This is a genomic window from Merdimonas faecis, assembly GCF_001754075.1.
Lineage (GTDB): Bacteria > Bacillota > Clostridia > Lachnospirales > Lachnospiraceae > Merdimonas > Merdimonas faecis.
On record NZ_MIEH01000018.1, the window covers coordinates 230,687 to 287,123 of the forward strand.

The following is a 56,437-nucleotide window of genomic DNA, read 5'->3' on the forward strand; positions in this document are numbered from 1 at the left end:
AGATGCATCAGACGACGGCCAGCCGGGTAGAGCGTGCGATCCGCCATGCCATCGAGGTGGCGTGGAGCCGGGGAAAGCTGGACACGCTTGATCATCTGTTCGGATATACGGTCAGCAACGGGAAAGGGAAACCGACAAATTCTGAATTTATCGCCTTGATCGCAGACACGATACGATTAGAAACGAAAAACTAATGCTTTCCTTCTGAAAAAAAATAGGATATAATAGGTATAGATTGCGAGGTTGGGAGGGAAAGCCATGAAAAAAATATTATTTGCAGCTTCAGAATCGGTACCGTTTATCAAAACCGGAGGATTGGCAGATGTTGTCGGTTCTCTTCCGAAATATTTTGACAAAGAAAAATACGATGTGCGGGTGATGCTGCCAAAGTATATGTGCATGAAGCAGGAGTGGAAGGATAAGCTTCAGTATCATACGCACTTTTATATGGACCTGAACTGGAGAAAGCAGTATGTCGGGATCCTGGAATTGGAATACGAAGGAATCTTATTCTATTTTATAGATAATGAGTATTATTTTAACGGATATGCTCCTTATGGGGATATTTATGCAGATATTGAAAAGTTTGCATTTTTCTCCAAGGCAGTGTTAAGTTCTCTGCCGCTTATTGATTTCCGCCCGGACATTATCCACTGTCATGACTGGCAGACAGGGCTGATCCCGGTCTTCCTCGATAATTTCCGGTACGGCAATGAATACTATCGGGGGATCAAAACGATCATGACGATCCACAACCTGAAGTTCCAGGGCACCTGGGACACGAAGCGTGTCCGGGATATTACCGGGCTGCCGCAGTATTATTTCGTGCCGGACAAGGTGGAGGCTTATAAGGATGCCAATTACCTGAAGGGCGGCATTGTATATGCGGACAGGATCACTACCGTGAGCAATACATATGCGGAAGAGATCAAGATGCCGTTCTATGGAGAAAAGCTGGACGGACTGATGAACGCCCGTTCCAACTGCCTGTCAGGTATTGTGAACGGTATTGATTATGAGGAGTACAACCCGGCCACTGATTCGTTTATAGAGAAGAACTACACGGTGGATAATTTCCGGAGAGAGAAGGTAAAGAACAAGCTGGCTCTCCAGAAGGAACTGGGTCTGGAGCAGGATAATAAGGTGATGATGATAGGCATTGTATCCAGACTGACAGATCAGAAGGGATTTGACCTGGTAGCCTATGTGATGGACGAGCTGTGCCAGGATGCGGTCCAGATCGTGGCGCTGGGAACAGGAGAGGAGCAGTATGAAAACATGTTCCGGCATTTTGCCTGGAAGTATCCCGGCAAAGTTTCTGCAAATATTTATTATTCTGAGGCTATGTCCCACAAGATCTATGCGGGCAGCGATGCTTTCCTGATGCCGTCGCTGTTTGAACCCTGTGGCTTAAGCCAGCTGATGAGCCTGCGCTACGGCACGGTTCCGATCGTACGTGAGACCGGAGGACTTAAGGATACTGTGGAACCGTATAATGAGTACGAGAAGACGGGAACCGGATTCAGCTTTATGAATTACAATGCTCATGAGATGCTTGGCACAGTGCGCTATGCGGAACGGATCTTCTATGATAAAAAGAGAGACTGGAACAAGATCGTAGAGAGAGGAATGCAGAAGGACTTCTCGTGGAAAAATTCTGCAAAACAGTACGAAGAATTATACGACAGCATGTAAGAGCAAGAAGGAGTACATTTTATGAAGATCAAAGAAATACTGAAAAGCAGTGAACCTCATATTTCATTTGAAATCTTTCCGCCGAAGACGGATGCCGGATTTGATAGCGTGATGAAGGCCACGGAAGCGATCGCAGATCTCCATCCCTCCTATATCAGTGTGACTTACGGAGCGGGTGGGGGAACCAGCAAAAATACGGTGAAGATCGCATCCAGGATCAAGCATGAGCTGGGCGTGACAAGCCTTGCACACCTGACCTGTGTGTCATCTACAAAGGAAACCGTACATAAGGTGATCGATGAACTGAAGGAGCAGGGGATTGAAAATATTCTGGCGCTGCGGGGGGATATTCCGCAGGACAGCGACTTTCCGCTGCCGGATCACTATCGGTATGCCAGCGAGCTGATCGAGGACATCAAAGGGCAGGGAGATTTCTGCATTGGAGCTGCCTGCTATCCGGAAGGACATGTGGAAACAGAGCATAAAAACGATGACATCATTAACCTGAAGCACAAGGTAGACTGTGGCGTGGACTTTCTGACCACACAGATGTTTTTTGATAATTCCATCCTGTACAACTTTTTGTACCGGATCCGGGAAAAGGGGATCACGGTTCCGGTGATTCCGGGAATCATGCCGGTTACCAGCGGAAGCCAGATCAAAAGGATCGGTTTTCTTTCCGGAACCGCACTGCCTGAGAGGTTCCGCGCGGTGGTAGACCGTTTTGGAGATGACAAGGAGGCTATGCAGCAGGCTGGCATCGCCTATGCGACAGATCAGATTATTGATCTGTTTGCCAATGGCATTAACCACGTCCATGTTTATTCGATGAACAAGCCCGAGGTGGCTGCGGCGATCATGAATAATCTTTCAAAGATTGTAAAAGTATAAAGGATTTTCGTATGGATAAAAGAACGAGAGAGGCCGTTCGCTATTTGGGGTATGGAAACCATGCGGTAGATGAGGATACGCTTTTGCTGATCGAAAGCTCCTTTCAGGAGCTTTCGGAAGCGGCGGATAAACGAATCGTCTATCGCATTTTTAACTTGTGCCTAGCAGACGGTGATGAACTGATGATCGATGGATTAAAGATAAAAAGCCACAGTCTGAGCAGAAATCTGAAGGGATGTGAATCTGTGTTCCTGTTAGGGGCTACGCTTGGAACCAGGGTGGATCTTTTGCTGCGGCGGTATGCCGTAGGAGAGATGGCAAGGTCTGTGACACTGCAGGCCTGCGCCGCGGCGCTTCTGGAGGAGTATCTGGATAAATGGCAGGAAGAAAGGCGTGCAGAACTTGCGGAAACAGGACAGTATCTCAGGCCAAGATTCAGTCCGGGCTATGGAGATTTTTCCATTCTCTGCCAGGAGCCTATCCTGCGGATGCTGGACACTGCCAAGACGATCGGGCTTTCCATGACTGACGGTTATATGCTGACGCCGTCCAAATCCGTGACGGCCCTTGCCGGGATCAGCAGGGAGGAGACGCCCTGCCACAGTAAGGGCTGTGAGGAGTGTGGAAAGACGGACTGCCTCTACAGAAGAGACAGCTAGAAGTGACAGACAAAGGAGCAGACAGATGATAAGGGAACGATTAGGTAAAGAAGTATTATATTTTGACGGAGGAATGGGCACACTTCTTCAGGAGAAGGGCCTGAAGGCAGGGGAACTCCCGGAGGTCTGGAATATCGAACACATGGAAGAAGTGATCGAGATCCACCGCCAGTATTTTGAAGCCGGAAGCGACATTGTACTGACGAATACCTTTGGGGCCAATGCACTGAAATTCAGGGATTCTTCCTATGAGCTTAGCGATATCGTGACGGCGGCGGTCATTCATGTAAAAGAAGCGGCGTCCCTGGGCGTTCATGATGGCAGGGAGGTCTATGCGGCGCTGGATGTGGGGCCCACCGGAAAGCTCTTAAAGCCGATGGGGGATCTGGATTTTGAAGATGCTGTGCGTACTTTCGGAGAGGTCATGCGCTGCGGTGAGGAGGCGGGTGCAGATCTGATCCATATTGAGACCATGAGCGACACCTATGAGATGAAGGCTGCGGTGCTGGCTGCGAAAGAGCAGACGAATCTTCCGGTATTTGCCACCATGATCTTTGATGAGAAGGGAAGGCTCCTGACAGGCGGAGACGTGCGCTCTGCGGTAGCCATGCTGGAGGGTCTGGGAGTGGATGCCTTAGGCATCAACTGCGGCCTGGGGCCGGAACAGATGCTGCCGATCTTTCAGGAGATTGTCTCCCATACTTCGGTGCCGGTGATCGTAAAACCCAATGCAGGACTTCCGAAACAGAAGGATGGAGCGGTGTATTACGATGTGGATCCGGCGGAGTTTGCGTCTGTCATGGAAAAGATCGTGGAGGGCGGAGCGGCTGTAGCAGGCGGCTGCTGCGGGACCACTCCGGCACATATCCGGAAGATGATCGAAACGCTGGGACGAAGGAGTGTACAACATGTGGAGGCCGAAGAAGAGACGGTAGTCTCTTCCTATGGACAGGCAGTGATCCTGGGAAAAAAGCCATTGATCATAGGAGAACGGATCAATCCCACCGGTAAGAAACGGTTAAAGCAAGCCCTGAAGGAGCATGATATTGATTATATCCTGAAGGAAGGGATTACACAGCAGGAAAAGGGCGCCCATATCCTGGATGTAAATGTAGGTCTTCCGGATATCAATGAATCAGAAATGATGAAAGAAGTGGTGACAGAGATTCAGAGCGTGACCAGTCTTCCGCTTCAGATCGATACGGTTGATACAGAAGCGATGGAAGCAGCCATGCGTATCTATAACGGAAAGCCGATGGTAAACTCCGTCAATGGAAAGCAGGAGTCCATGGATGCGGTTTTCCCTCTGATCAAAAAATACGGAGGCGTGGCAGTGGGTCTGACCTTAGATGAGGAAGGGATCCCATCCACGGCAGAGGGAAGGATCCGGATCGCTGGAAAGATCATCCGGGAGGCTGAGAAGTATGGGATCAAGAAGAAGGATCTTGTGATCGATGTGCTGGCCATGACAGTCAGCTCTGATCCGGAGGGAGCAAAGGTGACGCTGGAAGCGTTGAAGGGAGTACGGGAAAGGTATGGCGTCTGCACTGTACTTGGGGTATCCAATATTTCCTTTGGACTCCCCAGCCGTCCCGTGATCAACGCTCATTTCTATACGATGGCGATGCAGGCGGGACTGAGTGCGGGGATCGTCAATCCTTCCTCGGAGGAAATGATGCGTTCCTACTATGCATATTGTGCGCTGACAGATCAGGATCCGAATTTTGAGGCCTATATCCAGAGGTTTGGAGGAACAGATGCGGCGGCGCCTAAAGGAAAGAAAGACAGTGAGCTGACCCTTCAGGCGGCCATTGAGAAAGGTTTAAAGGAAGAGGCAAAAGAAGCCGCGACAGAGCTTCTTCTGACGCTTGCACCGTTAGAGATCATCGACAGCCATCTGATCCCTGCGCTGGATGCCGTCGGCAAGGGATTCGAAAAAGGGACGGTATTCCTGCCGCAGCTCTTGATGAGTGCAGATGCGGCTAAAATAGCCTTTGGCGTGCTGAAAGAGCATCTGGCTGCGTCAGGCGGATCAGAAAAAAAGAAACAAAAAGTTATTCTGGCTACCGTCAAGGGAGACATCCATGATATTGGGAAAAATATCGTAAAGGTGCTGCTGGAAAACTATAGCTTTGACGTGCGTGATCTGGGAAAGGATGTGGATCCGGAGCTGATCGTACAGACAGCGGTAGATGAGGATATCCGTCTGGTAGGCTTAAGCGCTCTGATGACTACTACCGTGGCAAGTATGGAAGAGACCATCCGGCTTCTGCGCCGGGAAAAGCCGGACTGCAAGGTGATGGTAGGCGGAGCCGTTTTAAACCAGGAATATGCGGATATGATCGGCGCTGACTTTTATGGAAAAGACGCAATGCAGTCGGTTTATTATGCGCAGAACGTGTTTGGAGAGGAATCATAGACAACACATTAGGAAATCGGTTATAATCATACAGAAGATACAGGAAGTGAGGAGAAGAAGATGGGATTAATCTTACCAGAATATTATGATCCGCGCCTGGATGTGCGGACCACACAGGAAGCGATCAAGTATATCAGAGACACATTCCAGAAGGAGCTTGGGAAAGAAATGAATCTTGAAAGGATTTCAGCCCCTCTGTTTGTGTCAAAAAGCAGTGGACTCAATGATAATCTGAACGGAGTAGAACGCCCGGTGCAGTTTGATATGGCAGGTATTGAAGGGGAGACCATGGAAGTAGTACATTCTCTGGCAAAATGGAAGAGGATGGCGCTGCATGAGTACGGCTTCAAACCGGGAGAGGGCTTATATACAAACATGAACGCCATCCGCCGGGATGAGGAGCTGGATAATCTCCATTCCTGCTATGTGGACCAGTGGGACTGGGAGAAGGTGATCACTAAAGAGCAGCGGACAGAAGAGACATTAAAAGAAACGGTAAAGACGCTGTTTAAGATTATCAAGCATATGCAGCATGAAGTATGGTACAAGTATCCCCAGGCGGTGAAGAAGCTTCCCAGCGAGGTCGTATTTATCACGACCCAGGAGCTGGAGGACCGCTATCCGGACCGGACGCCAAAGGAGAGGGAGAACCTGATCACAAAGGAATACGGATGTGTGTTCCTTATGAAGATCGGCGACAAGCTGAAAAGCGGGAAGCCTCATGACGGACGTGCGCCGGACTATGATGACTGGGAACTGAACGGCGACATTCTGTTCTGGTATGATACTCTTGGATGCGCGCTGGAGATTTCCAGTATGGGAATCCGCGTAGACGAAAAGTCGCTGGAAGAACAGCTGAAGAAAGCCGGCTGTGAGGACAGGAAAGAGCTTCCCTATCATAAGATGCTGTTAAACGGCGAGCTTCCTTATACCATCGGCGGCGGGATCGGCCAGTCCAGGCTGTGTATGCTGCTTTTGGACCGGGCTCACATCGGAGAGGTCCAGGCCAGTATCTGGCCGGAAGAGATGCGCAAGCTTTGCAGGGAACATCACATGATCTTATTGTAAAAATCGGTTTAAGAGAGATTCGGGAGGAGAAAAAATATGGTCAGAGGATTGGATACCACAGTCAGAAAACTCAGAAGACAGGTGTTTGAAGAGGTTGCAAGGCTGGGATTCCGGGCAAACGAAGAAAATTTTGAGGAGACGCTGAATGATGAGGTTGAGGCGATTCCATACCGGATGGTAAATGATGAGAAGAGATACCGGGAGAGCGTGTACCGCGCCCGCGCGATCTTAAGCGAGAGGCTTCGTCTGGCGATGGGACTTTCCCTTCGCCCGGAGGATAAGCCGGTGCATCTGACAGCCGGGATGGAGGCAAGCAATATTTCGGATAAATATTACGAGCCGCCGCTGATGCAGGTGATCCCGTCGGCCTGCGAGGCCTGCGAGGAAAAGGGCTATGAGGTCAGCAACATGTGTAAAGGCTGCCTGGCTCACCCCTGTATGGAGGTCTGTCCTAAAGGTGCGATCTCCATGGTGAAGGGCAAATCCTACATTGATCAGTCCAAGTGTATCAAGTGCGGAAAATGTAAGTCGGTCTGTCCTTATGATGCGATCGCAAAAAAAGAGCGTCCCTGTGCGCAGGCCTGCGGCGTGGGTGCTATTACGTCTGACAAGCTGGGACGGGCGTATGTAGATCCGGACAAGTGTGTGTCCTGCGGCATGTGCATGGTCAACTGTCCTTTCGGAGCGATTTCTGATAAATCTCAGATTTTCCAGCTGGCACGTGCGCTGACAGAAGGCGACGAGATCATTGCAGAGATCGCGCCGGCTTTCTATGGACAGTTCGGGGACAATATCACACCAAGAAATCTGAAGGCGGCTCTCGAGGAGATGGGATTCTCAGAATTTTATGAGGTGGCGCTGGGAGCAGATATCGGAGCCGTTGCAGAGGCTCATCATTATGTACAGAAGGTAACTACCGGAGAGCTTCCGTTCCTTCTGACCTCCTGCTGCCCGTCCTGGGCGATGCTGGCGAAGAAGTACTTCCCGGATCTGATCGACGAGGTGTCCCAGGAGCTGACGCCGATGGTGGCTACGGCCCGTACCATCAAGCAGCAGCATCCCGATGCCAAAGTCGTGTTTATCGGCCCCTGTGCGGCGAAAAAGCTGGAAGCGATGCGCCGGACTGTCCGCAGTGATGTGGATTTTGTCATTACCTTTGAGGAATTACAGGCTATGTTTGACGCTAAGGGCATCGACCTGACAAAATACGAAGCAGAGTCTTCCTTCCACAACGCTACCGGCGCGGGAAGAGGATATGCTGTGGCAGGAGGCGTGGCTGAGGCCATCGAAAAATGTGTCCGTGAATACTATCCGGACGTGGACGTCAACATTGAACATGCGGAAGGACTGGCAGAGTGTAAGAAGATCCTGGCTCTTGCCAAGGCCGGAAAGATGAATGGCTGCCTGATCGAGGGTATGGGCTGTCCGGGCGGCTGCGTGGCCGGAGCGGGAACCAATATCCCGGTTGCCAAGGCCCAGAAGAAGATCAAGGATTTTGTGAAAGCATCCTCCAGACAGATTCCGCCAAAGGAACTGGAAGAGATCGAATTGAATTAGAGTAATTCCCCGGCGTTGACAAACGCTGGCGCTCTCTTTATAATTAAAAGATAGCCTGAGCACAGCTGGTTAGTGCTCACAAGAAAGTGGTGAAGCGGACACGGGCTCGTATGCACATTGTGTGTGTCCGCTTTATTTATTAGGAGGATGTTATGCAGAAATACGGAGTAAATGAATTAAGGAGGATGTTCCTTGAATTTTTTGAAAGTAAGGGACATCTGGCGATGAAAAGCTTTTCTTTAGTGCCTCATAATGATAAGAGTCTGCTTCTGATCAATTCCGGCATGGCGCCGTTAAAGCCTTATTTTACCGGGCAGGAGATCCCGCCCTGCAAGCGGGTGACCACCTGCCAGAAATGTATCCGTACCGGCGACATTGAGAATGTAGGAAAGACCGCACGCCACGGTACATTCTTTGAAATGCTGGGGAACTTTTCTTTTGGCGATTATTTTAAGAAGGAGTCCATTGCCTGGACCTGGGAGTTTTTGACGGAAGTAGTAGGACTGGATCCGGACAGGCTGTATCCGTCTGTCTATCTGGAGGACGACGAGGCATGGGAGATCTGGAATAAGGATATTGGTATTCCAACAGAGCGGATCTTCCGCTTTGGCAAGGAGGACAACTTCTGGGAGCATGGAAGCGGTCCCTGCGGCCCCTGTTCAGAAGTTTATTATGACAGAGGCGAGGCCTATGGCTGTGGAAAGCCGGATTGTACGGTGGGCTGTGACTGCGACCGGTATATGGAGATCTGGAACAACGTATTTACGCAGTTTGATAACGACGGAAACAACAATTATACCGAGCTGGAGCAGAAGAACATTGATACCGGCATGGGGCTGGAGCGTCTTGCCTGCATCGTGCAGGATGTAGACTCCATGTTCGACGTTGATACGATCAAAGAGCTCAGAGAGCATGTGAGCCGTCTTGCGGATGCCGAGTATGGAAAAGAATATGATACCGACGTGTCTATCCGTGTCATCACAGACCATATCCGTTCGGTAACCTTCATGATCTCTGATGGAATCATGCCGTCCAACGAAGGACGGGGATATGTGCTTCGCCGTCTGCTGCGCCGCGCCTGCCGTCACGGAAGACTGCTTGCGATCCAGGGAAAATTCCTGACCAAGCTTGCGCAGACGGTCATTGATGGCTCTAAGGATGGTTATCCGGAGCTGGAGGAAAAGAAGGACTTTATCCTGAAGGTGATCGATAAGGAAGAGGATCAGTTCAATAAGACGATCGACCAGGGACTGTCTATTTTAAGTGAGATGGAGGCAGAGCTGGAGAAAAAAGGAGAGAAGACCCTTTCCGGAGAAATGGCTTTTAAGCTGTATGATACCTATGGATTCCCGCTGGATCTGACCAAAGAGATCCTGGAGGAAAAGGGAATCGATGTGGATGAAGAAGGATTCCAGGCAGCCATGGAAATCCAGAGAAAGACTGCCCGGGATGCCAGAGAGGTAACCAACTACATGGGTGCGGACGTGACGGTGTACGAATCCATCGATCCGTCTGTAACATCTGTGTTTGTAGGGTATGATCATCTTTCCTATCAGTCAGAGATTACCGTGCTTACTACGGAGACAGAACTTGTAGACGCCCTGACAGAAGGACAGGCCGGCACTTTGTTTGTTGGTGAGACACCGTTTTATGCCACCAGCGGCGGCCAGGAGGCGGACAAGGGAGTGATTCGTACCGCAGAAGGCGAATTCCAGGTGGAGGATGTGATCAAGCTCCTGGGAGGCAAGATCGGACATGTGGGCCGTGTAACCAAAGGTATGGTCAAGGTAGGAGATACCGCGGAGCTCCTGGTAGATGAAGAGACACGTGCGCTGTCTGCCAACAACCATAGCGCTACGCATCTGCTTCATAAAGCTCTCAGAATGGTACTGGGGTCTCATGTAGAGCAGGCAGGGTCCTCTGTGAATGCTGACAGGCTGCGTTTCGACTTTACGCATTTTTCGGCATTGACGGCAGAAGAACTTCAGAAGGTAGAGGATATCGTCAATGAACAGATCCGTAAGCATCTGGATGTCAAGGTGGAAAATATGCCGATCGAGGAAGCGAAAAAGACCGGTGCGGCTGCGCTGTTCGGTGAAAAGTATGGAGACATCGTACGGGTAGTCAGCATGGGAGATTTTTCTGTCGAGTTCTGTGGAGGAACACATGTGGCAAACACCGGGGCCATCAGTGCATTTAAGATCCTTTCTGAGACTGGTGTGGCAGCAGGAGTCCGGAGAATAGAGGCCCTGACGGCGAAAGGACTTTCTGTTTATTATAAAGAACTGGAAGAAAAGCTTCTGAAGGCTTCGAAGCTTCTGAAGACGAATCCGGACAAACTGGAAGAGAAGATCCAGCATCTTCAGAATGAAAACAAGGCGCTCCGCAGTGAGGTGGAAAGCCTGAAGAGTAAGCTGGCCAAAGATGCGGCGGGAGATGTGATGGATCAGGTAACAGAGGTTTCTGGCGTGAAGCTTCTGGCAGCCAAGATCGAAGACGTGGATATGAACGGGCTTCGGGAACTGGGCGATCAGCTGAAAGAAAAACTGGGTGAAGGTGTGGTTGTACTGGCATCTGCAATGGGCGGAAAAGTATCTCTGATGGCAATGGCTACGGAAGATGCTGTGAAAAAAGGAGCACATGCAGGAAATCTGATCAAAGCCGTGGCTTCCCTTGTGGGCGGAGGCGGAGGCGGACGCCCGAATATGGCACAGGCCGGAGGTAAGAATCCGGAGGGCATCGACGATGCGGTTGCAAAAGTTCCGGAAGTTTTAAAAGAACAATTAAAATAAAAAAATACGAAAATTGTTGACGTAGAAGAAATATGTGCTATAATTTTATGTGTGCAAGAAATATACCCGAACAGTCATATGATGCACAATATAGGACTGGAGGGAGGTTAGGTGTGAGAGTATGTCAAATGTAATCGTGAAAGAAAACGAGACATTGGATAGTGCTTTACGCAGATTCAAAAGAAACTGTGCGAAGGCAGGTATTCAGCAGGAGATTCGTAAGAGAGAACATTACGAAAAACCAAGCGTTAGACGTAAAAAGAAATCTGAAGCTGCTAGAAAGCGTAAGTATAACTAGAAAAGGATTTTAAGAATAAGAAAGAACATAAAGTTATACGAAATATGTCAGGCAGAGACGCCGTATCGGAAGATGCGACGTCTCTTTTTCTTTTTAAGTCATCTTAGTGTGTTATACCGGGAAGACAGCAGCGGAACAATGAACCGGACGCCGGGAAGGAGGAGACGAACTATGAGATTAAGAGACACGGGACTTACAGCAGAGGAATTAAAGGAAATGGTAAATAAGTATATGGTGGAAACCTATGAACGCTATGATTTTATTGCAGAGCGTGCCGAGGGAATGTATCTGTATGACGAAAAGGGAATGCCTTATCTGGATTTTTATGGCGGCGTCGCAGTCAACAGCCCTGGAAACTGCAACCCGGAAGTTGTAAAGGCCGCCAAGGACCAGGTGGATGATATCATGCATACATTCAACTACCCATATACGATCCCGCAGGCACTGCTGGCAAAAAAGGTTTGTGAAACCATTGGCATGGATAAGATCTTCTATCAGAATTCCGGAACAGAAGCGAACGAATGTATGATCAAGATGGCGAGAAAATATGGTACTGACCACTATGGGCCTGAGAAATACCACATCATTACTGCAAAGAAGGGCTTCCACGGCAGAACCTTTGGCTCCATGGCGGCTACCGGACAGCCGGATACGGCGATCCAGCAGGGGTTCGGGCCAATGCTGGAAGGTTTTTCCTATGCAAGATATAACGATCTTAACGACTTCGCTTCCAAGGTTACAGAGAATACCATCGCAATCATGATCGAGCCCGTACAGGGTGAAGGCGGAGTGTATCCTGCCACTCAGGAGTTTATGGAGGGACTGCGGAAGCTGTGCGACGAAAAAGGCCTTCTGCTTCTCCTGGACGAGGTGCAGACCGGATGGGGGCGTACCGGCACACCAATGGCCTATATGGGGTATGGCGTGAAGCCGGATATTGTGTCTATGGCAAAGGCCATGGGAGGCGGGATGCCGATCGGAGCCTGCTGTGCGACTGACGAGGTGGCACGGGTATTTACAGCGGGGACTCATGGGTCTACCTATGCCGGCCATGCAGTTGCCTGCGCGGCAGCCCTTGCCTCTGTTACGGAAATTCTCGATAAGGATCTAAGTGGAAATGCAAGACGAGTAGGGCGATATCTGAAGCAGGAACTGTCAAAGCTTCCCCATGTAAAAGAAGTCCGTGGAAAAGGACTTTTGGTAGGATGTGAATATGATATTCCGATCGCGGCAGAGGTAAAGCATGAAGCGCTGGAAAGAAGAGTCCTGTTCACAGCGATCGGAGACAGTGTCAACCGTATGGTCCCGCCGCTGATCGCCACTAAAAAAGATGTGGATCAGCTGATCCGCGTGATGAGAGAGTCCATTGACGAAGCAGCGGCGAAATATCTGGACATGAAGATGGCCGGCTAATCAGGAAATGTTTTCAGCTCCTGATAAAGGCGGGCGATTGGCAGGCCTACTACGTTATTATAGTCGCCGTGGATCTTTTTTACGTGGATGGCAAAAGGCCCCTGGATCCCGTAAGCGCCGGCTTTGTCCAGCGGGTCTTTTGAGTCTGCGTAAGCCAGGAGGTCAGCCCGGTCTATGGGATAAAAGGTAACATCTGTTTTCTCATAAAAGCTGCGGATGACAGGAGCGCCTCCATGGCTGAAAACTAAAGTGACACCGGTGTAGACCTGATGGGTACGGCCTGCCAGGAGACTCAGCATATCCAGGGCCTCCTCTTCGCCGGCAGGTTTTCCCAGGATCTCGCCGCGGTAGACTACGATGGTGTCGGCTCCAATGACAGTCTTACCCACAGGGGTTAATTTCTGGTAAACATCCCATGCTTTCTGGAAGGAAAGATCCTTTACGATGGCATGGGGACTTTTTTTTCTGATAATTTCATTGACTTGAGAAGGAACTGTTTCGAAGGCAAAACCTGCCTGAGAGAGCAGTTCTTTTCTGCGTGGAGACGCAGAAGCTAAAATATATTTCATGATTGGTTCTTCATCCTTTCTGAATCCGGATCGTATCCGGAAGAATTTGTCTGTTCTTTTATCATAGACATAAACGGCGGAAGAAATCAAGACTGGTTTTTATTCCTGTCTTTTCGGCCGAAAATTCTGATTTGCAGTGTTGTTAGTGAACAGGGATCTGTGCTAGAATGTATGTGATCAAAAAAGTGATGGGGGGCGTTTGTATGGCCGGCCAGATGGAGATATTGACAAGAGAAGAGCTTGAGGAAGCGGTTTTAAAGAGAAAGCCCGGAGAGCGGATTTCTTTTCGGGAACGGGAATTTGAGCCGATGGATCTGACGGGATGGGATCTTAGCAACATGGATTTTACGCTGTCCTCATTTCAGAATGTGATTTTAAATCAAGTGAATTTTTCCGGGAGCAGTGTAGAAAATGCATTGTTTGACGGATGCTCTCTGCATGGAGCTGATTTTCAGGATGCGAATATGAAGACTGCGTCCTTCCGTTATTGTGATATGGGAGAGTGTAATATTAAAGGAGCCAATCTCTTTGGCGCGGTTCTGGAGTATGCGGATCTGACGGAGATCCAGTCGGATAAATCAACGCAGTGGTTCCGGATGCGGTGCCCGGAGAAGGGAGCGTTTCTGGGATATAAAAAATGCTTCAACGACCGGCTGGTACAGCTGCTGATTCCTGCGGACGCAAAGCGGACATCAGCGACATTGCCGTCCTGCCGGTGCAGCAAGGCAAAGGTTCTGACCATCAAAAGCTTTGATTATAAAGAGAATTATGACGAAGCCTGGTCCCTGGTGGATGAAAATTTCATCTACAAAAAGGGAGAGTGGGTAGAGGTCAGGGATTTTAACGAAAACAGATGGATGGATTCCACAACAGGGATTCATTTCTGGATGACAAGGGAAGAGGCAAAGGCGTATTGATATGAAAACAGCAGAAGATTTAAGACAGTTATTGACAAGGATTGACCGGAAAGGATACCCGGCATATAAGGATACAAAAGGAATATACCGTTTTCAGGGATTTGTGCTTGGGATCGATCATGTACAGGGAGACCCGTTTGCGGCACCGTCCAGGCTTCACGTAGAGGTAGGAGGGAAAACGGCAGGTTTTCCGGAAAGACTTTATGATAAGGAGCATAAAAGGATTGCGCTGCAGGATGAATTGATCCGTCAGTTTTCCCGGGCGTCGGGGAAATATTCATTCCAGGCAAAAGGCTCCGGGAAAAGCGGGCTTTTAAGCGTAACCCGGTGCGGACAGGAGGTACTGGAAAGAAGCGCCTGCACCATAGATGAGAAATCCGGGGATGTGGTGCTTAGATTTGAAGTGGGATTTCCGGCCAATGGAAGAACCATTAACGCCAGGGAGCTTTCAAAGATCTTGTTTGAATTCTTGCCGCAGTGTGTTCAGAAGTCCTGCCTGTATCGGAATCTGGATGAAAGAAAGACAGAGCAGATCATGGAGCTTGCGGAGGACCAGGCGTATATCCGCCGGGAACTGGCGAAAAGAGGGCTGATCGCTTTTGTGGCGGATGGTGCGGTGCTCCCGAGAGAGTCCGGCATTTCCCAGAGGCCTATGAAGGGAGCAGTGCCATTTCAGTCTCCGGAGACCATGCGGGTAGAGATGGATCTGCCATATCATGGGAAGATCACAGGTATGGGGATCAAAAAAGGGATTACCCTCATCGTCGGCGGGGGATATCATGGAAAGTCCACGCTTTTAAAGGCTCTTGAGCTTTGTGTCTATCCCCATATAGCGGGAGACGGCAGAGAATATGTAGTGACCGATCCGGATGCGGTGAAGATCCGGGCAGAAGACGGACGCAGCATCAAGCATACGGATATTTCAATGTTTATCAATGATCTGCCGAATAAAAAGGATACGCATGCATTTTATACGGAGGATGCCAGCGGCAGCACCTCCCAGGCGGCCAATGTGGTAGAGGCCATGGAGGCGGGAGCATCTGCGTTTCTGATTGACGAGGATACCAGCGCTACCAACTTTATGGTGAGGGACGAGCTGATGCAGCAGGTGATCCATCGGGATATGGAGCCGATCACACCGTTTATTGAGCGTGCGGGAGCCTTGTATGAAAGGCAGGGGATCTCGACCATTCTGGTGGCGGGAAGCTCGGGAGCATATTTCCAGATTGCGGATCAGATTGTGCAGATGGACAGGTATGTGCCAAAGGATATTACAGAAAAGGCAAAAAAAGCAGCCGAGAGTTATCCGGCGTTACACTTCCCGGAGACTCCGGTGAAGCTTCCGGGTTTCCAGCGCAGGCCGAAGTCGAATCCGGGCATTTATCATAAAGGAAGGATCAAGCTTAAGACCATGGGAAGAGATGGAATTTCGGTTGGAAATGAGCACATTGATCTGCGTTATGTGGAGCAGCTGGCGGACAGCGAACAGCTGACCTGCCTGGGATATATGGTAAAATTTGCAGAAGAAAAGCTGCTGGACGGAAAACGGACAGTCAGAGAGATTGTCGAAGAAATTTACCGGCTTATTGAAGAGCAGGGGCTGGAAGTTCTGACAGGAAAAGATCTGCCGGGCAACTTAGGCCTTCCAAGGAAAGAAGAGCTTTATGCCTGCATTGACCGGTACCGGGGACTGCGCCTGTAAGATTCCACGGGGCGGAAGTCCGAAAAAGACAGAACATAGGAGGAGTATGGATAATTATGAGAGTGATCGCAGGAAGTGCCCGGCGCACACAGCTTAAAACGGTGGAAGGGCTGTCCACCAGGCCTACGACCGACCGTATCAAGGAAACGCTTTTTAATATGATCGCCCCTTATCTCTATGACTGCGTGTTCCTGGATCTGTTTGCGGGAAGCGGAGCCATCGGGATCGAAGCACTAAGCAGGGGAGCCATGGAAGCGGTGTTTGTGGAGCAGGACCGGAAGGCTATGTCGTGTGTTAAAGAAAATCTAAAAAGGACCCATCTGGAGGCGCGGGCGCTGACCATGACCATGGATGTGATGACAGCGCTTTATAAGCTGGAGGGCGAAAAGCAGTTTGACTACATTTTCATGGACCCGCCTTATGGGAAAGAATGGGAGAAAAAAGTGCTGGCCTATCTTGCCGGATCAGATCTGATCGCCGATAAAGGGGTGGTGATCGTGGAAGCTTCACTGGAGACAGATCTGGAGTATGTCGGAGATCTGGGATATGATATATTGAAAACCAAAGTGTATAAGACAAATAAGCATGTGTTTCTCACACCATCGGGGAGGAAAGAGATATGTTAAAGGGGATATATCCGGGAAGTTTTGACCCGGTCACCTTCGGGCATCAGGACATCATCAGAAGGTCTGCGGGACTGGTGGATGAATTAATTGTCGGAGTGCTGAATAATAAAGCAAAAAGCCCGTTGTTTTCTGTAAAAGAACGTGTTAGAATGTTAAATGAAGTAACAAAAGATATGCCAAATGTCAGAATTGTACCTTTTGAGGGATTGTTGGTAGATTTTGCGCGAAGGTCGGGCGCCTCTGTTGTGATCCGTGGACTTCGGGCGATCACTGATTTTGAGTATGAGCTTCAGATGGCCCAGACAAATCATAAGATGGAACCAGAGATTGAGACCATATTTCTGACCACCAGTCTGGATTATTCTTACCTGAGCTCTACTACGGTGAAGGAAGTGGCAGCTTTTGGAGGGGATATTTCTCAGTTTGTACCGGAATTTGTAGCAGACTGTATGAAAGAGAAAATGAATTTAAAAGGAGAGTGTAAATTATGAGCAGCCGTATTGAACAGATTATTGAAGAAATCGAGGAGTACATCGACAGCTGTAAATTTCAGCCCTTGTCCACATCCAAGATCATCGTGAATAAAGACCAGATGGACGAGATGTTAAGGGAGCTCAGGATGAAGACTCCTGATGAGATAAAACGTTACCAGAAGATCATTGCAAATAAGGATGCGATCCTTGCGGATGCACAGGCTAAAGCAGACAGCATGATCGAAGAGGCACAGATCCACACAAATGAACTGGTGAGCGAGCATGAGATCATGCAGCAGGCGTATGCCCAGGCAAATGAGATCGTGACTGCCGCTACAGAACAGGCGCAGCAGATTCTGGATAATGCCACCAGCGACGCCAACGATATCCGGATCGGGGCTATGCAGTATACCGATGATCTGCTGGCCAATGCGGAAAGTATTATCGGACATACTCTGGACAGCTATACCACCAAATATGACGGTCTGGTTAATTCTTTACAGGAATGCTATGACATGGTACGCAATAACCGTTCCGAACTGGAGATCCCGGAACAGTCTTCCAGGGGACTGGAAGCTGAGTACGGATCCGAGGAAACAGTTCCGGAACAGGAGGAATATGATCTGAGCGAAAATATTGAACTGGAGTAGGTGAAGCGCAGGAGAGGGGATTCTCCTGGAGATTACCTTAAAAAATCAGAAGAAAGAGACAGGAAAGAAAGCTGGTTGCCGCTGCGGTGACCAGCTTTTCTGCGAAATACGGCATAATTTTAAGAGGTGTCCCTTTTAGGATGGACGCTGTCTGAGCGAGACAGCAGAAGCCGCCAAAGGAAGTAAGGAAAGCGGCGGAGGCGTAACGGACAGGAAACGGAAGCTCAAGAGAGCATATGTACCGGACGCCGGTGGTCATTTCCAGGGAAGGGAGCAAAAACAGTCGGGCGGAAAGCGGGAGTCCGGGAATCTGTTCCGCAAGGGAAAACAGAATGGAAAACAGCAGAATATAGCCGCCGATCCGGGTGATGTTTTCAATGGCATCCATGATACAGCCGTCTGCCAGGCCTTCATTTCCTGTATTAGAAGGAGGATCCGCCATCTTCTCTGGCAAAGCAGGATGGGGGACATGGAGAAGCCGCCGGAAGACCATGCTGAAAAACATCGGTACTCCCAGGAGCAGAAGAAGCGTAGGGGCAGCCAGAGAGGGCGCTTTCAGGCATTGCCATACCAGGAAGCTTACGATGAACCCGGGGCTGGTATTGTTGCAGAACGAAAGCAGGTAGCTTGCTTCAGAAAGGCTGATCCGTCCTTCACGCAGAAGATCTGCCGTGACCTTGCCGCCCATGGGATAGCCGCACAGAAATCCGGTCAGCATGACAAAAGAGCCATAGGGGGATACCCGGAAAAACCGTCCGAGAACAGGGGTCAAAAGCCTGGCCAGCACCCGCGCCGCATCTGTACGGATGAGGAAATTCGAGACGATCAGGAAGGGAAGAAGCGTGGGAAGAACGGTCCGGAACCAGAGAAGCAGACCGTTTTCAGCTCCTCTGAATACTGTTTGTGGAAAGAGAAGGAGCAGTAGGAAAAACAGGAGGGTAGACAAGGTATACAAGAGCCGTTTCATTTTTTCGATCCTCCTGTAAGATTTCTTTTTCAATTTTATGGGGAAGGTTGATTTTTTATGCCAGATGTTCCATAATAGAGCGTAGAGAAATTATCAAAAGAAGAGAGGTAAATAGAAATGGCAGTATTAGACAATCTTGAGCCAAAACAGGTATTTCATTTCTTTGAAGAGCTGTGCAAAATTCCGCACGCCACCTTTGACACAAAAAGGATCAGTGACTATTGTGTCGCATTTGCGAAAGAGAGGGGCTTGGAGGTTTCCCAGGACGAGGTAAACAATGTCATCATCAAAAAGCCGGGAACACCCGGATATGAGGACAGTGAGCCGGTGATCCTTCAGGGGCATCTGGATATGATCTGTGAAAAGACTCCGGATTCCGATCACGATTTTACGAAGGACGGACTGGACCTTTATGTGGAAGATGGATATGTGCGGGCAAGAAATACCTCACTTGGGGGAGATGACGGAATTGCGGTTGCAATGGCAATGGCAGTCCTGGACAGCAAGGATATCCCGCATCCGCCGATCGAAGCGGTATTTACCGTGGATGAAGAGCTGGGAATGGGCGGCGCGGAAGCTGTCGATCTTTCACAGCTGAAAGGAAAGATGCTGATCAACATCGATTCCGAAGAAGAAGGCATCCTGACCACAGGATGTGCCGGAGGTATCTTCTATAAGACAGTGATCCCGATGAAGAAGGAAGCAGCCGAAGGATCCCTGGTAAAGATCAGGATTCACGGACTCCTGGGCGGACATTCCGGAAATGAGATCCATAAGCAGAGAGGAAATGCCAATAAGATGATGGGCAGGCTTCTGTATCGACTGGGGAAAGAGACAGACCTGCGCCTGACAGAAATTGCCGGAGGAAGCAAAGATAATGTCATTACCATGAACTGTGAGGCGGGCGTGCTGGTTCCTGCAGAACAGGCAGAAAAAGTAGAGGCGATGACAGAAGAGATGAAGCAGATCTGGCTGGATGAGTTTATGGGTGAAGAACCGACGCTGGCTGTAGATTATCAGACAGATAAAAATGTACATATAGATGCATATGACAAGGATTCTACAACAAGAGTCATTACCTATCTGGAAATCTGTCCGAATGGCTTACAGGAATACAGCCGCAAGCTGAAGGGCATCGTAGAGTCTTCCCTGAACCTTGGCGTGATCGAATGTGACGATACTTCCGTGACCACACAGTATCTGATCCGCAGCTCTGTAGAAAGCAGAAAACAGCAGATGCGTGAACAGGTAGAGCTGAGTGCGATCATTGCCGGCGGAAAAGGCGAGACCACAGGAGAGTATCCGGCATGGCAGTTTAAACCGGATTCCAAGCTCCGCCCGCTGATGATCGAAACCTACAAAGAGCTGTACGGAGAAGAACCAGTGGTTTCTGCAGTACATGCAGGTCTGGAATGCGGACTCTTCCTTGGAAAGCGTCCGGATCTGGACTGCGTTTCCTGCGGACCAAACCTTCTGGATATCCATTCCTTTAATGAGCATCTGGACATTGCGTCCACACAGAGAACCTGGGAATATCTCCTGGCGATTTTAAAGAAGTGCAAATAAGAAAACGCAGAGTGTCACTCTGAGAAAATCAGACCGGCCTTTTAAGGCCGGTCTTTTTGTATGTCTTTTTGCATATACTGGCATGGATAAAAAAGAAATGGAAGAGAGCAGTGTGCAATACCGTGTTTATAAAAATTATATCATTCTGCTATGTCTCCTATCTCTGTTTTGTGTGCTGGGGATCGGGAACTGTCTGGAAAAGAGCAGAAGTTTCGAGCTGGGGAAACAGGCGCTTTCAGATGCAGAATACCGGAGGGGATTCTTCAGTGATGAGATGTGGAAGAATGTGGATGAGCTGTCTCCTGAGTGCAAAACCCTTCTGAAAAATGTGGAAAACGAAGCGGTTTATTTCCCGATTCCAGACTCCGCTGTGGATAAGTCTCTGAAAATTTCCTATACAGATTCCTGGATGAGCGAGCGCAGTTATGGGGGGACATCGGGCCATGAAGGCACGGATATCATGGCGCTTCGCAATGAGAGAGGGATTTATCCTGTCTTAAGTATTTCGGATGGAACGGTGACAAATCTGGGATGGCTGGAAAAAGGAGGCTACCGGATCGGCATCACTTCATATAGTGGTACTTATTACTACTACGCTCATCTGGAGAGCTATTCCAACCTGAAAGAAGGAGATGTGGTGGAGGCAGGGGAGCTTCTTGGATATATGGGAGATTCAGGATATGGTCCGGAAGGGACGGTGGGACAGTTTGACGTGCACCTGCATTTTGGAATTTATCTTTACCGGGATGGCAGTGAGATCAGCTTTAATCCATATTATCTTCTTAAGTATCTGGAAAAACATAAATTAAAATATGCATATTCCTAGAGTTATGAAAAGGAATGTGTTATACTCTAATATGTATGTGCCTAAAAATCGGAACTGGAGGAATGTTATGAATCTGCCTCTCGTATTTGAAGAAAAGATGAGAAATCTCTTAAAAGAGGAATTTGACGCATATATTGCCTGTTATGAAGAACCCAGGTATTATGGGCTTCGGGTCAATACCCGGAAACTTTCCGCGGCAGAGTTTGAAAAAATCTGTCCTTTTGCGGTCCGTCCGGTGCCGTGGATCCATAATGGGTTTTATTATGACGGGGAAGCTGTATCGCCTGCAAAGCATCCCTATTATTTTGCCGGGCTTTATTACCTGCAGGAACCAAGCGCCATGACGCCGGCCAGCCGCCTTCCGGTAGAGCCGGGGGACCGGGTACTGGATCTGTGTGCCGCGCCGGGAGGAAAGGCTACGGAACTGGGGGCAAGACTTGGAGGCGAAGGTCTTCTTGTTGCAAATGATATCAGCAGCTCCCGGGCAAAGGGGCTTCTCAAGAATATCGAGGTCTTCGGGATCGGCAATGTACTGGTGTCCTGCGAGGAGCCAGGCAGGCTGGAGCAGTTTTTCCCGGAGTATTTTGATAAAATTCTGATCGACGCGCCCTGCTCCGGAGAGGGGATGTTCCGGAAGGACCGGAAGATGGTAAAAGCATGGGAGGAACACGGACCGGAATTTTTCAGCAACATCCAGAAAAGCCTGATCCTCCAGGCGGCCCGGATGCTAAAGCCGGGAGGAATGATGCTCTACTCCACCTGTACCTTTGATGAGCGCGAAAATGAACAGATCATCGCCCATCTTTTAGGTACATATCCGGAATTTCAGATTTTGCCTATAGAGCCTTATGAAGGCTTTGCATCCGGAAGGAAGGAGTGTGTACAGGGAGATGTCCAGGGAATCCAGGATACCGTGAGGATCTTCCCGCACCGGATGAAAGGAGAGGGACATTACCTGGCACTTCTCAGAAAAGGAGACGAAAAAGCAGAAGAGGAAAGAAGGACAGAGGCTGAAAGAAGGCGGCCTTTACAGACACAGCGGAAAAAAGCGCGCCTGCCGGAGGATTTTCGGGAATTCTGGCAGCATGTGACAAGGCCTCTTCACGAGGAAAGAATCGAGATCCGGGGAGACAAGCTCTATGAGATGCCGGAAGGGCTTCCGGACATTAGAGGTCTTCGGTTCTTAAGAACAGGTCTCCTATTAGGGGAACTGAAAAAGAACCGGTTTGAACCAAGCCAGGCGCTGGCCATGAATCTTAAGAAAGAGGATTATGATGCCTGCATTGACCTTCCGGCGGAGGATGAAAGAGTGCTGCGCTATCTGAAGGGGGAGACTCTGGAAGTGGAGGATCTGATCGGAGAAAAGGCGAAGGGCTGGTATCTGGTCTGTGTAGACGGGTTCCCGCTGGGCTTTGGAAAAGCAGGCAGAGGGACGCTGAAAAATAAATATCTTCCGGGATGGAGGCTGATGGGATGATGCGGCTTGACAAATTCCTGGCCAAGATGGGAGCGGGTTCCAGACAGGAAGTAAAGAGCTATATCCGAAAAGGGATGGTATCTGTGAATGGGGAGACCGTTTCACGTCCGGAGACTAAAATTGATGAAGAAAAGGATGAAATCTTTTTACAGGGGAAAAGGATTGCCTATGCGGCTTTTGAATATTATATGCTGAATAAGCCTGCAGGCGTCATATCGGCAACGGAAGACAAAAAAGAGACTACGGTGGTGGATCTTATCAGAGAGAAGAAGCGAAAGGATCTGTTTCCTGTAGGAAGGCTTGACAAGGATACAGAAGGACTGCTTCTGATTACCAATGACGGGGTGCTGGCCCACCGTCTGCTGTCTCCAAATCATCATGTGGACAAGACTTATTTTGTCCGGGTTCACGGCAGGGTGACAGAAGAGGAAGAGAAAAGCTTCCTGGCAGGCGTCAATATTGGCACCGGAGATGAAGAGGAATGGACCAGGCCCGCAAGATTGGAGATATTAAAAAGTGGGGAAGAGTCGGAGGTGCGCCTGACCATTCAGGAAGGAAAATATCACCAGATCAAGCGGATGTTCCAGGCGGTCGGGATGGAGGTACTGTACCTGAAACGGCTGTCCATGGGAAAGCTTACGCTGGATCCTGGGCTTAAGCCGGGGGAATACCGGCTGCTGACAGAAAAGGAGCTTTGCGATGTTACAGACGAAAATGCTGGAAGGCATTGACGGGATTATTTTTGATATGGATGGGACGCTGCTGGATTCTATGTGGATCTGGCCTTCTATTGATGATGATTATCTGAAAAAGTATTGCCTGAAAAAGCCGGAGCGGTTCCATGAAGCTATGGAAGGTATGAGTTATTCGGAGGTGGCTCAGTTTTTTCTGGATACCTTTCCGGAGCTTTCCTGCACCAGGCAGGAGATTATGGATGAATGGCTTCTTATGGCCCGGGAGAAATACCGCACACAGGTGTCCTTAAAAAAGGGGGCGGAAAGGTTTATTTCCAGGATGCGTTCCCAGGGAAAGAAGATCGGCATTGCAACAAGCAATGCCAGGGAGCTGACGGATGACGCGCTCCTTGCGCTGCAGATCGGAGGACTGTTTGATGTAGTGCGGACAGCCGGAGAAGCGGGAGCCGGGAAGCCGGCGCCGGACGTGTATCTGATGGTGGCCGGGGAGCTTGCGGTGGAGCCGGAGCGCTGCCTTGTCTTTGAGGATGTACCGATGGGGATCCTGGCCGGGAAAAATGCCGGCATGAGAGTCTGTGCGGTAGAAGATGATTTTTCCAGGCCGCAGGAAGAAAAAAAGCGGAAGCTGGCGGATTATTACATACAGGATTATGATGATATAGAAAAGGAAACTTACGAGGTGCTGTTATGAGTCAGGGATTTTTGCCGCTGTGCAGGAAGGATATGGAAGAGCGGGGCTGGGAACAGGTGGACTTTGTCTACGTGTGCGGAGATGCCTATGTAGATCATCCGTCCTTTGGCCATGCGGTCATCACTCGTCTCTTGGAGGCTCACGGATACAAGGTGGGGATCATTGCCCAGCCGGACTGGAAGGAAAAGACATCTGTGATGGAGTACGGCGAGCCAAGGCTTGCATTTCTGGTATCGGCGGGAAATATGGACTCCATGGTCAACCATTATTCGGTGTCGAAAAGGCCAAGAAGGACAGACGCCTATACGCCGGGAGGCGTGATGGGAAAACGGCCAGACTATGCCGCAGTGGTGTATGGCAACCTGATCCGGCAGACATATAAAAAGACGCCGGTCATTCTGGGCGGCATAGAGGCAAGTCTTCGGAGAATGGCTCACTATGATTACTGGTCAGACCGCCTGAAGCGGTCCATTCTGCTGGACTCCGGCGCAGATCTGATCTCCTACGGGATGGGGGAACGCTCCATTCTGGAGATCGCAGAAGCCCTGGAGGCAGGCATTGACGTGAAGGATCTGACCTTTATCCCGGGGACTGTTTTCCGTGCAAAGTCTCTGGACAGCGTGTATGATCCGGTCATTCTGCCGGGATTTGAGGAAATGAAGCAGGATAAGCTCCTGTATGCCAAAAGTTTTTATATCCAGTACTGCAATACAGACCCAATCAAGGGCAGATGTCTGGCAGAGCCCTATGGGGAACATCTCTACGTGGTCCAGAACCCGCCTTCCAGGCCGCTGAGCCAGGAGGAAATGGATGAGGTCTATGGATATCCCTATATGCGGACCTATCATCCCTCTTATGAGAAGGACGGAGGCGTGCCTGCGATCGCGGAAGTAAAGTTCAGCCTCATCAGCAACCGCGGATGCTTTGGAGGATGCAGCTTCTGTGCGCTGACCTTCCATCAGGGAAGGATCCTGCAGACCAGGAGCCATGAGTCCCTTCTTGACGAAGCGGTAAAGATGACCGAGGATCCGGACTTCAAAGGGTATATCCATGATGTGGGCGGCCCTACGGCGAATTTCAGGCAGCCCTCCTGTGACAAGCAGCTTCAGCACGGAGTATGCAAAAACCGGCAGTGCCTCTATCCAAAGCCATGCAGGAACTTAAAAGCGGATCATAAGGACTATGTCCGGCTGCTCCGGAAGCTGCGCGAGATCCCGAAGGTAAAGAAGGTATTCATCCGTTCGGGGATCCGGTTTGACTATGTGATGGCGGATCCGGACGATACGTTTTTCCGGGAGCTGTGTGCATATCATGTGAGCGGGCAGCTGAAAGTGGCGCCGGAGCATGTGTCCGACGCGGTGCTTTCACGGATGGGAAAGCCGGAAAATAAGGTCTATCAGGCCTTTGTAAAGAAATATAAAAGGATCAACCAGGAGCTTGGAAAAGATCAGTACCTGGTGCCTTATCTGATGTCCTCTCATCCGGGATCCACCCTGAAGGAGGCTGTTGAGCTTGCGGAATATTTACGGGACTTAGGATATATGCCGGAGCAGGTGCAGGATTTTTATCCCACACCTTCTACCATCTCCACCTGTATGTATTATACCGGTGTGGATCCAAGAGATATGAAACCGGTGTATGTGCCGAAAAATCCTCATGAAAAGGCGATGCAGCGGGCTCTGATCCAATACCGGGATCCAAAGAATTATAACCTGGTGCTGGAAGCGTTGAAAAAAGCGGGACGCATGGATCTGGTGGGCTATGACAGGCACTGCCTCCTGCGGCCAAAGAAACAGGGCGGCCAGGAAAGGCCGGGAGGAGCAGGAAAAGAAAAAGCGGGAAGAAGACCGGGAAAAGGTAAGAAAAAGACCATCCGGAATGTTCATAAAAAGAAGGGAAAGAAATGAGGATTGCATTGATCACAGGAGCTTCTTCGGGACTTGGAAAAGAGTTTGCAAAACAGATTCCAAGACTCTATAAGGGGCTTGACGAGCTCTGGGCCGTGGCAAGGAGAACGGAGAGGCTGAAGAAACTGGAGCAGGAGAGTCCTATTCCTGTCCGGATTTTTGACGGGGATCTGAACCGGGATTATATTTACGAAAGAATTGGAAAAGAGCTGGAAAAGCAAAGCGCAGATATCCGGATGCTGGTAAATGCGGCAGGTTTCGGGAAGATGGGAAAATTTGAAGATATTCCCCTTGCGGATCAGCTTTCAATGGTCGACCTGAACTGCAGAGGACTGACAAAAATGACAGGAATCTGTCTGCCGTATCTGTCCCGGGGAAGCAGGATATTAAATGTCGCATCGGCGGCGGCCTTCTCTCCGCAGCCAGGGTTTGCTGTCTATGCGGCAGGCAAGGCTTATGTGTACCGGTTTTCCACGGCGCTTAGGACAGAGCTTGTGTCCCGGGGAATCATGGTGACAGCTGTATGTCCGGGACCGGTGGATACCGAGTTCTTTCAGGTATCAGGGGAACTGCCGGGCGCTTTCAAGTCCGGTTTCCGGAAGACGGCGCCGGAGGTGGTAAAGACGGCCTTAAGGGATGCAGTCAGAGGAAGAGCAGTGTCTGTCTGCGGCGGTTCCATGAAGGCGGCAAGGCTTGGTGCGAAGATGGTGCCGGAACCATTGCTTGCATATCTGATGGGACGGGCGAATCAGATCAGATGAAACGATAGAAGAATATAAAGGGAGTGTAAAGGAACATGAAGATAGAAAAAGGACAGCCGGGATATATTAAAGCAAGAAAGTTTCGCTATCTGGTGTATGCAATTGCAGAGTTTGCCATAGTTATAGCCGTCTTTGTGCTGGGATATATGCAGACAGGAACGAAACTGAATCTTATGACAGTGCTGGCGGTAGTGGGATGCCTTCCGGCAGCCAAAATGCTGGTGGAGTTTATTACGATGGCGCCCCATAAGAGCATCTCTCCGGAGCGCTTTAAGGAACTGGAGGAGAAGGCAGGCCTTCTTACCAGAGCCTATGACCTGATCATTACCAGTACGGAAAAGGTCATGCCGGTAGAGGCGGTGATCATATCCGGCCATGTGGTCTGCGGCTATGCCAGCAGCCCGAAGACAGATGAAACAGTGCTGTCCCGCCATATTAAAACAATCCTTAAAAACAACCGCTATGACAAGATGACGGTCAAGATCTTCCACGATTATCACGCGTTTCTTGCCAGAGTGGAGGGGATGAGCAATATTGCGGCGGTACAGAAGCCGGACCGGCGTCATGACAAAAGGGTCCGGGATATTATTTTGGCAATCTCCATGTAGAGGAAGATCAGACAGATCATAACCAGGATGAAAGAGACAGAACTGATATGAGAGAAATCATCATCAAGGAAAATGAGGCCGGACAGCGGCTGGATAAATTCCTGAAAAAATATATGAAAGAGGCGCCTGCGTCCTTCTTTTACAAAATGCTGCGTAAGAAAAATATTGTATTAAACGGGAAAAAGGCCGGTGGAAACGAGAAGCTGGCCGTGGGAGACCGGGTTAAGCTTTTCCTTTCCGATGATACGATCTCTAAATTTTCTGGCGAAGCTCCGGAGAAGAGGAAGGCAGACAAAGAAAAGGCAGGCGGCGGTGCCATGGAGCTTCCACTGGAGATTATTTATGAAGATTCTCAGATTATGCTTCTGAATAAGCCGGCAGGGATGCTTTCCCAAAAAGCCGGAAAGACGGATGTGTCCATGGTAGAAGCGGTCCAGGGATATCTTTTAAGAAGCGGACAGATCACGGAGGAAGAGCTTCGCACCTTCCGCCCGTCGGTGTGCAACCGGCTGGATCGGAATACCAGCGGACTGATCACGGCAGGAAAGACGCTTGCGGCACTGCAGCAGCTAAGCCAGGTGTTCCAGGAACGGACAGTGGAGAAGTGGTATCTGTGTATCGTGAAAGGATGTGTCAGGGAAAGCGGGAGCATCCGTGGCTTTCTGACCAAGGATGAGCGGACAAACCAGGTTGCGGTGGGAAGCAGAGGAAAAACTGCAATCGAAACCGATTATGTCCCGGCAGCGTGGAACGATGAGATGACACTTCTGAAAGTTCATCTGATCACTGGGAAGACGCACCAGATCCGGGCCCATCTTGCTTCCATCGGACATCCGATCCTGGGGGATCCCAAATACGGGGACAGCCGGTGGAATGGAAGGTATCAGAAGAAATACGGGATCTGTACACAGATGCTTCATGCATGGCATCTGACTTTTCCGGTGATGGAGGCACCCCTTGAGGCAGTATCCGGGCATACATATGAAGCGCCGGTACCTGAGAAATTCTGGCAGATCATAAAGGAGACAAAATGGCAACATGGAATTCAAGAGGCCTTAGAGGTTCAACATTAGAAGAGATGGTCAACCGGACCAATGAATGGTACCTGGAAAAGGGGCTGGCACTGATCCAGAAAATTCCCACGCCGATCACACCGGTGAAGATGGATAAAGAGCACCGGCAGATCACGCTGGCATATTTTGACCAGCGCAGCACGGTAGATTATATTGGAGCCGTGCAGGGAATACCGGTGTGTTTTGATGCGAAAGAATGTGTGGCGCAGACATTTCCCCTGCAGAATATCCACGAACATCAGGTAAGGTTTATGGAGGCGTTTGAAAAGCAGGAAGGGATCGCTTTTGTTCTGATCTATTATTCTGCAAAAGATATGCTTTATTATCTCCGGTTCCGGGAATTATACGGTTTCTGGAAACGGGCGGAAGAAGGCGGCAGGAAAAGCTTCCGGATGGAAGAACTGGATCCCAGGTTTTTTATGGAGTTTTCCAGAGGATATTATATCCCCTATCTGGATGCGCTGAATCTGGATCTTAAGATTCGTGACCAGCTTGACAAAGAATAAGAAAATGCGTATAATTCTAAAAGGTTTTTAATATGGTAGCACACTAAAGTGAAATCGTTCTAAAGATAGATGGAGGATCTATGAAGAAATTACTGCATACACCAGAGGGTGTCCGGGATATTTACAACGTAGAATGTGGAAAGAAGCTGGCGCTGGAAAGCCGGTTGAAAAAAGTCTTCCACATGTACGGATATCATGATATCCAGACGCCGACATTTGAATATTTTGATGTGTTCCGCAAAGAGATCGGGACCATACCGTCCAGGGAACTCTATAAGTTTTTTGACAAGGAAGGGAATACACTGGTCCTGAGGCCGGATTTTACCCCGTCCATTGCCAGGGCAGCAGCCACCTTGTTTCAGGAGGAGCAGCTGCCGATCCGACTGTGTTATACGGGCAGTACCTTCGTCAATCATTCCAGCTATCAGGGCCGGTTAAGAGAGACTACCCAGATGGGTGCGGAACTTCTGGGGGATGATTCGGTGGAGGCGGATGCAGAGATGCTGGCACTGGTCATCGAGTCTATGCTGACCATCGGTCTGAAGGAATTCCAGCTGACTGTCAGCAATGTAGATTTCCTGCAGAGTCTGATCGAGGATGCAGATCTTGACGAGGATGCCAGGGAGCGGGTAAGAGAGCTGATTACCAACCGTAATTTTTACGGCGTGGAAGAATATCTGGAAAGCATTCAGGTGAAACGAAGCTCCAAAGAAGCATTTGGCAAGATGAATGAGCTCCTGGGAGGGGTAGATATCCTGGAAAAGGCTAAGAATATTGCCCCTAACTCAAAAGGTGTGATGGCGCTTCGCCGTCTGGAGAAGATCTATGAAATCCTGAAGCTTTATGGAGTAGAAAAGTTTGTGACATTTGATCTGAGTATGTCAGGGACCTACGGATATTATACAGGCATTATTTTCCGCGGATACACCTATGGTACGGGCGATGCTATCGTGAAAGGGGGCCGCTATGATCATCTGGTTGAAAAATTCGGAAAGAAGTCGGCCTCTATCGGATTTGCTATCGTGATTGACGAGCTGATGAAGGCATTAATCCGGCAGAAGATCAGGATCGTGTATACCAGGAAGAATACTATCGTTCTTTATGATGAAGGGCGGTTAAGAGAAGCCATCGCCCTGGCAAAGGATTTCCGCAGAAAGGCTAAAAATACAGAGCTGGTCAAGAAGTCGAAAGACAAGCTCCTGGAGGCTTATGTAGAATATGGAAAAGAGTATTATGCCGGAAATCTGATCTATATCAAAAAGTCCGGAGAGATTACCATGATCAATCTGGTAAACGGAGAGCAGAAGACCTTAAACAGTACGGATAGGAGTTAAATACATGAGATATCTGACATTTGCCCTGACGAAGGGGCGTCTGGCCAGCCAGACAATGGAACTGCTGGAAAAGATCGGGATCGACTGCGAGGAAATGAAGGACAAAGATTCCCGCAGGCTCATCTTTACAAATGAAGACCTCAAGGTACGTTTTTTCCTGGCAAAGGGACCGGATGTGCCTACTTATGTAGAGTACGGTGCGGCAGACATCGGTGTAGTGGGTAAAGACACTATACTGGAAGAAGGGCGGAAGGTTCACGAGGTGCTGGATCTGGGATTTGGGAAATGCCGGATGTGCGTCTGCGGACATCCGGATGCGGCCCATTACCTTCAGCATCATGAGCTGATCCGGGTGGCTACAAAATATCCGAATATCGCAAAGGATTATTTTTATAATACCAAGCATCAGACGGTGGAGATCATCAAGCTGAACGGCTCCATTGAGCTTGCTCCTATTGTGGGGCTGTCTGAGGTGATCGTGGATATCGTGGAGACAGGTTCTACATTAAAGGAGAATGGCCTGAAGGTGCTGGAAGAGGTGTGCCCCCTGTCTGCAAGGATGATCGTAAATCCGGTAAGTCTTAGAATGGAAAATGACAGGATCAAGGAGATCCTGACCATGCTGCGGGCGCACGTGATGGTCTAGAAAATGGAACGTCAAAAAAGAAAGCGAGAGTGATTTCTATGAGAATAATGAAACTGGAACAGGAGGCGAGGAAGAATCTGCTGGAGGATCTTCTGAAACGTAGTCCTAATCAGTACTACGAATTTGAAAAGAGTGTTTCTCAGATCCTTGACAAGGTCCGGGAGGAGGGAGATCAGGCTCTGTTTTCCTATACCATGCAGTTTGACCATGCAAAGATTGATAAAAGTACAATCCGTGTCACGGACGAGGAGATCGAAGAAGCCTACCGCCTGGCAGATCCTTCTCTGATTCGGGTGATAAAAAAAGCGCTTGGGAATATTCGTTCCTATCATGAAAAACAGATGCAGAGAAGCTGGTTTGACGCACAGCCGGACGGGACGATCCTGGGACAGAAGGTGACGGCACTTCAGAGAGTAGGCGTCTATGTGCCGGGAGGAAAGGCAGCGTACCCGTCTTCTGTGCTGATGAATATTGTTCCTGCCAGGGTGGCCGGTGTAAAAGAAATTATTATGGTCACGCCGCCCGGGAAAGATGGAAAGGTTACGCCCAATACACTGGTGGCGGCAAAGGAAGCCGGAGCAGATGTAATTTATAAGGTGGGAGGAGCCCAGGCGATCGGCGCGCTGGCTTACGGGACGGAAACCATCCCGAAGGTGGATAAGATCGTAGGCCCGGGGAATATCTATGTAGCGCTGGCTAAAAAAGCAGTCTATGGACATGTCAGCATTGATGCCATCGCAGGGCCAAGCGAGATTCTGGTGATCGCAGATGAGACGGCCAATCCCAGGTATGTGGCGGCAGATCTTCTGTCTCAGGCAGAGCATGACGAGCTGGCGAGCGCAATCCTTGTCACCACCAGCATGGAACTGGCAGAAAAGGTATCAGAAGAGATCGACGGATTCTTAAAAGAATTATCCCGGGCGGAAATCATTCGGAAGTCTCTTGATAATTACGGCTACATCCTGGTAGCGGATACGATGGAGGAGGCGATCGAGACGGCCAACGAGATCGCATCCGAGCACCTGGAGATCCAGACAAAGGATCCCTATGATGTGATGACAAAGATCCGAAATGCGGGAGCGATCTTTATCGGAGAATATTCCAGCGAACCTTTAGGTGATTATTTTGCGGGGCCGAATCATGTGCTTCCGACCAATGGCACGGCGAAGTTTTTCTCTCCGCTGTCTGTGGATGATTTTATCAAGAAATCCAGTATCATCGCCTACTCCAGGGATGCTCTGGAGAAAATCCATACGGAGATTGAGACCTTTGCAAAGGCGGAGCACCTGACGGCACATGCAAATTCCATTCATGTCCGTTTTGAGAAGTAGCGGGAGGTGAAAAATATGGACAGAAAAGCAGCTTGTGAGAGGAAGACCAAGGAGACAGATATTTCACTGTCGCTGAATATTGACGGGAGCGGCAGGACGAAGATTGATACAGGAATCGGATTTTTTGACCATATGCTGGATGGTTTTGCAAGACACGGCCTGTTTGATCTGGAGATTAAGGTGACGGGAGATCTGGGAGTGGACTGCCATCACACGATCGAGGATACAGGAATCGTCCTTGGGCAGGCTGTCCGGGAGGCTTTGGGAAATAAAGCGGGGATCCGCCGCTACGGTCATTCGATCCTTCCCATGGATGAGACGCTTGCCCTGTGTGCGGTGGACCTGTCGGGCCGGGCATATCTTCGGTATGATGCAGAATTTACCACTCCCCGGCTTGGCGAAATGGATACGGAGATGGTTCGTGAATTTTTCTATGCGGTCTCCAGCCACGGGATGATGAACCTGCATCTTAAGATCCTGGACGGAGAGAACAATCATCATATGGCGGAAGCATTGTTCAAAAGTTTCGGAAGGGCCCTGGATATGGCGGTGCAAAAGGAGCCAAGGATCGAGGGCGCCTGGACGACAAAAGGAAGTTTGTAAAGGAGAGATAGACCCAAATGGTTGCAAGTTATAAAAGACTGATCCCCTGCATCCTGATCGCGGGGGGCAAAGCGGTAAAATGGTTTGATGACAAAACGGTGGTATCCGACGATGTTATCAGCCTTGCAAAGTATTACAGCGATCACGGGGCTGACGAGCTGATCGTGTTTGATCTGTCGGATTCAGACGAGGAGCATGATGAAGCCATCGACCTGATGAAACGGATGAACCGGATCATAAGGATCCCCATGATCGCGGGAGGAAATGTAAAGCGGCAGGAGGATGTGAAGAAGATCCTGTATGCCGGCGCCAAGAGGGCCATCCTGAACTTTTCCAAGCAGGACAGCCCGAAGCTGATGGAGGACGCGGCAAAACGGTTCGGGAAAGAAAAGATAGCCGTTTCCCTGCATGATTTCGATGCGTTATTTAAGCATCAGCATAAGATTGAGGAGTGCTGCGGCGAGATCGTGTTCATGCACAGACTGGATCTGGACTCCGTTATGAACGTAACGGATATTCCCTGTGTGATCCTTACGGATACGATGGATGAGAGAGAACTTTTCAAGATCCTGAAATGTCCGGGTGTGAAAGGTTTATCCGGACAGTATGTCAGCCGGACTGATATGGACCTGTCTACATTTAAGGAAAAGTGCACGGCACAGGATATCAAGATGACTTCCTTTGAGAGCATCATGGAGTTTTCCCAGTTCAAGACGAACGAACAGGGCCTGATCCCTGTGGTGGTACAGCATTTTAAGACACAGGAGGTCCTGATGCTGGCTTATATGAATGAGGAAGCGTTTAACCAGACGATCAAAACCGGGCGGATGACCTATTACAGCCGCAGCCGTCAGACGCTCTGGGTAAAGGGGGAGACCAGCGGACATTTCCAGTATGTGAAATCCCTGACCATCGACTGTGACTTAGATACGCTGCTTGCCAAAGTGGACCAGGTGGGCGCGGCCTGCCATACGGGAAATCCGACCTGCTTTTTCCAGCCGCTGGCAGGAACAGACTATGACGAAAACAACCCGCTGAAAATTTTTGAATCCGTATACAGCACGATCCTGGACCGGAAGGAGCATCCAAAGGAGGGTTCGTATACCAACTATCTGTTTGATAAGGGAATTGATAAAATTCTGAAAAAGGTGGGCGAGGAGGCTACGGAGGTGGTCATCGCCGCAAAGAATCCAAACCCGGAAGAAGTAAAGTATGAGCTTTCTGATTTCCTTTATCATGCTATGGTACTGATGGTAGAAAAGGGAATCAGCTGGGAGGATATCATAAAGGAACTGGCGGACCGGTAAGAAAGCATATCCGGTGTATCACCGGCATATAATGTGCCGAGGTGATCAATATGGAAACATCGGAAAAACGAAGACGTAAATTGCTGGAGCAGACAAGAGCTCTGTACAGTGATAAAGGAAAGATCCCGGCAGTACATCCCAGATATGGCGCTGCCTATCACAGAATATACGAGCAGGAGGAAGCGGCCATGCCGAAGGGTACCTTTGGCATACGGCTGCTTCTTTGCTGCTTTTTATTTACCTTTTTTGTGTCTCTGGACCGCCAGGGACAGGAGGTGATGGATGTAAGCAGCGACCAGATTCAGGAGGCAGTTACACAGGATACAGACCTTGCGGAAGTTCTGGGAAACTATCTTTGACAGGCGGGTTTTTGGTTTTGGTTACAAACAGAAGAGAGACCAGAGCGGGTCTCTTTTTTTGTGCAGTGTGTCCAGCAAAGCTGGACCACACTATTCTTAATTTCGTTATAAGTCCACCCTTTCAAAGCGTTTGACGGAAACCCAGTATGCAATGCAGATCAGGATGATGTAGCAGAGAATCCCGAACAGCAGGATGGGCGCTTGCAGCAGTAGATCATAAGGAGCGTAACTATCCAGCCAGGCAAGAGCAGGAAGACGGACTGCTCCTTCCGAAGCAATCATTAACAGCAGCATGGGGATGGCGGCTATCACAAAGGCTTTGCCGGCTTTGTACCCGTTCTTATAATAGGCAGGAAAGAATACCAGGTCAAAAACACCGTAGATAATAAATCCCAACCCATACCAGGCGATGGTAGCATCAATTCCAACCGGATTGTTTTCGATATGGAGAATTGTCCGCAATACAACGCATGGGATAGAGAGAAGCAGCTGGAACAGCTGGATGAAAACGATCAACTGACATTTTCCTTTAACACTTTCCCGTTTGGTTATTGGAAGAATGGCACTATACCAGGCATCATTTGTTTCCCTGGCATAGAGAAACGTAATATAAGGAGCCAGGCATCCAAACATGAAAATAACAGTATAAGGATATGCAGGAACTACCACGAGGCATCCAAGACAAGCAAAGACAAGGGATGTGGGATGCGCGGCCAGCATCAATTCTTTATAGAGCAGTTTCATCCGAATTCCTCCCTTCCGTACGAAGCATGATTTCTTCCAGAGTAAGTGGCTTACTATCCTCCGGCGTTTTTAGATGATCAAAGGAACGCAGGAAGGTGTCTTTGTCTGCACTTTGTAAAACCTTTCCATTCTGGATATAGGTGATATCATCGGCACAACGGTCCAGATCTGAGGTAATATGGGTGGAAAACAGGATGGAGCGTTTGCCATCTTTTACAATACGGGTAAAAAGATGCAGGATTTCATCCCTGGAAACGGGATCCAGCCCGGAAGTCGGCTCATCCAGCAGATAGAGTTTTGCGTGATGAGATAACGCCAAGGCCAGCAGGTATTTTACTTTCATTCCGTTAGAAAGAGTGCGGAATTGCTTGCTTTCATCCAAAGAAAACTGCCGGAGATATTCTGTGTATCGATTTTGATCCCAGTCTTTGTAGAAGCGACTGGTGACAGCAGTAATGGTGGAAAGTTTCTTCAATGGATAAAAGTCAATTCCGCCAAATACAACGCCGATTTCCTGTTTACATTCTTTTTCGTTCTGATAAAAATCTTTACCCAGTATGCTGACGATTCCGGATTGTGGCTGCACTATATTCAGAATGGATTTGAGAGTTGTACTCTTACCGGCTCCATTTTTTCCAATCAGTCCCATAATCCGTCCGGGCTTTACCGAGAAAGAAACGTCTTGCAAGGCAAATCCGGGATAATGTTTATTCAAGTGATCTACCCGTAAAAGTTCTGTCATTCGATTTCCTCCTTTTCATCGTTTAGCATATCACGCAGCGATGCAATATTACGAAGGATGGTATCACCGGGAACTAAAGCGATACCTGCGGTTTCCGGATTTTCGTCTCCCAAAACAACAAGAAGATCACCTTGTTTGATACGGAAAAGATCCCTTGCCTTTTTGGGCAGAACAATCTGTCCTCGGTCTCCGACTTTGACCGTTCCAAAAAGATGTTTTCCCTTCGGCGGGATTGGCATATGTTCTTTCTCTTGATCATAGTGAATGAGAGAATCTAACGAAACATCGTAAAGCTCTGCCAGGGCATTACAGTTGAGAATATCAGGTACTGTTTCTCCTGACTCCCATTTTGCTACAGCCTGTCGGCTTACACCGACTTTTTCTGCTACTTCTTCCTGCGAGTATTTATGGTACTGTCGCAGTGCTGATAAATTTTGAAAAATCAGGTTTGATTGTTTTTTCATGTATTTCCAACCTCCTTGCCTTTATTATATCGTATTCTTTCTGGAGTTCTACCAACAGGAGCTGACAAAAAATGTATGTTTTGGTTGCCTTTTACATTAAAACATGACATGCTATTGTCATAGATTGTTGGCTATGAGATTTATCTAGGTGATGTGCGTAAGTGAAAGCCGGAAAGTTAGAAAACGGTTATCCGGCAGCCAGTTAAATCTGGCTAAAAATGGACCCTAACAATTGCGTAGGTTTGGCAATGATTCTTCAAATTCTCTAGATTGACATATGAAATCCCTTTTAGTACAATTTATACGGATTTGTAATGCTCAAATATAAAAATTCATTTTACATAAATCTTCAATAAATAAAAATTATAAAAAAGGATGTTTAAGAAGTGAGAAAACTAGCTTTAAATGATGAAATATTGCTAAAGATTGAGAAACCTGCCCGTTATATCGGCGGTGAAGTAAATTCGGTGATGAAAGATAAGGAGCAGGTGGATATCCGCTTTGCCATGTGTTTTCCGGACGTTTACGAGATCGGTATGTCCCATCTGGGAATCCAGATCCTCTACGATATGTTCAATCGCAGAGATGACGTCTGGTGCGAGCGGGTGTATTCGCCATGGACCGATCTTGACAAGGTCATGCGGGAAGAAAAGATCCCGTTGTTTGCGCTGGAGTCCCAGGATCCGGTACGGGAGTTTGACTTCCTGGGCATCACCATCCAGTATGAGATGTGCTACACCAATATCCTGCAGGTTCTGGATCTGTCAGGAATCCCTCTGGATGCAGAAGAACGGACCTGGGAGGATCCCATCGTGATCGGCGGAGGGCCCTGCACCTATAACCCGGAGCCGCTGGCAGAGTTTTTTGACCTGTTCTATATCGGAGAAGGAGAGACGGTTTACGACCGTCTGTTTGACGTATATAAAGAAGTTCGGGCAAGAGGAGGCTCCAGGCAGGAGTTCCTGGAGGCGGCGGCCGAAATCGAAGGAATCTATGTCCCTTCATTTTATGAAACCACATATCATGAAGACGGGACGATTCGGTCATTTGATCCGGTCAATCCCCATGCAAAACCAGTGGTTCACAAACAGGTGGTCATGGAAATGCAGGATACCACCTATCCGGAGAAACCGGTGGTGCCATTTATCAAAGTGACCCAGGATCGGGTGGTGATGGAAATCATGAGAGGATGCATCAGAGGCTGCCGGTTCTGCCAGGCAGGGATGCTGTACCGCCCTACCAGGGAACGGGATGTGGAGGTCTTAAAAGACTATGCATATAAGATGCTGAGAAACACCGGACATGAAGAGATTTCTTTAAGCTCCCTAAGCTCCAGTGACTATAGTGAGCTGAAAGAGCTGGTGATGTTTCTGATCGAGGAATTCAAGGACAAGGGGATCAATATTTCTCTGCCTTCTCTCAGGATCGATGCGTTTTCTCTGGACGTGATGGGAAAGGTACAGGATATCAGGAAGAGCAGTCTTACTTTTGCTCCGGAGGCCGGATCCCAGCGGATGCGGAACGTGATCAATAAAGGTTTGACAGAGGAGATGATCCTGGACGGAGCAGGACAGGCTTTTGAAGGCGGATGGAATAAGGTAAAACTGTATTTTATGCTGGGGCTTCCCACGGAGACTGAGGAAGATATGCGAGCTATCCCGGAGCTTGCGGACAAGATCGCAAGAAGGTACTATGAGATCCCCAAGGATCAGAGAAACGGAAAGTGCCAGGTAACGACCAGCACCTCTTTCTTTATCCCCAAGCCATTTACTCCGTTCCAGTGGGCGAAAATGTATACTAACGAGGAATATATTGGGAAGGCTGCAGTTGTCAAACGGGGGTTCCAGGATCAACTCAACCGCAAGAGCCTGAAATATCATTGGCACGATGCAGAGGTAACCGTGCTGGAAGGTGTGATGGCAAGAGGAGACCGAAAAGTCGGCCGCGTGATCCGGGAGGCTTACAGACTGGGCTGTCTTTACGACTCCTGGAGCGATCTGTTCGACAATGATAAATGGATGCAGGCCTTTGAGAACACCGGGATCGATATCGGGTTTTACAATCTGCGGGAACGTTCTCTGGATGAGGTCTTCCCCTGGGACTTTATTGATATCGGTGTGACCAAGTCATTCCTGAAGCGGGAATGGGAGCGGGCCATGAAAGGAGAGGTGACGCCCAACTGCCGGATGCAGTGTTCCGGCTGTGGCGTGGCGAAATGGAAAGGAGGTGTCTGTGTTGAAGGCAAGAATTAAGTTTCGTAAATATGGCATCATGCGCTTCATCGGGCACCTGGATGTGATGCGTTATTTCCAGAAGGCCATGAGAAGGGCGGATATTCCGATTGCATTTACCGGCGGCTACAGTCCCCATATGATCATGTCTTTCGCACAGCCTCTGGGGATTGGTATCACCAGCGACGGAGAATATCTGGATATCGAGCTTACGGAGAGCATTTCTTCCGAAGCGGCAGTAGGACGTTTGAACCAGGTAATGGCAGAGGGAATTGATGTGGTAAGTTTTGTGCAGATATCAGAGGATAAGAAGGAAAGCGGCATGACCATAGTGGCGGCAGCGGACTATGAGGTCACATTGCTTTTGTCCGCAAAATCTATGGAAGAGACAGTTCCGGTTCCAGAGGAGTGGAAAGAAAAGCTTGCAGCCTTCCTGGAAAAAACAGAGTTGAAGGTGCTGAAAAAAACGAAACGAAGTGAAAAAGAAGTGAATATCCGGCCGATGATCCAAGAGATGGAGCTGACGGAAGCAGGGATACGCATGTTTCTTTCTGCGGGAAGCGAGGAAAATCTGAAGCCGGATCTGGTCATGGAAACGTTTCTCAAAGATATGGGGCTCCCGGCGGAGAAATATCCATTTCATATCCACCGCAGGGATATCTATGCGAAGACACCGCAGGGCGGGTATCTGCCACTGGAGGATTTGGGGACCCTCGTGCCGTAGGGGCTGCCTCCCACCCATTGCAGGTTCAGCAGAAATAAGGTAAAATAGATAACAGATGAGCAAATTGCAGTTTGGAGGACAACAAAAGATGATAAAAGTGGTAAAATTTGGCGGAAGCTCCCTGGCGGATGCGGAACAGTTCCGTAAGGTGGGCCGGATTATCCGGAAGGATGCAGACCGCAGATATGTGGTGCCTTCTGCTCCCGGGAAACGTACGCCAGATGACACAAAGGTGACAGACATGCTGTATGGCTGTTACGGCGTGGCGATCATGGAAGAGGAGGAGTGCGAAGAAGAGTTTGAGAGCCGTCTTGAAAAGATCAAAGAACGCTATGATGAGATCATAGAGGGACTTGGACTTTCTATGGATCTGACGGATGAGTTCCGTATGATCAGGGAGAATTTTATCCGGAAGACCGGTCGTGACTATGCCGCATCCCGAGGGGAATATCTGAATGGCCGTATTATGGCAGAATATCTGGGATATCCCTTTATCGACGCGGCGGACGTGATTTTTTTTGATGAAGACGGCAACTTTGACGCTAAAAAGACAGATCAGGTGCTGGCAGAGGTGCTGGCAGAAAAGAAGTGCGCTGTGATCCCTGGATTTTACGGATCCATGCCGGACGGGTCTGTGAAAACCTTTTCCAGAGGAGGATCGGATATCACCGGTTCGATCGTGGCAAAGGCGGTCCATGCGGATATGTATGAAAACTGGACGGATGTATCTGGTTTCCTGATCACAGATCCCAGGATCATTCCGAATCCAAAGGCTATTGACGTGATCACCTACCGCGAGCTCAGAGAGCTGTCCTATATGGGGGCTACGGTTCTTCATGAAGACGCAATTTTTCCGGTGCGTAAGGAAGGGATTCCGATTAATATCCGTAATACCAATATCCCGGAGGATAAGGGGACACTGATCGTAGAAAGTACCTGCAGGAAGCCCCGGTTCGTGATCACTGGAATTGCAGGGAAGAAGGATTTTGCATCCATTACCGTAGAAAAAGCCATGATGAATACGGAAGTCGGCTTCTGTAAAAAAGTTCTGGAGGTGTTCTCGGATAATGGGATCTCCATCGAACATATGCCGTCAGGAATCGATACTTTTACCATCTTTGTCCATCAGGATGAGTTTGAGGAAAAGGAACAGAAGGTCATTGCAGGGATCCATCGGGCAGTAGAGCCGGATTTCCTGGAACTGGAATCCGATCTTGCCCTGATTGCCGTGGTGGGCCGGGGGATGCGTGCCACCAGAGGTACATCCGGGCGGATTTTTTCTGCGCTGGCCCATGCGAATGTCAATGTAAAAATGATCGACCAGGGTTCCAGTGAACTGAACATCATCATCGGAGTGCGGAATCATGACTTTGAAACCGCGATCCGTGCGATTTACGACATCTTTGTAAACACCATGCTGTAAGAAAAAGCAAGATCAGGGGAGAGTTTTTATGAACATTTTGTTTTTCTTAAGACCGAAAAGTGAGGTGGCTTATATCTATGATTACCATACGCTGCGGCAGGCGCTGGAAATCATGGAATACCACAAATATTCCTCGGTCCCGATCCTGAACAGAGAGGGAAAATACGTAGGAACGATCACGGAAGGAGATCTTTTGTGGTCACTGAAAAAAAGAAATCTGCTGAATCTGAAAGATGCGGAAGATGTAAGCATCATGAAGATCGAGCGGAGAATGGATTATTTATCCGTGTCTGCCGAATCAGATATGGAGGATCTGATCGAACGGGCGATGGAACAGAATTTTGTACCGGTGGTAGATGATCAGGGGCATTTTATCGGGATCATTACCAGACGTGACATCATTGGATACTGCTATGACAAGATAAAGGAGTGTGAGAAATGTCATGATCATTGATTTCCATACCCATATTTTCCCGGAGAAGATTGCAGGCAGGACGCTGGATTATCTGAAAGAAATCTGTCAGACTGAACCATACACGGACGGAACTGCAAAGGATCTGATCCGGTCGCAGAAAGAGGCCGGTGTGGATATTTCCGTAGCGCTTCCGGCTGTGACAAAGCCGTCCCAGGTTGACTCGATTAACCGTTTCGTTCTGGATTTCCAGGAAGGGCCGATTTTGTCCTTTGGAGGGATCCACCCCGCATGTGAGAACTACAAAGAGATCCTGAAAGGGATTAAAGACGCGGGAATCCGGGGAATTAAGCTGCATCCGGACTATCAGGACACTTATTTTAATGATATCCGCTATAAGAGGATTATATCCTATGCGTCAGAGCTTGGGCTTATTGTCAGCGTCCATGCAGGACAAGATCCGAAATGTCCGGATGATATCCACTGTACTCCCGGGATGGCACTGGAAGTAATCCGGGAAGTGCAGCCACAGAAGCTTGTCCTGGCTCATTTCGGAGGAAATCAATGCTGGAATGAGGTGGAAGAGTATCTGGTGGGAGAAAAAGTATATTTTGACACGGCAGTGGTGCTTGGCGTTATCCCGGAGGAGCAGTTCGTAAGGATGGTAAGAAACCACGGCGTGGAGAAGACTTTATTTGGAACCGATTCCCCCTGGGCGGGCCAGAAGGAATTTGTAGATTATATGAAGCAATGTCCGCTGACGGAAGAAGAAAAAGAACGGATCTTTTCTCAAAATGCCCTGGAGCTTCTGGGGATTTCAAAGTAAAGACATGGCAGGAGAAGATTTTTTGTAAAAACACAGCATATTTTCGCAAAAACCTCTTGAAAGATACGAAATCGTGTGCTATTATATTACAGTATGCCGCACAATGAGGTTTTTAAAGTCTGCAGATGCAGACACCGTAATTGGCGAGTAATGATAATAGGAGGTGCCATATGTACGCGATTATAGCAACAGGTGGTAAACAGTACAAAGTAGCCGAAGGCGATATCATTAAAGTAGAAAAGCTTGGTGTAGAAGCCGGAGAGACTTATACATTTGACCAGGTGCTTGCAGTAAGCGATAACGGCCTGAAGATCGGTAATCCGACCGTTGAAGGAGCAACCGTTGAGGCTTCTGTTGTAGAAAACGGAAAAGCGAAGAAAGTCATCGTTTACAAGTTTAAGAGAAAAACTGGATACCATAAGAAGAATGGTCACAGACAGCAGTACACTGCAGTGAAGATCAACAAGATCAACGCTTAATTCTGGAGAGTATCCGATGATTCATGTAACCATCTATCAGAACCAGAAAGACGAATATATCGGTTTCTCCGCAAGGGGACATGCCGGTTTTGCTGAGTCGGGAGAGGATATCGTCTGTGCGGCGGCATCCGTGCTGATGATCAACACGGTGAACGCTCTGGAGCTCTATGCGGATGCGAAGCTTTCTGTCTCCGGTGAGGAGGAAGAAGGAGCGCTGGATGTGAGGCTTACAGATCGGCCTACAGAAAAGACAGAGCTTTTATTTAAGACGATGGCCCTTGGTCTGACACAGATGGAAGATGACGAGAACTATGCAGAATATATTGATTTAACATTCGAGGAGGTGCAGCAGCCATGATGAAATTAAACCTTCAGTATTTCGCTCATAAAAAGGGTGTGGGTTCTACAAAGAACGGAAGAGATTCTGAGTCCAAGAGACTTGGCGCAAAGAGAGCAGACGGACAGTTTGTAAAAGCCGGCAACATCCTTTACAGACAGCGCGGGACCAAGATCCATCCGGGTGTGAATGTAGGACGCGGAGGCGATGATACTTTATTCGCACTGGTTGACGGTGTCGTAAGATTTGAGAGAAAAGGAAGAGATAAGAAACAGGTTTCTATCTATCCGGTAGCAGCTGAGTAATCAGAGGATATGAGAAGAGTGTTGCGTGAGGACTGGTGACAGTTGAAGGCAGCACTCTTTTTTGATATACTGTGTACAACATTATTTTGGAAAGGAAACGGCTATGTTTGCAGACAGAGCAAAAATTTTGATCAGGTCAGGAAAAGGCGGAGACGGACATGTCAGCTTCCGCCGGGAACTCTATGTTCCGAACGGAGGTCCGGACGGAGGAGACGGAGGCCGGGGCGGCGATGTGATCTTTGAAGTGGATGAAGGATTAAATACGCTTCAGGATTTCCGCCACCGGAGAAAATTCGCGGCAAAAGATGGAGAACCTGGAGGAAAGCGAAGATGCCATGGTAAAGATGCAGAGGATATCGTGCTTAAGGTGCCGGAAGGAACGGTGATCAAGGAGGCGGAGTCAGGGAAGGTCATTGCCGATATGTCCGGTGAAAACAGAAGACAGGTGGTCCTGAAGGGCGGTAAAGGAGGGCTTGGAAACCAGCATTTTGCAACGGCTACCATGCAGATCCCCAAATATGCGCAGCCGGGACAGCCGTCTCAGGAACTGTGGGTGCAGCTGGAGCTGAAGGTCATAGCCGACGTGGGACTGATCGGTTTCCCCAATGTAGGAAAATCGACATTCCTGTCAAGAGTGACAAATGCCAGGCCTAAAATAGCAAACTACCACTTCACTACCTTAAATCCTAATCTTGGCGTGGTGGATCTGTCCGATGGACGAGGATTTGTGATTGCGGACATCCCGGGACTTATTGAAGGCGCTTCAGAAGGTATGGGGCTGGGGCATGAATTTCTGCGCCATATTGAACGCACCAGACTGATGATCCACGTAGTTGACGCAGCCGGGACAGAAGGACGGGATCCGGTGGAGGATGTCTACAAGATCAATAAGGAGCTCAGCGCATATAACCCGGAAATTGCTGCCCGTCCGCAGGTGATCGCGGCCAATAAGACAGATGCGATCTATGCAGAGGGAGAGGATCCGGTGAAGCGTTTAAAAGACGAGTTTGAGCCGAAGGGATATAAGGTTTTCCCGATCTCCGGTGTAACAGGAGAGGGAATAAGCGAACTTTTATATTATGTATCTGACCGCCTGGCGGAACTTAAGCAGGAACCGGTAATCTTCCAGCAGGAATACTTCCCGGAGGAGGAACTTTTATACGAAAATCTTCCTTATACCGTGACGAAAGAAGAGGACGTATATGTGGTGGAAGGTCCGAAGATCGAGAAGATGCTGGGGTATACCAACCTGGATTCAGAAAAGGGATTTGCCTTTTTCCAGAAGTTTTTAAAGGATACAGGTATTTTGGAGGAACTGGAGGAGGCCGGTATTCAGGAAGGTGATACTGTACGGATGTACGGGCTTCAGTTTGACTATTACAAATAAGGAGTTTGAAGGAATGACAACAAAGCAGAGAGCGTATTTAAAAGGGCTGGCTATGACCATGGAGCCCATTTTCCAGATTGGAAAGAACAGCATGACGCCGGAGCTTACAAAAGCTATTCAGGAGGCGCTGGATGCACGCGAGCTGATCAAGGTAAGCGTCTTGAAAAACTGTGCGGACGATCCCCGTGCCCTGGCGGAGCTTCTGGCAGAGCGTACCCGTGCCCAGGTGGTACAGGTGATCGGGAAAAAGATTGTGCTGTATAAGGAAGGAAAAGATAAGAATAAAAGGATCCAGCTTCCATAGGTGAGGTGAGGGTATGAAGATTGGAATTATGGGAGGTACCTTTGATCCGATCCATAATGGACATCTGATGCTGGGACAGGCTGCCTATGAAGCGTTTAGCCTTGATGAGGTCTGGTTTCTTCCTAACGGCAATCCCCCGCATAAGGAGAGCAGCAGGATTGAAGCAAGTGCAAAGGAACGGGTGGAGATGACAAGACTGGCCGTCTCAGGGATTCCCTATTTCAGGGTAGAGCCCTATGAAGCGGAAAGAGATGAGGTTTCCTGTACCTGGCAGACACTGGAGTATTTTCGCGGTAAATATCCGGATGATCAAATGTTTTTCATCATAGGCGCAGATTCCCTGTTCACCATTGAACGCTGGATACATCCGGAACGGATTTTCCCGCTTTGCACCATTCTGGCTGCATACCGGGATGAGGTAAATTCCAGGGAGCTTATGGAGGAGCAGATCCACAGGCTCAAGGATAAATACCATGCGGACGTGCGGCTTCTGATAACGCCGCTTCTGCATGTGGCGTCCCATGAACTGCGCCGGGATATCAAAGAAGGAAAGGATATCTCTTCTTATCTGCCGGAAGCAGTCGTATCTTATATCAAAGAGCATCGGTTGTATTTATAGTGGATATGACCTTTATAGAAAGAATGAGGAGTATGAATCAGGAAATTACAAAGATCCGCAGGAAATTAATGACTGAGCTTGACCGGGAGCGTTACGAGCATACGCTTGGCGTGATGTACACGGCGGCTTCTATGGCTATGTGTCATGGGACTGACACGGAACAGGCACTTCTGGCCGGGCTTCTGCATGACTGTGCAAAGTGTATTCCCGGTGAGTCCAAGATTAAATTGTGTGAGAAATACCATCTGAATATTTCTGAGGTGGAGCGGGCGAACCCCAGTCTCCTGCACGCTAAGCTGGGAGCCTTTCTTGCGGCAAAGAAATACCATGTGGAGGATAAGGCCATTATCAATGCGATTGCAAGTCATACCACGGGAAGACCGCATATGAGCCTTCTGGAGAAGATCATTTATATTGCGGACTACATCGAGCCGGGACGGCCGGATCTGCCGAATATGGAAGAGGTGAGGCATCTGGCTTTCCGTGATATTGATAGATGTCTGTACCGGATTCTTGAGGACTCGCTGGTGTATTTAAAAAGTCAGGGGAAACCAGTTGACCCTATGACGGAAAAAACGTATGATTACTATAAAATCAAACTGGAAAAACAATAGAAAAGAAAACAAACAGGGAGGTATTGCATGGAGCAGTCAAAGATGATGCTGAAGCTGATCTATCAGGCGCTGGAGGATAAAAAGGGAGAAGACATCGTGATGATCGACATCTCCCAGGTGTCTGTGCTGGCAGATTACTTTGTGATCTGCAGTGCCGGCAATGACAGTCAGATTCAGGCGCTGGTAGATAATGTGGATGAAAAGATGCATGAAAACGGGTATCAGATCCGTCAGCAGGAAGGCCGTAATTCCGGGACCTGGGTACTTCTGGACTATGGCGATGTGATCGTGCATATTTTTGAACGTGAGAACAGAAGCTTTTATAATCTGGAACGGATCTGGAATGACGGCAGGCGGATTCTTCCGGAAGAGTTATCTTAACAAAGAGTCGTGGAGAAAAGATGAAGAAGATGATAGCAGCTGCCCTGACGGTTCTGCTGCTGTACGGCTTGTACAGGTTTTCTTTGCCTTCGCTGACAGAAGAACAGGCCGGCTTTACAGAGAAGATTAGTCAGGAGGAGAAGGAAAAGAAGGATGACAGGACTGCCGCTTTGCAGGAGAAAGGGTTTCCGCAGAGTGTTGCAGAAAGACTGGACGAGGATACCGTCAATCAGATATATGAGAAAATGGAGACGGATCAGACAGAAAGCATGGCTGTCTGCCGTGGCTCCTATTTTGTAGAATTTCCATCAGCTTTTACTGGCACGGTACAGATAGAAGAAACAAAGACTCCGTCTTCACAGCTGGAGATATCGGCTGATGCCTTAAGCTATATTTCCTCTGCAGGAGAGATCACCGGCTGTGATGTCAGTATTGTCTATGAATGGCTGAGTAAGCCTGGAAATCAGAACGAAGATATGATGGCGATAGGCTGGGAGCCGGGGCTTCTTACTTATTCAGGCTATATGAGGAGTTCCCAAAAGGTGGAAAATCTAAACTCAGGAAAGGAAGTCTATTATGGCTTCAGCTCGGAAGCGTCCCTTGCAGGTACAGGGAAGATCGGCTGGTATATCAATCTTCAAAGCCCGGATATCACTCCGAAGATGCAGGATCATCCGGGAGGCAGTGCATATATATCTTTTATACCGGCAAAGCCGCTGGAGGCTCCGTTTGAGAGTAAGGCAGATATACAGCTGGTATATTCCCATAGTGGGAGAGAAGCGGTAATGGCGCTTCCTCTGGCCGGAGAATAGTAAATATAATTAAGGGGCTGTTGCAAAATAGATGAGTAATCATCTATGGAGCAATAGCTCCGTTTTTGTGCCTAAAAGCTGTTTTTATATGAGGATATTCAAATTTGTTTAAATAAAATACTTTACTTTCATGCTACGTTTTAATATAATATGTAGCATGAAAGTCAGGTGGCAAAATGCAAAAATCAGAATTGATAGAAAAAATTTTAGAGGAAAATAATGGAATTTTACGGTTAGAAGATGCCTTGCTTGCAGGAATTTCCAAAACATATGCGCTTGATTTTATTAAAAAAAGTAATTATGAGCAGGTGGCAAGGGGGATTTATTTGTCTCCCGACGCATGGGAAGACGGTATGTATATCCTTCAGATGAGATATAAAGGAGCAGTTTTTTCCCATGAAACAGCGTTATATCTTTTGGAAATGGCAGATCGGGAACCAATCCAATATACGGTTACGATGAAAAGGGGGTATAATCCTGCAAATCTTACAAGGCAGGGAGTAAAAGTCTATACGGTAAAGAAAGAATGGTATTCTTTGGGAATGACGCAGGCACGCACCCCGATGGGGCATATGGTACGCATCTATGATGCGGAAAGGACATTATGCGACGTGTTCCGGGGAAACAGCCAGATTGAAGTGCAGGACAGGCAGAACGCTATCAGGGAGTATGCTGCAAAAGGGAAAAAGGATATTCCCCGGCTGATGGAATATGCAAAAATTTTTAAGGTTGAAAAAATTATAAAACAATATTTGGAGGTGCTATTATAATGATCCACACATCAAGACAGTTAAAAGCATTGGTGCGGAACCGATCTGACGGGAATAGTGCAAAAGCGCAGACAATTATCAGGAATTATATTATGGAAAGGCTACTTGAGCGCATTTCTCTGTCAAAGTACCGGGAGCGGTTCATTTTAAAGGGCGGAATGCTGGTATCTGCTCTGGTTGGTTTGGAAAACAGGGCAACGATGGATATAGATACGACTATAAAAAATCTTCCGCTGTCAGTGGATAATGTAACGGACATTCTGACAGAAATTATGAATATTGAAGTAGATGATGGGGTTATCTTTATGATAAAAAGGGTGTCAGAAATTATGGATGAGGCTGAATATCCGGGTGTTCGGGCAATGTTGGAGGCACAGCTTGATACAATGAGGACGCCTTTAAAAATAGATATTTCTACCGGGGACGTAATAACACCGGGAGAGATACGGTTTGAATACAAGCTGATGTTTGAAGACCGGACGATTCCCATTTATGCCTATAATATTGAAACTGTATTAGCAGAAAAACTGGAAACCGTTATTTCAAGAGGGACGGCAAATACAAGGCTAAGGGATTTTTATGATTTGTATATCTTACAGCAGGAAAAAAGTGTGTCCGTGGATATGCTGAAGTTGAAAATGGCTCTGGAGGCAACAGGCAGGAAAAGAGAATCATTTGAAGTTATGGAACGTGGAGCCTCTATATTAGAACAGATTTGCAATGACATAGATATGAAAAAACTGTGGATAAATTACCAGAAAAAATTCGATTATGCAAAAGGTTATACATGGGCTGAAGTCATGGAATCTATACAAAATTTATATGATACTATAAAAATAGGATAAAGCAGTAGAGTTTTATATAGCCGATTGGTTTTCAAAAATGAGAATCAGTCGCTATTTTTATGCCTGGATATTCAAAAAATGCCGCAGGAAATCCGAGAGGTTTTATTAAAGTACGGCAAAAATCCGACGTTCTACTCTGAAAGCAGAGAAGACGCCGGATTTTTTGCTGTAACGGGCGGAAGTGCCGCTCAATCATCCATTATTGATGATTTTGCGACACTCCCTTTGTATATCACTTATTGTTCTATTTATTACTTAGGATTTACAAGAAACGGAAAACTCCGATCACTTTTCCCATAATCTGAACATCTCTGACGATAATAGGTTCCAGAGCGTCATTTTCCGGCTGCAGTCGGATTACGCCTTCCTCGCGGTAAAAGGTCTTTACGGTAGCGCCATCTTCGATCAGGGCAACGACCATATCTCCGTTGTGGGCGGTCTGCATTTGCTCAACTAACACATAATCTCCGTCGAAGATCCCGGCATTGATCATACTTTCTCCCCGCACCTTCAGCATAAAGGTCTGATTATTTGGCATAAATTCCATTGGAATAGGGAAGTAGTTCTCGACATTCTGTTCAGCGAGAATCGGTTCTCCGGCGGCTACCCGTCCGACGATCGGCACATTGACCATCTCGCGGCGCGTGAAATTAAATGACTCGTCTAAAATCTCGATTGCACGTGGCTTTGTAGGATCCCGGCGGATATAGCCGTTTTTCTCCAGCGTCTCAAGATGAGAGTGGACGGAAGAAGTAGATTTTAAGTGAACAGCCTCGCAGATGTCACGGACTGAAGGCGGGAAACCGCGCTCCAGAATCTGTGATTTGATATATTCTAAAATCTCCAGCTGCTTTGCGCTGATTTTTCCCTGTGACATAGGCGTACCTCCAAAAGATCTAAATGTATTGTCAATATTTTTATTCAAATACCTTATGATTCATTCTAACATAGCAGAACACAAAAAGCAAACAAATGTTTCCAGAAAATATGTTCGATTTTTTGCTTGAAAAGTATTGACAAACATTTGTTCGGAATATATAATAATCACATAACGAAAGAACATTCGTTCGAGGGAGTAAAGAGAGAGTAATAAGTAATTAATATTGGAGGGAAGAGAATATGAATACAAGAAGATTATACCATTCATCTAAGAGAAGAAGAGAAGTTTACCTGAAAAAGATGTCTTTTTTAGCTGCTACTTTTGTTCTCGTTTTGTGTTTCAGCATTATAGCAGGCAGCCGTCTGGCGGATGCTCATGATGATTCTCAGAGCTCCACGGATGTACAAAAATATTTTAAGAGTATTGAGATTCAGTCCGGCGATACCCTGTGGGATATTGCCTCAGAATATACAAATGGCGATCAGCAGTCAATCCGCGGTTATGTCGGAGAATTGATGAAGATTAATAACCTTGCTACTGACCAGATCCAGGAGGGACAGCATCTTACGGTTGTCTACTACGGAAACTAAGAGTCTACCTGCTGTAGTTATATGCAGTTTAGAATGAATACCAGAGACAAAAAGGCAGGCCGTACAATTTATTCTTTTTGATATATAAGATAGTTACTTCATTTTATCTTATATATATTATACTCACCCACAGCAGTGTCCGAAAGCAGCAGCTTCCGGGCATTTGCTTTTTATGGAAGTTTTGTGTCTCTAGTTTGCGAATGCAATCTATACGTCAAATACCGATTTTTCCAAAAGATATAGACAAGAATGAGCGATTATGCTATAATATACCAGATTTTAAGGGGATTTGCCAGATTTACGAATGGCCGTACGGACTTTTTTATTATAAAGGGGATGGATTTATGACTGAGACCAGGACTTATCATGAACAGATACGGATTGACCAGACACTGCGGCTCCGGGAGGTTTTAAAGACACTGCCTCCATTTGCCAAAGATTTTTTCCGTGCTATTGAACCCCGGTCCTCTGCAAAAACACGGATGAATTACGCTTATGACATTCGAGTGTTCTTTCATTTCTTAATGGAAAATAATCCTGTTTACAAAAAATACACCATGGACCAATTTACCGTGACGGACCTGGAACGTCTGGAACCGGTTGACATCGAGGAATATATGGAATATCTGAAGGTTTATAAGCGTGACGATGAAATGATCACTAATGGCGAAAAAGGTCTGGCCCGCAAGATGTCTGCCCTTCGAAGCTTCTACAATTACTATTTTAAGCATCAGATCATCTCGAAGAATCCGGTTTTACTGGTGGATATGCCCAAAATGCATGAAAAGGCTATTGTGAGGCTTGATGCAGATGAAGTTGCAATGCTTTTAGACTACGTGGAATCCGCAGGCAGCAAGCTGACCGGACAGGCGCTTGTCTATTACCGTAAGACAAAGGACCGGGATCTGGCTATCCTTACGCTGCTTTTGGGCACCGGAATCCGTGTCTCAGAATGTGTGGGACTGGATCTGAACGATGTGGATTTTAAAAACAATGGAATTACTGTTACACGGAAAGGCGGCAATCAGATGGTCGTTTATTTTGGCGACGAGGTGGCGTCGGCACTTAAGAATTATATCAATGGTGACAGGAAAGCTATGACACCTCTTCCGGGCCATGAAAACGCACTCTTCCTTTCTACTCAGAGAAAGCGCATGGGGGTACAGGCTGTAGAAAATATGGTCAGGAAATATGCAAAGCAGGTGACGCCTTATAAAAAGATCACGCCTCATAAGCTCCGCAGTACTTACGGAACATCCTTATATAAGGAGACCGGTGATATTTACCTGGTGGCGGATGTGCTGGGTCATAAGGATGTCAATACCACGAAAAAACACTATGCGGCCATCGATGAAGACCGGAGGCGTCAGGCTGCATCTGCTGTAAAGCTCCGGGAAAGCTGAAAGGATTTATACGAATATGAAATTACAACAATTACTGAGTTATACAAGAAAAGCTGTAGATGAATATCAGATGATACAGGAAGGGGATCATATTGCAGTCGGGATTTCCGGCGGAAAAGACAGCCTGACTCTTCTCTATGCCCTTCATGGTCTCCAGAGATTTTACCCGCAGAGGTTTGAACTAAGTGCGGTTACAGTAGACCTGGGCTATGAGGAATGTGATTTTACTGCAGTGACAGAGCTTTGTCAGGAACTGGGAGTTCCCTATCATATTGTAAAAACGGATATTGCACACATTCTATTTGATGAAAGAAAGGAACCAAATCCCTGCTCCCTATGTGCCAAGATGCGTAAGGGCGCATTGAATCAGGAAGTGAAGAAAATGGGCTGCAATAAGGTGGCTTATGCCCATCACAAGGATGATATTGTAGAAACCATGCTGCTCTCCCTCTTTTTTGAGGGACGCTTCTATTCCTTTTCTCCGAAGTCCTATCTGGATCGAATGGAGCTTACGGTGATCCGGCCAATGATGTTTGTGGATGAGGCAGATGTGATTGGTTTTCAGCATAAATATGAGCTCCCGGTGGTCAGGAGCCGCTGCCCGATCGACGGGTTTACCAAGCGTCAGTATGCGAAGGATCTGATCAGGGAATTAAACAGGGATAATCCCGGGGTGAAACAGAGAATGTTTACGGCCATCCTGAATGGTAATATCCAGGGATGGCCGCCAAGAGTTCCTCATGTCAGATGATTCTATTTATTTATATTTTCTTAAAGACGCTTGCTGGTGTCCCGTTCCTTGATTTCCACAAGCTTGATGATAGCCTCTGCGGTTCCGTCAATACCAAGGACGGAACTGTCAAGGCAGATATCATAACTGTCTGCGGATGACCATTTCTTGTTGCTGTAATAGTTATAGTAGCTGGAACGCTGTTTATCAGTCTTTAAGATGCGCTCTTTTGCCTTAGCATCCGTCAGGTCATAAAGACGTGCGATCCGTCGGATCCTTGCGTCCAGGTTGGCATGGATAAACAGACTTAAGACATTGTCATAACCCTCCAGTGCATAATCCGCACAGCGTCCTACCAGGATACAAGGCCCCTCTTCTGCAATCTTTTTGATCGCGTCAAACTGCGCCAGAAATACCTTATGGTTAATCGGCATATCTGTATAGCTTCCAGAGGAATATCCAAAAGAATACGTATCCATGACCAGAGAATAAAGGAAGCTGTTTGTGGGCTTTTCGTCATGAGTCTCAAATAATTCCTGACAGATACCGCTTTCTTTTGCCGCTCTGTTCAGCATTTCTTTATCGTACAATTTGATTCCCAGTTCGTCGGCAACCTTGTAACCAATCTCTCGTCCGGCACTCCCATATTGTCTTCCGATAGTGATAATTGTAGATGTTTTTGCCATACTATTCACGCTCCTTTATCGTATATTAGCTATTATACATCAATTTGTCTAATAATTCCACAAAATATTGTGGTAAAGGAGCTTCGATTTCAAGATATTCTCCAGTTGACGGATGGATAAAGCCCAGAATCCGCGCATGGAGAGTCTGTCCCTGCAGCTTCGGGAAGGGACATTTTTTGGGACCGTATACCTGGTCGCCAAGCAGAGGATGGCCGATTGACGCCATATGTACCCGGATCTGATGCGTCCTTCCGGTTTCCAGTCGGCAGCGGATATAGGTATAATCACCAAAGCGTTTTAATACCTGATAATGGGTAACTGCGTTTTTTCCGTTTCTGGAATGGATGCTCATTTTCTTACGGTCTGTAGGATGCCGCCCGATAGGCGCATTAACCGTTCCTTCCTCCTCTTTAATATTTCCATGAACGATAGCTTCATAGATTCGATGAATGGAATGTTCCTTTAACTGTGCAGACAGACTTTGATGGGCAGAATCTGTTTTGCAGACGACCAGAGATCCTGTGGTATCCATGTCAATCCGGTGAACAATCCCGGGGCGCATGATCCCATTGATTCCAGAGAGATCCTGTCCGCAGTGATACATCAGCGCATTGACCAGCGTGCCTGTATAGTGCCCGGGAGCAGGGTGTACAACCATTTGCTTTGGCTTATTTACAACCAACAGATCTTTGTCCTCATAAAGAATGTACAGGGGAATATTTTCTGCAGGAATCTCAGGCTCCTTTATCTCCGGAAGAGTAATTGCTATATTATCCCCGGCAACAAGGCGGTATCCTGCCTTGACAGTTTTTCCATCCACCAGAACGTGTCCGTCCCGAATTAATTTTTGAATATAAGATCTGGACTTGTCTTCCAGCTCTTCAGAAAGATATCGGTCAATCCTTTCGCCTTCCTGACTTTCTATGGTGAAGTATTCGGTCAAGATCTTCCTCCTTATAATAAAATAACAACAAAATAACAAGTAAAAAAGCTGCAACAGTGACATAAATATCAGCCACGTTAAAAATTGGAAAATCAATCAGGATAAAATAGAAAAAATCAATCACATATCCGTGGCTTAAGCGGTCAATACAATTTCCCCAGGCTCCTGCAAAGACCAGAACCCCACATACCTGAAGAGGAAGAAAGCGAAGCTCCATGGGCACGCGGGAAAAGAACCAGATCACTGCGGCGCTGATCAGAAACACACTCAGGATAAAAATGATCTGCTTCCCCTGAAAAATGCCGAAGGCTGCTCCTCTGTTTTCTAAATACTCCAGTTGAAAAACACCGTCAATGATCACAAAGGGCTTCTGCCCCTTTAAATTTTCTACGGCGGTCAGTTTTGTGAGCTGGTCAAAGAGGATCAGTCCAAAGGCCACCGCCAGCGCCTTTACATAATTTACATATCTGCGTTTGTTCAAATCCATAGCGTCTCTCCTGTTTTTTCATATTGATCAGCTGCCGCTGTTAACGGAATTTGCGGACGGTAATCATATATCTTCCCTTTTTGGTTTCGGAAAGAATACCGTCATACAGAATACGGCCCATCTTTCTTACTGATATAATATCCCCTTCTTTCAGCCGATATCCGTTGCTGGAGATTAGCTTCCCATTAACAAAAACACGGCCGGCTTCGATATAAGAGGTTAATTTGCTCCTGGAAAGGGGAAATGCAAGGGAAAGAACCGTGTCCAGGCGTATTGAAGCTACAGAGCCTTTTATGGTCTCATAATCAGGCTGATAATCCTCCCGAAAGTCAAAAACAGGTGCGGCGTTAACGACTGTATGCTTCACACGGGTAAGCTGCTCCGTAATATAAGAGGCAAGATCCTCGTTTACGAACAGAATGGCAGACCCGTCCCGCGTCAGAATATCACCAATCTTCGAACGCTCGATCCCAAGGTTCATTACTGCACCCAGGTAATCCCTGTGTGACAGCTCTTCGGCGAATTTCCGGCTGGAAGGAGTGATCTGTATGGCCTGGATAGGATATTGATACTCATAATAAAGAGCATCAGGTAGAAATGCAGCCATCTGACGCTCTGAGAATCCATACCCTCCGAAGGTTTCATAGCGGGTCATCCACTGATCCTTCGGAGTGGTATGTAAAATATTTAATTCGTTCAGGTTAAGAAAATCAGAAAACGTAACAATCCCGCGGTGATAAGCCACCCTGGAAAGTTCGGTCAAACGTTTCTGTAATAAAATCTCTTCTTTATTCATTGCTGACTAAAATCTGGTACGCATGGAAGATGCATCAAAAGAAGTATTCAGAAGATCCTGAAGGTCTCCTGAGATGTCAACATTTGTAGGCGTTACCAGGAATATGTAATTGGAAATCTTCTGAAGATTTCCACTGATAGCATATGTAGCACCGGAAGTGAAATCGATGATACGCTGTGCAACCTCAAGATCCAGTCCTTCCAGGTTCAGGATAACAGTACGGCCGCTTAACAGAGTCTCAGTGATCTCTCTGGCATCATCTACAGAAGTAGGTTTAATGACACAGACCTCCATGCTGACGTTGCTCCTTCTCGCCGGCTGGCGCATCGGAGTGACTTTATTACTGGAGCGGGAGCCGCTTCTGGAAGATCTGGGGGCTACATCATAGGATTCTTCCTCTTCCTCATCCTCTTCATATCTTTTAGAACTGGAACGGCCAAACAGACTTTTTTTCGGCTTCTCTTCTTCGTAGTCATCATCATAATCATCGTCGAAGAAATCGTCGTCGTAATCTTCATCTCCGTCGTTCAGCTTCATAATATCTAAAAACTTATCTAATACTCCCATTATTTAATCTCCTATCTTACGTTTCCTTGTTGAGCATAATCACGTGCACCGAAAATACCGGTACCTACACGGACCATAGTTGCGCCCTCTTCTATGGCAATCTGATAGTCATTGGTCATACCCATGGACAAAATGCTCATAGTAATATTATCAATGTTTTTTCTTGCTATGTCAACAGATAATTTACGTAAACGGGCGAAAATTGGGCGATTTTCCTCCGGATCAGCTACAAATGGAGCGATAGTCATCAATCCTTTTACACAAATGTGGGGGAATTCAGAGACTTTATCCACAAAAGCGTCTAATTCCTCTGGCATCAGGCCAAACTTACTCTCCTCTTTCGCTACATTTACCTCAATAAGTATATTGGCAGTACATTGATGCTTGGCGGCTTCTTTTTCTATAGCTTCGGCAAGACGCAGAGAATCCACGGAATGGATCAGTTCGGCCTTATCAATGATATATTTTACCTTATTTCGCTGAAGATGTCCGATCAGATGCCAGTGGATGTCTTCCGGCAAAGCTTCGTATTTCTCTACCAGCTCCTGCA

The 56,437-nt window shown here is 47.9% G+C and carries 62 protein-coding genes (2 of these 62 cut by a window edge); 50 read left to right on the top strand and 12 right to left on the bottom strand.

All coding sequences use genetic code 11. The features are described from left to right. The 10 genes from spo0A to BKD12_RS09875 all read left to right on the top strand — a co-directional run. Positions 1–194 carry the final stretch of a sporulation transcription factor Spo0A gene (gene spo0A, locus BKD12_RS09830; protein ID WP_070089141.1) on the top strand. Its footprint begins 595 nt before the window's first position, so the window shows 194 of its 789 coding nt (coding positions 596–789); its start codon lies beyond the left edge, outside the window; its stop codon occupies positions 192–194. A 64-nt stretch (positions 195–258) separates the two neighbouring features. Next, on the top strand, positions 259–1,695 hold the full coding sequence (glgA, locus tag BKD12_RS09835; protein WP_070089142.1) for a glycogen synthase GlgA: 1,437 nt from the start codon (positions 259–261) through the stop codon (positions 1,693–1,695). Positions 1,696–1,716: 21 nt separating this feature from the next. Next, positions 1,717–2,586: a methylenetetrahydrofolate reductase [NAD(P)H] gene (gene metF / locus BKD12_RS09840; RefSeq protein ID WP_070089143.1), complete on the top strand. Its 870-nt coding sequence runs from the start codon at positions 1,717–1,719 to the stop codon at positions 2,584–2,586. Between the two features lie 11 nt (positions 2,587–2,597). Continuing rightward, on the top strand, positions 2,598–3,245 hold the full coding sequence (locus BKD12_RS09845; RefSeq protein ID WP_070089144.1) for a Vitamin B12 dependent methionine synthase activation subunit: 648 nt from the start codon (positions 2,598–2,600) through the stop codon (positions 3,243–3,245). 25 nt (positions 3,246–3,270) lie between these two features. Continuing rightward, on the top strand, positions 3,271–5,664 hold the full coding sequence (locus BKD12_RS09850) for a homocysteine S-methyltransferase family protein (protein ID WP_070089145.1): 2,394 nt from the start codon (positions 3,271–3,273) through the stop codon (positions 5,662–5,664). Positions 5,665–5,724: 60 nt separating this feature from the next. After that, on the top strand, positions 5,725–6,732 hold the full coding sequence (asnA, locus tag BKD12_RS09855) for an aspartate--ammonia ligase (RefSeq protein WP_070089146.1): 1,008 nt from the start codon (positions 5,725–5,727) through the stop codon (positions 6,730–6,732). Between the two features lie 36 nt (positions 6,733–6,768). Continuing rightward, complete coding sequence (locus tag BKD12_RS09860; RefSeq protein WP_070089147.1) at positions 6,769–8,289, top strand: 4Fe-4S dicluster domain-containing protein; 1,521 nt, start codon at positions 6,769–6,771, stop codon at positions 8,287–8,289. Positions 8,290–8,441: 152 nt separating this feature from the next. Beyond that, on the top strand, positions 8,442–11,081 hold the full coding sequence (gene alaS / locus BKD12_RS09865) for an alanine--tRNA ligase (protein ID WP_070089148.1): 2,640 nt from the start codon (positions 8,442–8,444) through the stop codon (positions 11,079–11,081). A gap of 121 nt (positions 11,082–11,202) precedes the next feature. Continuing rightward, on the top strand, positions 11,203–11,379 hold the full coding sequence (gene rpsU / locus BKD12_RS09870) for a 30S ribosomal protein S21 (RefSeq protein WP_004054229.1): 177 nt from the start codon (positions 11,203–11,205) through the stop codon (positions 11,377–11,379). A gap of 171 nt (positions 11,380–11,550) precedes the next feature. Then, positions 11,551–12,792, top strand: a complete 1,242-nt coding sequence (locus tag BKD12_RS09875) for an aspartate aminotransferase family protein (protein WP_070089149.1) — start codon at positions 11,551–11,553, stop codon at positions 12,790–12,792. Here BKD12_RS09875 and BKD12_RS09880 read toward each other — a convergent pair. Next, entirely contained in the window at positions 12,789–13,364 is a 576-nt protein-coding gene (locus tag BKD12_RS09880; RefSeq protein WP_176730957.1) for a Maf family protein, read from the bottom strand. The two genes, BKD12_RS09875 and BKD12_RS09880, sit on opposite strands and share 4 nt — an antisense overlap. Positions 13,365–13,564: 200 nt before the next feature. Here BKD12_RS09880 and BKD12_RS09885 point away from each other — a divergent pair, with 200 nt between their 5' ends. From BKD12_RS09885 to BKD12_RS09905, 5 genes are read left to right on the top strand one after another with little or no spacing between them, the layout of a single operon-like run. Next, positions 13,565–14,278, top strand: a complete 714-nt coding sequence (locus BKD12_RS09885; protein WP_242872754.1) for a pentapeptide repeat-containing protein — start codon at positions 13,565–13,567, stop codon at positions 14,276–14,278. Position 14,279: 1 nt separating this feature from the next. Then, positions 14,280–15,980, top strand: coding sequence for an ABC-ATPase domain-containing protein (locus BKD12_RS09890; RefSeq protein ID WP_070089150.1), 1,701 nt, complete (start codon positions 14,280–14,282; stop codon positions 15,978–15,980). Between the two features lie 56 nt (positions 15,981–16,036). Further along, the gene (gene rsmD, locus BKD12_RS09895; RefSeq protein ID WP_070089151.1) at positions 16,037–16,606 is read left to right on the top strand and encodes a 16S rRNA (guanine(966)-N(2))-methyltransferase RsmD; all 570 of its coding nucleotides are present in this window, start codon (positions 16,037–16,039) and stop codon (positions 16,604–16,606) included. Continuing rightward, positions 16,600–17,097 (top strand): pantetheine-phosphate adenylyltransferase, encoded by a 498-nt coding sequence (coaD, locus tag BKD12_RS09900; RefSeq protein WP_070089152.1) that lies wholly within the window; start codon positions 16,600–16,602, stop codon positions 17,095–17,097. Before rsmD ends, coaD begins: the two co-directional genes overlap by 7 nt. Then, positions 17,094–17,729, top strand: coding sequence for an ATPase (locus BKD12_RS09905; RefSeq protein ID WP_070089153.1), 636 nt, complete (start codon positions 17,094–17,096; stop codon positions 17,727–17,729). Before coaD ends, BKD12_RS09905 begins: the two co-directional genes overlap by 4 nt. Positions 17,730–17,766: 37 nt before the next feature. Here BKD12_RS09905 and BKD12_RS09910 read toward each other — a convergent pair whose 3' ends face one another. Beyond that, the gene (locus BKD12_RS09910) at positions 17,767–18,696 is read right to left on the bottom strand and encodes a nucleoside recognition domain-containing protein (RefSeq protein ID WP_070089154.1); all 930 of its coding nucleotides are present in this window, start codon (positions 18,694–18,696) and stop codon (positions 17,767–17,769) included. A gap of 117 nt (positions 18,697–18,813) precedes the next feature. Between BKD12_RS09910 and BKD12_RS09915 the strand changes: the two genes are divergently transcribed. The 16 genes from BKD12_RS09915 to BKD12_RS09990 all read left to right on the top strand — a co-directional run bounded on the left by BKD12_RS09915 (position 18,814) and on the right by BKD12_RS09990 (position 34,386). Then, positions 18,814–20,262 carry an aminoacyl-histidine dipeptidase gene (locus tag BKD12_RS09915; RefSeq protein WP_070089155.1) on the top strand — a complete coding sequence of 483 codons (1,449 nt, stop codon included), beginning with the start codon at positions 18,814–18,816 and terminating at the stop codon, positions 20,260–20,262. Between the two features lie 82 nt (positions 20,263–20,344). Beyond that, positions 20,345–21,088, top strand: a complete 744-nt coding sequence (locus BKD12_RS09920; protein WP_083262923.1) for a M23 family metallopeptidase — start codon at positions 20,345–20,347, stop codon at positions 21,086–21,088. Positions 21,089–21,155: 67 nt separating this feature from the next. After that, complete coding sequence (locus BKD12_RS09925; protein WP_070089157.1) at positions 21,156–22,565, top strand: RsmF rRNA methyltransferase first C-terminal domain-containing protein; 1,410 nt, start codon at positions 21,156–21,158, stop codon at positions 22,563–22,565. Then, entirely contained in the window at positions 22,562–23,296 is a 735-nt protein-coding gene (locus tag BKD12_RS09930) for a pseudouridine synthase (RefSeq protein WP_070089158.1), read from the top strand. Before BKD12_RS09925 ends, BKD12_RS09930 begins: the two co-directional genes overlap by 4 nt. Next, a complete protein-coding gene (locus BKD12_RS09935) occupies positions 23,265–23,951 on the top strand; it encodes an HAD family hydrolase (RefSeq protein ID WP_083262924.1) in 687 nt (228 codons plus the stop codon). Before BKD12_RS09930 ends, BKD12_RS09935 begins: the two co-directional genes overlap by 32 nt. After that, the gene (locus BKD12_RS09940) at positions 23,948–25,858 is read left to right on the top strand and encodes a YgiQ family radical SAM protein (RefSeq protein ID WP_070089159.1); all 1,911 of its coding nucleotides are present in this window, start codon (positions 23,948–23,950) and stop codon (positions 25,856–25,858) included. Before BKD12_RS09935 ends, BKD12_RS09940 begins: the two co-directional genes overlap by 4 nt. After that, complete coding sequence (locus BKD12_RS09945; protein WP_070089160.1) at positions 25,855–26,619, top strand: SDR family NAD(P)-dependent oxidoreductase; 765 nt, start codon at positions 25,855–25,857, stop codon at positions 26,617–26,619. Before BKD12_RS09940 ends, BKD12_RS09945 begins: the two co-directional genes overlap by 4 nt. Before the next feature lie 35 nt (positions 26,620–26,654). Then, positions 26,655–27,227: a hypothetical protein gene (locus BKD12_RS09950; RefSeq protein ID WP_070089161.1), complete on the top strand. Its 573-nt coding sequence runs from the start codon at positions 26,655–26,657 to the stop codon at positions 27,225–27,227. 47 nt (positions 27,228–27,274) lie between these two features. Then, a complete protein-coding gene (locus tag BKD12_RS09955; RefSeq protein ID WP_070089162.1) occupies positions 27,275–28,300 on the top strand; it encodes an RluA family pseudouridine synthase in 1,026 nt (341 codons plus the stop codon). After that, a complete protein-coding gene (locus BKD12_RS09960) occupies positions 28,258–28,806 on the top strand; it encodes a Holliday junction resolvase RecU (protein WP_070089163.1) in 549 nt (182 codons plus the stop codon). Before BKD12_RS09955 ends, BKD12_RS09960 begins: the two co-directional genes overlap by 43 nt. Positions 28,807–28,886: 80 nt before the next feature. Then, positions 28,887–30,140 carry an ATP phosphoribosyltransferase regulatory subunit gene (gene hisZ / locus BKD12_RS09965; protein ID WP_070089164.1) on the top strand — a complete coding sequence of 418 codons (1,254 nt, stop codon included), beginning with the start codon at positions 28,887–28,889 and terminating at the stop codon, positions 30,138–30,140. 4 nt (positions 30,141–30,144) lie between these two features. Further along, the gene (gene hisG, locus BKD12_RS09970; protein WP_070089165.1) at positions 30,145–30,786 is read left to right on the top strand and encodes an ATP phosphoribosyltransferase; all 642 of its coding nucleotides are present in this window, start codon (positions 30,145–30,147) and stop codon (positions 30,784–30,786) included. A 38-nt stretch (positions 30,787–30,824) separates the two neighbouring features. Further along, the gene (gene hisD, locus BKD12_RS09975; RefSeq protein ID WP_070089166.1) at positions 30,825–32,117 is read left to right on the top strand and encodes a histidinol dehydrogenase; all 1,293 of its coding nucleotides are present in this window, start codon (positions 30,825–30,827) and stop codon (positions 32,115–32,117) included. Between the two features lie 15 nt (positions 32,118–32,132). Beyond that, complete coding sequence (hisB, locus tag BKD12_RS09980) at positions 32,133–32,720, top strand: imidazoleglycerol-phosphate dehydratase HisB (RefSeq protein ID WP_070089167.1); 588 nt, start codon at positions 32,133–32,135, stop codon at positions 32,718–32,720. Positions 32,721–32,737: 17 nt separating this feature from the next. Beyond that, a complete protein-coding gene (gene hisIE, locus BKD12_RS09985; RefSeq protein WP_070089168.1) occupies positions 32,738–34,027 on the top strand; it encodes a bifunctional phosphoribosyl-AMP cyclohydrolase/phosphoribosyl-ATP diphosphatase HisIE in 1,290 nt (429 codons plus the stop codon). A 50-nt stretch (positions 34,028–34,077) separates the two neighbouring features. Then, positions 34,078–34,386 (top strand): hypothetical protein, encoded by a 309-nt coding sequence (locus tag BKD12_RS09990; RefSeq protein WP_070089169.1) that lies wholly within the window; start codon positions 34,078–34,080, stop codon positions 34,384–34,386. Positions 34,387–34,491: 105 nt separating this feature from the next. On the opposite strand, the gene BKD12_RS09995 is transcribed toward BKD12_RS09990, so the two are convergent. The 3 genes from BKD12_RS09995 to BKD12_RS10005 are packed head-to-tail and all read right to left on the bottom strand — an operon-like array spanning position 34,492 to position 36,336. Further along, complete coding sequence (locus tag BKD12_RS09995; RefSeq protein WP_070089170.1) at positions 34,492–35,130, bottom strand: ABC-2 transporter permease; 639 nt, start codon at positions 35,128–35,130, stop codon at positions 34,492–34,494. After that, a complete protein-coding gene (locus BKD12_RS10000) occupies positions 35,114–35,872 on the bottom strand; it encodes an ABC transporter ATP-binding protein (RefSeq protein ID WP_070089171.1) in 759 nt (252 codons plus the stop codon). The genes BKD12_RS09995 and BKD12_RS10000 overlap by 17 nt, the downstream gene beginning before the upstream one ends. After that, positions 35,869–36,336 carry a helix-turn-helix domain-containing protein gene (locus tag BKD12_RS10005; RefSeq protein ID WP_070089172.1) on the bottom strand — a complete coding sequence of 156 codons (468 nt, stop codon included), beginning with the start codon at positions 36,334–36,336 and terminating at the stop codon, positions 35,869–35,871. Before BKD12_RS10005 ends, BKD12_RS10000 begins: the two co-directional genes overlap by 4 nt. A 386-nt stretch (positions 36,337–36,722) precedes the next feature. Here BKD12_RS10005 and BKD12_RS10010 point away from each other — a divergent pair, with 386 nt between their 5' ends. The 16 genes from BKD12_RS10010 to BKD12_RS10085 all read left to right on the top strand — a co-directional run bounded on the left by BKD12_RS10010 (position 36,723) and on the right by BKD12_RS10085 (position 48,805). Beyond that, entirely contained in the window at positions 36,723–38,588 is a 1,866-nt protein-coding gene (locus tag BKD12_RS10010) for a TIGR03960 family B12-binding radical SAM protein (protein WP_070089173.1), read from the top strand. Further along, complete coding sequence (locus BKD12_RS10015; protein WP_070089174.1) at positions 38,572–39,291, top strand: TIGR03936 family radical SAM-associated protein; 720 nt, start codon at positions 38,572–38,574, stop codon at positions 39,289–39,291. The genes BKD12_RS10010 and BKD12_RS10015 overlap by 17 nt, the downstream gene beginning before the upstream one ends. A gap of 88 nt (positions 39,292–39,379) precedes the next feature. Beyond that, complete coding sequence (locus BKD12_RS10020) at positions 39,380–40,714, top strand: aspartate kinase (protein ID WP_070089175.1); 1,335 nt, start codon at positions 39,380–39,382, stop codon at positions 40,712–40,714. A 28-nt stretch (positions 40,715–40,742) separates the two neighbouring features. Beyond that, complete coding sequence (locus tag BKD12_RS10025) at positions 40,743–41,168, top strand: CBS domain-containing protein (protein ID WP_070089176.1); 426 nt, start codon at positions 40,743–40,745, stop codon at positions 41,166–41,168. Next, complete coding sequence (locus BKD12_RS10030) at positions 41,158–41,952, top strand: amidohydrolase family protein (protein WP_070089177.1); 795 nt, start codon at positions 41,158–41,160, stop codon at positions 41,950–41,952. Before BKD12_RS10025 ends, BKD12_RS10030 begins: the two co-directional genes overlap by 11 nt. Before the next feature lie 170 nt (positions 41,953–42,122). After that, complete coding sequence (rplU, locus tag BKD12_RS10035) at positions 42,123–42,431, top strand: 50S ribosomal protein L21 (RefSeq protein WP_070089178.1); 309 nt, start codon at positions 42,123–42,125, stop codon at positions 42,429–42,431. Positions 42,432–42,447: 16 nt separating this feature from the next. Further along, complete coding sequence (locus BKD12_RS10040) at positions 42,448–42,789, top strand: ribosomal-processing cysteine protease Prp (RefSeq protein WP_070089179.1); 342 nt, start codon at positions 42,448–42,450, stop codon at positions 42,787–42,789. Then, positions 42,786–43,073: a 50S ribosomal protein L27 gene (rpmA, locus tag BKD12_RS10045; protein ID WP_070089180.1), complete on the top strand. Its 288-nt coding sequence runs from the start codon at positions 42,786–42,788 to the stop codon at positions 43,071–43,073. The genes BKD12_RS10040 and rpmA overlap by 4 nt, the downstream gene beginning before the upstream one ends. A gap of 103 nt (positions 43,074–43,176) precedes the next feature. Continuing rightward, positions 43,177–44,460 carry a GTPase ObgE gene (obgE, locus tag BKD12_RS10050; protein WP_070089181.1) on the top strand — a complete coding sequence of 428 codons (1,284 nt, stop codon included), beginning with the start codon at positions 43,177–43,179 and terminating at the stop codon, positions 44,458–44,460. Positions 44,461–44,473: 13 nt separating this feature from the next. Further along, positions 44,474–44,764, top strand: coding sequence for a ribosome assembly RNA-binding protein YhbY (gene yhbY, locus BKD12_RS10055; protein WP_070089182.1), 291 nt, complete (start codon positions 44,474–44,476; stop codon positions 44,762–44,764). A 13-nt stretch (positions 44,765–44,777) separates the two neighbouring features. Further along, a complete protein-coding gene (nadD, locus tag BKD12_RS10060; RefSeq protein ID WP_070089183.1) occupies positions 44,778–45,383 on the top strand; it encodes a nicotinate-nucleotide adenylyltransferase in 606 nt (201 codons plus the stop codon). A gap of 32 nt (positions 45,384–45,415) precedes the next feature. Further along, entirely contained in the window at positions 45,416–45,997 is a 582-nt protein-coding gene (gene yqeK / locus BKD12_RS10065) for a bis(5'-nucleosyl)-tetraphosphatase (symmetrical) YqeK (RefSeq protein ID WP_070089184.1), read from the top strand. A gap of 27 nt (positions 45,998–46,024) precedes the next feature. Then, the gene (gene rsfS / locus BKD12_RS10070; protein ID WP_070089185.1) at positions 46,025–46,378 is read left to right on the top strand and encodes a ribosome silencing factor; all 354 of its coding nucleotides are present in this window, start codon (positions 46,025–46,027) and stop codon (positions 46,376–46,378) included. Positions 46,379–46,398: 20 nt separating this feature from the next. Beyond that, positions 46,399–47,190 carry a hypothetical protein gene (locus BKD12_RS10075; RefSeq protein WP_070089186.1) on the top strand — a complete coding sequence of 264 codons (792 nt, stop codon included), beginning with the start codon at positions 46,399–46,401 and terminating at the stop codon, positions 47,188–47,190. Positions 47,191–47,366: 176 nt separating this feature from the next. Continuing rightward, complete coding sequence (locus BKD12_RS10080) at positions 47,367–47,960, top strand: type IV toxin-antitoxin system AbiEi family antitoxin domain-containing protein (RefSeq protein WP_070089187.1); 594 nt, start codon at positions 47,367–47,369, stop codon at positions 47,958–47,960. Next, positions 47,960–48,805 (top strand): nucleotidyl transferase AbiEii/AbiGii toxin family protein, encoded by an 846-nt coding sequence (locus BKD12_RS10085; RefSeq protein WP_070089188.1) that lies wholly within the window; start codon positions 47,960–47,962, stop codon positions 48,803–48,805. The genes BKD12_RS10080 and BKD12_RS10085 overlap by 1 nt, the downstream gene beginning before the upstream one ends. Before the next feature lie 262 nt (positions 48,806–49,067). On the opposite strand, the gene lexA is transcribed toward BKD12_RS10085, so the two are convergent. Next, a complete protein-coding gene (gene lexA / locus BKD12_RS10090) occupies positions 49,068–49,682 on the bottom strand; it encodes a transcriptional repressor LexA (protein WP_070089189.1) in 615 nt (204 codons plus the stop codon). Between the two features lie 242 nt (positions 49,683–49,924). Here lexA and BKD12_RS10095 point away from each other — a divergent pair, with 242 nt between their 5' ends. The 3 genes from BKD12_RS10095 (at position 49,925) to BKD12_RS10105 (ending at position 52,429) form a co-directional block, all read left to right on the top strand. After that, the gene (locus BKD12_RS10095) at positions 49,925–50,275 is read left to right on the top strand and encodes a LysM peptidoglycan-binding domain-containing protein (RefSeq protein WP_070089190.1); all 351 of its coding nucleotides are present in this window, start codon (positions 49,925–49,927) and stop codon (positions 50,273–50,275) included. 344 nt (positions 50,276–50,619) lie between these two features. Continuing rightward, positions 50,620–51,678 (top strand): tyrosine-type recombinase/integrase, encoded by a 1,059-nt coding sequence (locus tag BKD12_RS10100; protein WP_070089191.1) that lies wholly within the window; start codon positions 50,620–50,622, stop codon positions 51,676–51,678. 16 nt (positions 51,679–51,694) lie between these two features. Then, positions 51,695–52,429 (top strand): tRNA 2-thiocytidine biosynthesis TtcA family protein, encoded by a 735-nt coding sequence (locus tag BKD12_RS10105; RefSeq protein ID WP_070089192.1) that lies wholly within the window; start codon positions 51,695–51,697, stop codon positions 52,427–52,429. Positions 52,430–52,449: 20 nt separating this feature from the next. Here the strand turns inward: BKD12_RS10105 and BKD12_RS10110 are convergent, their stop codons facing one another. The 6 genes in view from BKD12_RS10110 to BKD12_RS10135 are tightly spaced (at most 40 nt apart) and all read right to left on the bottom strand, a layout consistent with a single transcriptional unit that may run on beyond the window. After that, the gene (locus BKD12_RS10110) at positions 52,450–53,094 is read right to left on the bottom strand and encodes a cytidylate kinase-like family protein (RefSeq protein ID WP_070089193.1); all 645 of its coding nucleotides are present in this window, start codon (positions 53,092–53,094) and stop codon (positions 52,450–52,452) included. A gap of 25 nt (positions 53,095–53,119) precedes the next feature. Then, a complete protein-coding gene (locus tag BKD12_RS10115; protein ID WP_070089194.1) occupies positions 53,120–54,037 on the bottom strand; it encodes an RluA family pseudouridine synthase in 918 nt (305 codons plus the stop codon). Next, entirely contained in the window at positions 53,991–54,524 is a 534-nt protein-coding gene (lspA, locus tag BKD12_RS10120) for a signal peptidase II (RefSeq protein ID WP_070089195.1), read from the bottom strand. Before lspA ends, BKD12_RS10115 begins: the two co-directional genes overlap by 47 nt. Before the next feature lie 40 nt (positions 54,525–54,564). Beyond that, the gene (locus tag BKD12_RS10125; RefSeq protein ID WP_070089196.1) at positions 54,565–55,320 is read right to left on the bottom strand and encodes a YlmH family RNA-binding protein; all 756 of its coding nucleotides are present in this window, start codon (positions 55,318–55,320) and stop codon (positions 54,565–54,567) included. Positions 55,321–55,326: 6 nt separating this feature from the next. Further along, positions 55,327–55,887 carry a cell division protein SepF gene (locus tag BKD12_RS10130; protein WP_070089197.1) on the bottom strand — a complete coding sequence of 187 codons (561 nt, stop codon included), beginning with the start codon at positions 55,885–55,887 and terminating at the stop codon, positions 55,327–55,329. A gap of 11 nt (positions 55,888–55,898) precedes the next feature. Further along, positions 55,899–56,437, bottom strand: partial view of a YggS family pyridoxal phosphate-dependent enzyme gene (locus BKD12_RS10135; RefSeq protein ID WP_070089198.1) — the 3' portion only. It continues 169 nt past the right edge of the window; the window shows 539 of its 708 coding nt (coding positions 170–708); the start codon falls outside the window, past its right edge; the stop codon is at positions 55,899–55,901.

Bases quoted from the DNA above. Each gene is read 5' to 3' on its own strand.
- BKD12_RS09990 (WP_070089169.1), top strand. From the start codon at position 34,078: ATGGAAACATCGGAAAAACGAAGACGTAAATTGCTGGAGCAGACAAGA.
- BKD12_RS09860 (WP_070089147.1), top strand. From the start codon at position 6,769: ATGGTCAGAGGATTGGATACCACAGTCAGAAAACTCAGAAGACAGGTG.
- BKD12_RS10030 (WP_070089177.1), top strand. From the start codon at position 41,158: ATGATCATTGATTTCCATACCCATATTTTCCCGGAGAAGATTGCAGGC.
- nadD (WP_070089183.1), top strand. From the start codon at position 44,778: ATGAAGATTGGAATTATGGGAGGTACCTTTGATCCGATCCATAATGGA.
- BKD12_RS10080 (WP_070089187.1), top strand. From the start codon at position 47,367: ATGCAAAAATCAGAATTGATAGAAAAAATTTTAGAGGAAAATAATGGA.
- BKD12_RS09995 (WP_070089170.1), bottom strand. From the start codon at position 35,130: ATGAAACTGCTCTATAAAGAATTGATGCTGGCCGCGCATCCCACATCC.
- rsfS (WP_070089185.1), top strand. From the start codon at position 46,025: ATGGAGCAGTCAAAGATGATGCTGAAGCTGATCTATCAGGCGCTGGAG.
- BKD12_RS10040 (WP_070089179.1), top strand. From the start codon at position 42,448: ATGATTCATGTAACCATCTATCAGAACCAGAAAGACGAATATATCGGT.
- alaS (WP_070089148.1), top strand. From the start codon at position 8,442: ATGCAGAAATACGGAGTAAATGAATTAAGGAGGATGTTCCTTGAATTT.
- BKD12_RS09945 (WP_070089160.1), top strand. From the start codon at position 25,855: ATGAGGATTGCATTGATCACAGGAGCTTCTTCGGGACTTGGAAAAGAG.
- rsmD (WP_070089151.1), top strand. From the start codon at position 16,037: ATGAGAGTGATCGCAGGAAGTGCCCGGCGCACACAGCTTAAAACGGTG.
- BKD12_RS09850 (WP_070089145.1), top strand. From the start codon at position 3,271: ATGATAAGGGAACGATTAGGTAAAGAAGTATTATATTTTGACGGAGGA.
- yhbY (WP_070089182.1), top strand. From the start codon at position 44,474: ATGACAACAAAGCAGAGAGCGTATTTAAAAGGGCTGGCTATGACCATG.
- BKD12_RS09905 (WP_070089153.1), top strand. From the start codon at position 17,094: ATGAGCAGCCGTATTGAACAGATTATTGAAGAAATCGAGGAGTACATC.
- BKD12_RS09955 (WP_070089162.1), top strand. From the start codon at position 27,275: ATGAGAGAAATCATCATCAAGGAAAATGAGGCCGGACAGCGGCTGGAT.
- BKD12_RS10110 (WP_070089193.1), bottom strand. From the start codon at position 53,094: ATGGCAAAAACATCTACAATTATCACTATCGGAAGACAATATGGGAGT.
- BKD12_RS10105 (WP_070089192.1), top strand. From the start codon at position 51,695: ATGAAATTACAACAATTACTGAGTTATACAAGAAAAGCTGTAGATGAA.
- BKD12_RS10000 (WP_070089171.1), bottom strand. From the start codon at position 35,872: ATGACAGAACTTTTACGGGTAGATCACTTGAATAAACATTATCCCGGA.
- BKD12_RS09910 (WP_070089154.1), bottom strand. From the start codon at position 18,696: ATGAAACGGCTCTTGTATACCTTGTCTACCCTCCTGTTTTTCCTACTG.
- BKD12_RS09915 (WP_070089155.1), top strand. From the start codon at position 18,814: ATGGCAGTATTAGACAATCTTGAGCCAAAACAGGTATTTCATTTCTTT.
- BKD12_RS09925 (WP_070089157.1), top strand. From the start codon at position 21,156: ATGAATCTGCCTCTCGTATTTGAAGAAAAGATGAGAAATCTCTTAAAA.
- glgA (WP_070089142.1), top strand. From the start codon at position 259: ATGAAAAAAATATTATTTGCAGCTTCAGAATCGGTACCGTTTATCAAA.
- asnA (WP_070089146.1), top strand. From the start codon at position 5,725: ATGGGATTAATCTTACCAGAATATTATGATCCGCGCCTGGATGTGCGG.
- lspA (WP_070089195.1), bottom strand. From the start codon at position 54,524: ATGGATTTGAACAAACGCAGATATGTAAATTATGTAAAGGCGCTGGCG.
- BKD12_RS10085 (WP_070089188.1), top strand. From the start codon at position 47,960: ATGATCCACACATCAAGACAGTTAAAAGCATTGGTGCGGAACCGATCT.
- BKD12_RS10125 (WP_070089196.1), bottom strand. From the start codon at position 55,320: ATGAATAAAGAAGAGATTTTATTACAGAAACGTTTGACCGAACTTTCC.
- hisIE (WP_070089168.1), top strand. From the start codon at position 32,738: ATGGTTGCAAGTTATAAAAGACTGATCCCCTGCATCCTGATCGCGGGG.
- rpsU (WP_004054229.1), top strand. From the start codon at position 11,203: ATGTCAAATGTAATCGTGAAAGAAAACGAGACATTGGATAGTGCTTTA.
- hisZ (WP_070089164.1), top strand. From the start codon at position 28,887: ATGAAGAAATTACTGCATACACCAGAGGGTGTCCGGGATATTTACAAC.
- BKD12_RS09960 (WP_070089163.1), top strand. From the start codon at position 28,258: ATGGCAACATGGAATTCAAGAGGCCTTAGAGGTTCAACATTAGAAGAG.
- BKD12_RS10075 (WP_070089186.1), top strand. From the start codon at position 46,399: ATGAAGAAGATGATAGCAGCTGCCCTGACGGTTCTGCTGCTGTACGGC.
- BKD12_RS10005 (WP_070089172.1), bottom strand. From the start codon at position 36,336: ATGAAAAAACAATCAAACCTGATTTTTCAAAATTTATCAGCACTGCGA.
- BKD12_RS10130 (WP_070089197.1), bottom strand. From the start codon at position 55,887: ATGGGAGTATTAGATAAGTTTTTAGATATTATGAAGCTGAACGACGGA.
- rplU (WP_070089178.1), top strand. From the start codon at position 42,123: ATGTACGCGATTATAGCAACAGGTGGTAAACAGTACAAAGTAGCCGAA.
- BKD12_RS09940 (WP_070089159.1), top strand. From the start codon at position 23,948: ATGAGTCAGGGATTTTTGCCGCTGTGCAGGAAGGATATGGAAGAGCGG.
- BKD12_RS10100 (WP_070089191.1), top strand. From the start codon at position 50,620: ATGACTGAGACCAGGACTTATCATGAACAGATACGGATTGACCAGACA.
- hisD (WP_070089166.1), top strand. From the start codon at position 30,825: ATGAGAATAATGAAACTGGAACAGGAGGCGAGGAAGAATCTGCTGGAG.
- BKD12_RS09920 (WP_083262923.1), top strand. From the start codon at position 20,345: ATGGATAAAAAAGAAATGGAAGAGAGCAGTGTGCAATACCGTGTTTAT.
- metF (WP_070089143.1), top strand. From the start codon at position 1,717: ATGAAGATCAAAGAAATACTGAAAAGCAGTGAACCTCATATTTCATTT.
- yqeK (WP_070089184.1), top strand. From the start codon at position 45,416: ATGAATCAGGAAATTACAAAGATCCGCAGGAAATTAATGACTGAGCTT.
- BKD12_RS10095 (WP_070089190.1), top strand. From the start codon at position 49,925: ATGAATACAAGAAGATTATACCATTCATCTAAGAGAAGAAGAGAAGTT.
- BKD12_RS10025 (WP_070089176.1), top strand. From the start codon at position 40,743: ATGAACATTTTGTTTTTCTTAAGACCGAAAAGTGAGGTGGCTTATATC.
- BKD12_RS09885 (WP_242872754.1), top strand. From the start codon at position 13,565: ATGGCCGGCCAGATGGAGATATTGACAAGAGAAGAGCTTGAGGAAGCG.
- lexA (WP_070089189.1), bottom strand. From the start codon at position 49,682: ATGTCACAGGGAAAAATCAGCGCAAAGCAGCTGGAGATTTTAGAATAT.
- BKD12_RS10020 (WP_070089175.1), top strand. From the start codon at position 39,380: ATGATAAAAGTGGTAAAATTTGGCGGAAGCTCCCTGGCGGATGCGGAA.
- BKD12_RS09935 (WP_083262924.1), top strand. From the start codon at position 23,265: ATGTTACAGACGAAAATGCTGGAAGGCATTGACGGGATTATTTTTGAT.
- BKD12_RS09930 (WP_070089158.1), top strand. From the start codon at position 22,562: ATGATGCGGCTTGACAAATTCCTGGCCAAGATGGGAGCGGGTTCCAGA.
- hisG (WP_070089165.1), top strand. From the start codon at position 30,145: ATGAGATATCTGACATTTGCCCTGACGAAGGGGCGTCTGGCCAGCCAG.
- BKD12_RS09845 (WP_070089144.1), top strand. From the start codon at position 2,598: ATGGATAAAAGAACGAGAGAGGCCGTTCGCTATTTGGGGTATGGAAAC.
- hisB (WP_070089167.1), top strand. From the start codon at position 32,133: ATGGACAGAAAAGCAGCTTGTGAGAGGAAGACCAAGGAGACAGATATT.
- rpmA (WP_070089180.1), top strand. From the start codon at position 42,786: ATGATGAAATTAAACCTTCAGTATTTCGCTCATAAAAAGGGTGTGGGT.
- BKD12_RS09950 (WP_070089161.1), top strand. From the start codon at position 26,655: ATGAAGATAGAAAAAGGACAGCCGGGATATATTAAAGCAAGAAAGTTT.
- BKD12_RS09875 (WP_070089149.1), top strand. From the start codon at position 11,551: ATGAGATTAAGAGACACGGGACTTACAGCAGAGGAATTAAAGGAAATG.
- obgE (WP_070089181.1), top strand. From the start codon at position 43,177: ATGTTTGCAGACAGAGCAAAAATTTTGATCAGGTCAGGAAAAGGCGGA.
- coaD (WP_070089152.1), top strand. From the start codon at position 16,600: ATGTTAAAGGGGATATATCCGGGAAGTTTTGACCCGGTCACCTTCGGG.
- BKD12_RS09890 (WP_070089150.1), top strand. From the start codon at position 14,280: ATGAAAACAGCAGAAGATTTAAGACAGTTATTGACAAGGATTGACCGG.